The sequence below is a fragment of the Streptomyces sp. NPDC051664 genome (genome assembly GCF_044453545.1).
Lineage (GTDB): Bacteria > Actinomycetota > Actinomycetes > Streptomycetales > Streptomycetaceae > Streptomyces.
The window spans coordinates 171,218-228,888 of sequence record NZ_JBITCU010000002.1; the positions used below are offsets into that span (position 1 = coordinate 171,218).

Below are 57,671 nucleotides of genomic sequence, written 5' to 3' on the forward strand. Positions count from 1 at the left end.
CTGATCGTGCCGCCCCAGGACTGGCACACCATGTCGTGCAGCGACTGGGCCGCAGAGAGCGGGGTCTCGATGACCGGGCCCGACTCCTTGTACATGGTGTTCGCCTGGATGAAGCGGCTCATCAGCTGGCCGAGGTACTTCAGCGCGTCCTCGCCCTTGCCGAGCAGCGCGGACATCGAGGCGGCACCGGTGAAGGTGTAGCCCTGCAGGGCGCCTTCGAACCCCACCCAGTGGGCGAGGGACTTCTCGATCAGGGCGCGCTCGTCGGGCGTCGCACCCGTCAGCTCGTACAGCGGGTACACCGCGAGCATGTGCGAGTAGTGGCGGTGCGACTTCGCGAACGGAACCCCGGCCCCGATCATGAACCCGTTGGCGTCGACCGGGTAGGGCGCGAGTTTGGCCAGCACCTCCTGCCAGCGGGCCGTCAGCGGGTCGTGGACGCCGAGCTGCTGGGCCGAGTCCAGCAGGGTGCGGCAGCCCCAACGAAGCAGCATCAGGTCGTAGTTGCAGTCGGGGGCGTTGACGCCGTACTCGGGGGAGAAAGTCGCCGGGAGGTGCAGCTTGCCGTCCGTACCGGGCGCAAGGAAGTGCAGGTAGTAGTTGACCGCCTTGCGCAGCAACGGGAACAGCGTGTCGCGCAGGATCGACTCGTCCATGGTGTGCCGGTAGGAGAGCCACACGTTGTGCAGCGCCCAGGTGAGGTTGCCGACCTCGGGGGTGGGCGGGTCCTGGCCGGGGATGCCGACGCCGTAGCCGCCGTCGGTCACGGAGGCGCCGTTGACCAGCTGAGGGTCGGTGGTCCGCGGGATGCCGGCCGAGTCCGCCCGGTAGGGGGCCGCGACCTCGCGGGAGAGCTGGTCCCGGAACTCGCTCAGGGCGCGGGTGACGGCGTCCAGCTCCAGATGGTTGGAGCCGTGGATCAGCCAGTACTCCAGCTGGACGTTGAGGTTCCACCAGGTGTTCGGCCACGGGGTGGGCTCCAGCCAGGGGCCCGAGGTCGCCATCACGGGCGCGTCCTTGCGGGCCGCCGACGCCGTCTTGTAGAGCTGGATCCAGTAGAAGCGCTGCAGCCGGGCGTCCGGAAGAGACAGGAAGCTCTTCCGGTAGAACCGGTCCCACCAGGAGCGATGCGGCGTGGCGAGCAGCGCGTACGGGAGGGCGGAGGCGGTCTTGACCGTACGCAGCGCGCGGTCACGTGCGGTTGTCTTCGGGTGGGAGTGCGTGACGGTGACGTACAGCGTGCGGCTGTCGCCCCTGGTGCGCTCCCGCCAGGCGGTGACGTGCTGGCCGCCCGCCAGCAGCGGCTGGACGGCGGCGGTCACCTCGCCGTGCTGCTCGACGACGGCGGGCGGGTTGCCCGTGTAGCCGTCCGGCAGGGGCTTGAAGTCGGCACGTGGGCTGATGGCGTCGGCGGGGTGGAAGACCCAGCGGAAGCCCTGCTCACCCTCGCTCGGGGTGATTTCGACGGCGAGGAGATCGCTGGAGGAGTGGACGAAGGCGCGGAGCTTCAGGGTGCCCGCGGTGGTGGTGATCGTGCCTTCGAGCTCGGCGGTGCGCAGTCGCATCCACCACTCGATCCCGGTGATGGTGCCGGCGGGTTCCAGGGTGAAGTGGCCGATCGGCAGACGGGCGAGACCGAAGAGGGAACCGAACTCGGGGCGGTGGTCCTGGACCTCGGAGTGCTGGACGTTGAAACGGACGGCCGTGGTCGTGGCACCCGGCTCGGCGTAGATGCCGGAGCCGAGGCGGCCGTTGCCCAGGTAGGGGCCCTCGTACCAGGTCGTCGGCAGCTTCTGCCAGAGCAGATCCGCGTCGTCGAGGACGGTGCGCCAGCTGTCGTCGGGGGAGTGCACGACGGGCGCGGTGGAGGTGGCAGGTGCGGTGGCCGGGGCTGCTGCCTGGGCGGGGACGGCCGCGCCGCCCACCACCAGGGCGCCGCCGAGCGCGGTGCCTGTGGCGATGACGGTTCTTCGGGAGGGGGACGGCGGCGCGGAGGCCGTCCGGGGAGTCGGGGGCGTACAGGAAGGGTCCGGTGCTGTGGGCAAGGCGTCTCCTGGCGACTCGTACGCAGGCGCATCAATTCATCCGAGCTATTCCTTCACGGAAGGTAGGCAAGGGTGATCCTGGCGTCAATAGAGCGGGAGAGATCCGATGTGTTACTGCCTATCTGGACAGCGTCCAGCATGATGCCCATCGCGGGAGGGGTGAGCGGTCAGCTCCGGATCACCGCGACCAGCCACGTCCCCGTCACCAGCAGACATGCGAACAGCTCGACGAGCACGGAGTAGCCGGTGGCCCGCATCACCGAACGGAGCGAGGCCCGGGCCGCCCCGCCGCTGCCGAGCCGCAGTCGCTCCGCACCGTAGATCGCCCCGACGTACCCCACGATTCCGCCCACCACGGGCAGCACGAAGAAGCCCACGATCCCGGCGATCCCGCCCAGCATCAGCGTCTTGCGCGGGGCGCCGGACTCGCGCGGGCGGCGCGGCCGCAGCAGCGGCTTCAGCGCCTGGTTCAGCAGCAGGAGGGCGGTGGCGCCGATCAGTACGCCCCAGGCCGCCGGGGTCCTGTCGGTGAGTGCCCACCACAGCACGGCTGCCCAGACGATCGCCTGCCCCGGCACTCCGGGCACCAGCACGCCGACCAGGCCGAGCAGAATGACCAGGCCCACGGCGATGAGCTGCCACACACCCATCTCACCAGCCTGCCGGAGTCCGGCAGGTCCCGCCCGTCAGCAAGGTGCCGGGCGGGAGCCGTCGATGCAGCTCAGAGGCGTAATGGGGGGCAGTGTGGGACCCTGCCGGACAAGCCCGCCTCAGGCTCGCGGGGTGCGGGAGACCCAGCCCCGTTCGTACGCATGCCAGCCCAGCTGCAGCCGTGTCGACACGCCGGTCAGTTCCATCAGGCCCTTCACCCGCCGCTGGACGGTCCGCAGCCCCAGCTCCAGCTGTTTCGCCACGCTCGCGTCCGTCAGCCCGGCAAGCAGCAACGACAGAATCTCCAGGTCGGTCGGATCGGGTCCGACGGTGGTCTCCTGAGCCCAGCCGCTCTCGCCGAGCCGCAGCGGCATGGCCTCGCGCCACACCGCCTCGAAGAGCCCCATCAGCGACTCCAGCAGCCCGGAGGCATGGACGACCAGTGCCGCCGGCTCGGCGCCGTGGCCCGTCAGCGGCACCATGGCCAGCGAGGCGTCCGCGACGACCAGCTTGGTCGGCACCCGGTCGACGACCCGGCACTGCTCGTCCCGGCTCAGCGCCGCCGACAGTTCCAGGATCCCGCTCGGCAGCGCGAGCACCTCACGCTCGATCACCACCCGGAACGACACCCCACGGGTGGCGGCCCGCTCCTCCGACTCGTTCTCCAGACCGCTGACCGCGATCGGGTTCCCGGTGACCAGGGCGCACACCTCGCTCGCCGCCCCCAGTTGCAACTGGTGGAAGCGGTGCGCCACCGCGCTCGCGCCCGTGACCACCTCGACCAGATCGTGCACGGCGGGCTCGGCGGCATCCGCCCGGTACTCCTCGGCGAGCAGCGCCGCCGCCAGCTCCGCCTGCTCCAGCTCATGGCGCTGCTGGGTGAGCAGCGCGCCCAGGGCGACGCCCGGAGGCGCCGCCACCCACCGGCCGGTGCGGGCGGACGACTGGGCGGCGAGGCCCTGCTGCTCCAGCCGGCGCAGCGCCCGCTCGGTCTCCGACTCGGGAAGCCCCAGCCGGTGCGCGAGGTCGTTGACCTCCGCCGCCCCCATCGCGACGAGCGCACGGTAGGCGGACTCCTGCCTCTCGTCGAGACCTATGGCTCCCAGCACCCTCGGACCCCTCCCCGGACGCGTCATTTCCGCATCGTTGCGCACTCTTCGGCAGGTCGGCCGTGGCGGAAAGCGGCCACGGCGTAAACCCGCCGTGTACATCATCCCTGTATCGCACGTACCTCTGCCAATGTGGCGCCACCGCAGTACCAACAACCTCCGGAATAAGGGCCTTTGTGCGCCCTTCTTCCGGAATCACCTGGGGAGAGCGATGCGCCCGATATCGCGTACGGCACTGGGAGCGGCGACAGCCGCCGTCCTGGCCGCCACCGTGGTAGCGCCGTCCGTGGCCGTGCCACAGGACGCGCCCGCCGCGACAAGACCGCTCACCGGCAGTGCGGCAGCCACCGCTGCCGCTGCCGGGAAGGGCGGCAAGCCGGTCACCGTCACCCTGGTCACCGGGGACAAGGTTCTGGTGAGCACGGACCGTTCGGGGGCGGCGTCCGCCACCGCGCTGCCACGCGCGGACGGCACCGTACCGCTCATCCAGACCCGGCAGTCCGGCAAGGACCTGTACGTCTACCCGGACACCGCGACCGAGGCGCTCGCCGCGGGCAAGGTCGACGAGGAACTCTTCAACGTCACCGGACTGATCCGCCAGGGCTACGACGACGCGAGCACCAAGTCGCTGCCGCTGATCGCGGTGTACGGCCAGGACCTGGCCCGCTCGGCGCCCGTCACCCCGCGCGGTGCGAAGCGCGGACTTGCACTCGACGCCATCGACGGCGTCGCGCTCAAGACGGACAAGGAGAAGGCCGCCGACTTCTGGTCGGACATCACCGACACCCGCTCCCGTTCGGTCTCCGGTCTGAAGAAGCTCTGGCTCGACCGCAAGGTTCAGGCCACTCTCGACAAGTCGACGAAGCAGGTCGGCGCCGACCTCGCCTGGGCCGCCGGCTACGACGGCAAGGGCACCAAGGTCGCCGTGCTCGACACCGGTGTCGATGCCGAACACCCCGACCTCAAGGGGCGGATCGCCGCCTCGGAGAACTTCACCGACTCCGACACCACCGACGACCGGCAGGGCCACGGCACCCACACCATCTCCACCGTGGGCGGATCCGGCGCGGCCAGCGACGGCAAGAAGAAGGGCGTCGCCCCGGGCGCCGACCTGCTCGCGGGCAAGGTCCTCAACGACAGCGGTTCCGGCGCCGAGTCCTGGATCATCGCCGGTATGCAGTGGGCCGTCGACCAGAAGGCCGACGTCGTCTCGATGAGTCTCGGCAGCCCGACGCCGACCGACTGCACCGACCCGATGAGTGTCGCCGCCGAGGAACTCGCCCAGAGCAAGGACACCCTGTTCGTGATCGCGGCGGGCAACTCCGGCCCGACGCTGAACACGGTCTCCTCGCCGGGCTGCGCCCCCAGTGTGCTGACCGTCGGCGCCGTCGACCGCGACGACTCCACCGCCCAGTTCTCCAGCCGCGGACCCGTGATCGGCTCGCACACCCTCAAGCCCGAGATCTCCGCCCCCGGCGTCGACATCTCGGCCGCTGCGGCCGGTGGCCGCGGGGTGTACGCGTACCGGACGATGTCCGGCACGTCGATGGCCACCCCGCATGTCGCGGGAGCCGCAGCCATCGTGAAGCAGCGTCACCCGGACTGGACCGCACAGCAGATCAAGGCCGCTCTCGTGTCGTCCGCGAAGAGCGACATCCCCGGCGACGTACGGGAGACCGGCGGCGGCCGCCTCGATGTCAAGGCCGCCATCGACACCACCGTCGTCGGCGCCCCAGCCGTCCAGGGCGGCACGTTCAACTGGCCGCAGGACAAGAGTGACCGCACCACGGTCGACGTCCCGTACACCAACTCCGGCACCAAGCCGGTGAAGCTGTCGCTGAAGGTCCAGGGCGTCACCGGCAACGACGGCTCGGCGGTCCGCTCCTCCGTCGCGAAGCTCGACGCGAGCAGTGCCACCGTGCCGGCCGGAGCGACCGTCAAGGTCCCGCTGCACATCGACCCGACCGCGCAGCTGAAGGCCGCCCAGTACGGCGATGTCACCGGGCGCGTACTGGCCACCGGCGCCGACGGCGTCAAGGTCTCCACCCCGTTCTCGCTGTACGTCGGCGCCGAGACGGTCACCCTGCGCGTCAAGCTCATCGACCGCACCGGCAAGCCCGCCGCGGGTTCCTCCTCGCTGGACGTCATCGGCACCGACACCGCCAGTGGTGAGCGGCGCTTCAACGACGGGGCGGCCGACCAGGTGTACCAGGTGCGCCCCGGTGCGTACTTCGTCTCCAGCTTCGTCATGTCGCCGGACCTGAAGGACGCCACCGGCAGGATGGTCGAGTCCGTCGGCTACCTCGCCAGGCCGCAGCTGAACGTCACCAAGGACACCACCCTGGTACTGGACGCCCGAAAGGCACACCGGATCCAGGTGAAGACCGAGGACCGCAGGTCCGAGAACCGCTCCACGACCCTCACCTTCGGCCGCAGCTGGGACGACGTCTGGCTGCACTCGGGCTCCATCACCGGCAGCCGTATCGTCAAGAACTACTTCGCCGACATCGAGGGCCGGGCGAGTGACGGCGACTTCGAGTTCGCCAGCTTCTGGCGTGCGTATGCCCCGCAGATCGAGAAGCTCTCGGTCGTCGGCGGTGCCGAGCTGCACCCGCAGACGGCGAGCACCGGCGCCGTCAACCTCGACGGTACGGGCGAGGCCGCGCTCGTCGACGCGGGCACCGGCACTCCGGACGAGCTGAAGGCCGCCGGTGTCGAGGGCAAGATCGCTCTGGTGAAGGTCGCAGACGACGGATACCTGACCGTCCAGGCGAGGGATGCCAAGGCCGCAGGCGCCAAGGCGATCATCGTGTACCGCCCGTCCGCGGGCACATGGCTGCCGTCCCTCGGTTTCGGTTCGGCGCCGCTGCCCTCCCTCGCGATCGAGACGAGTGAGGCCGCCGGCCTGACCGCCGCCCTCGCCGACGGTCCCGTGACGCTGCGCTGGAAGGCCACCGCCGCCAGCCCGTTCGTCTACAACCTCGGTTTCCCCGAGACCGGCCCCGTCACCTCGGACCGTACGTACAAGGTCCGTGACGGCAAGCTCGGCAGGTCCACCGCCACGTACGAGGCGATGGGCGTGGCAGCCGACTACGTCGACTCGATGGTCTTCGACCGGCCGTACGGCGGACGCTTCTCCGCCGTGTTCGACACCGTCGCCGTCCCTGGTAAGCGCACCGAGTACTACTCGGCGGGCGACAACGCCTGGGAGCGCTTCCTCTCCTCCAGCTTCCCCTGGGGCGAGTCCATGGTCGACCCGGCCCACACCTACAAGTCCGGCTCGCAGCGCACGGAGAACTGGTACCGGGGCATCGTCGGTCCGTCCACTCCGCGCGACCTCCAGGGCAAGGAGGTGCTTGCCGGCGAGCGGCAGGACAACCTGATCGGCGTCGCCCCGGGCTTCTGGGCCGACAGCGAACACGGAGGTATCCAGGGCTCGTTCGGTGACCTGGGCAACATGACGCTGACCAGTGGCGACAAGGACTACGGCAGCAGCGGATACCCGTCCGGCGTGTTCGAGGTGCCGGCCGAGGACGCACCCTATGAACTGACCATGACCACCATGAAGGTCGGTTCCCCCGCGGCTGTGTGGAAGCGGTCCACCCAGACCGAGACCACCTGGAAATTCCGTTCGAAGCGGGACGAGAACGCGTACTCTCAGGGCATCCCGCTCCTCTTCCCGGGCTACGACCTGGCGACGGACGGGATGAAGTCCCTGGCTGCGCAGGACGGTCAGAAGATCGGCCTGAGCGTCACCGGTCACACGGGCTACACGCCCGGCAAGCTGACCGCGGCCAAGGTCTCGTACTCGTACGACGGTGGCACGACCTGGACCCAGGCCACCACCGCACAGCGGGACGGGCGTTGGACCGCGACCGTGAACCACGCGGGCGCGGCCGGCAAGCCGGTCACGCTGAAGACTGAACTGACGGACGCCAACGGCAACTCCGTCGTCCAGACAATCGTCGACGCATACGCGGTGCGCTGACCCGGGTCACACCAGAACCGGTTCGCCGGGCGTCCTTCCCGTGGGGGGTGGGGTCGCCCGGCGGACCTCTTTTTCCTGATGACCCGTTTTCGTACGGCCCGTTCGGTGGACAATAAGGGCATGAGTCAGCAGGGGGAGAGGCCCGCCGCCCACGAGGACGACTGGTGGCGCAGGCTGTACGACGAAACCGCCGCGGACACCGGGTCGACCACCGCGGCCGACAGTCTCGACGACCGCTTCGACTCGGCCTCGGACGCGGTGGGTCCGGCGGGGCGGGGCGGGCCCGGTCGTGACGACGGGGACGGAGGGACGGTCGCGGCCGTGCCCGATCCCCGGACGCGGCCCGCGTCACCTGTGCAGGCGCGCACGCCGTGGGAGCCACCGGCGGAGGCCGAGCTCGCCCCGTGGGAGCCGCCGCGCAGCGCCGCACAGCCACGAACCTTCGCCGCACCGCCGGCTCCTGCGCCGCCGCCCGTCGATGCGCCGCCCCCGGTCCCGCCGCCCGGCGCTGAGCGGCCGGGGATCGTCGATGGACCACCACCCGTCCCGGCCCCGCCACCTGTTCCGGCCCCGCCACCGGTCCCGGATCCGCCCGAGCAGGTGCCGCCTCTGCAGAGGCGGCCGACCGCCGAGCGGGCCGAGTCCCCGGAGGAGTCCGCACCCGCAGGGGCGACCGGTTCCGGCTCTGCGGCCATCCCGGCCGGCTCCGGCCCGGTGGCTCCCGGCCCCACATCCCGCCCCGGACTCATGTACATAGGGGACCGGCCGCCCACCTACGACGCCGAGCCCACCTCGCTGCCCGCCACCACCCCCCAGGAACTCGACGGGCTCGTCGCCGACACCGTGCTCGACGGGGCCAGGTACGGCACGTACACCCTGCGGGCCGCGTCGGTGCGCGGGGACTCCGCGCGGTTCCGCGGCGAGCCCCGGCGCGACGCCCTGCTCACCGTGCGCTTCGGTGCCGCCGAGAACGCCCTCGTGCTCGTCGCCGTCGCCAGCGGCGCCCGCGCCGCCGAGGGCGCCCATCTCGCGGCCGCCGACGCCTGCCGCTGGATCGGCGGTGCTGTCGGCCGCAGCCACGCCCGGCTCGCCGAGGACATAAGGGCAGGCCGCCGGGGTGACCTCAAATCCGGTCTGCAACGCCTCACAGACCGCAGTTACGGCAGGCTCCGCGCCCGCGCCGCCGAGTTGGGGCTCGAACCGCACGAGTACACCGCGGGCCTGCGCTGTCTGCTCCTGTCGGCCGATCCCGACTGCCGCACCCGGGTCTTCTTCGGAGTGGGCGGCGGCGGGCTCTTCCGACTGCGCGACGGCGTCTGGCGGGACCTCGAACCGGACGTTCCGGTGCTCGGGGTCACCGGGGAGCCCGTCGTCGGTTTCGGATCCGCGTCCTCCGAGAGCGGGCCCCACGGCGACCGGCTGACCATGGACCTGGGGATCACGACGCCCCCGTCCCCGTACGTCGAGAGTCCGCCCCCGCCGCCCGCGGAGCCCTTCCGGTTCCGGGCCTCGGTGGCCCGACCGGGGGACACGCTGCTGCTCTGCAGCACCGGGCTGGCCGAGCCGTTGCGCGGCGAGCCCGCCCTCGCCGACGAGCTCGCCGAACGCTGGACGCCCCCGGAACCGCCCGGCCTGGCGGCCTTCCTCGCGGACACCCAGCTCAGGGTGAAGGGGTACGCCGACGACCGCACGAGTGTCGGCGTCTGGGAGGCGTAACCGTGCGGGCCATGGGTTGATGGACTCCTAGCGCGCTGCCGGCGCGGAGAGGATTCGCACCCATGGCCAAGCAGAACGTGTCGGAGCAGTTCGTCGACATTCTCGTCCGGGCGGGCGTCAAGAGGCTCTACGGCGTCGTCGGCGACAGCCTCAACCCGGTCGTCGACGCCATCCGCCGCAACTCCGCCATCGAGTGGATCCAGGTCAGGCACGAGGAGACCGCTGCGTTCGCCGCCGGTGCCGAGGCCCAGATCACCGGCACCCTGGCGGCCTGCGCGGGCTCCTGCGGACCCGGCAATCTGCACCTCATCAACGGCCTTTACGACGCCCACCGCTCCATGGCTCCCGTCCTCGCCCTCGCCTCGCACATCCCTTCGAGCGAGATCGGTCTCGGCTACTTCCAGGAGACGCATCCGGGTCTGCTCTTCCAGGAGTGCAGTCACTACAACGAGATGATCTCCAACCCGCAGCAGATGCCGCGGCTGCTCCAGACGGCGATTCAGCACGCGATCGGCCGAGGAGGGGTCAGCGTCGTCTCGATGCCGGGTGACATCGCCTCCCAGCCGGCGCCGGAGAAGTCGATCGAGCATGCCCTGGTCACCTCGCGGCCGACGGTCCGGCCCGGCGATGGGGAGATCGAGAAGCTCTGCCGGATGGTCGACGAGGCGAAGCGGGTGACCCTGTTCTGCGGCAGCGGCACCGCGGGCGCCCACGCCGAGGTCATGGAGTTCGCCGAGCGCGTGAAGGCCCCGGTCGGGCATGCGCTGCGGGGCAAGGAGTGGATCCAGTACGACAACCCGTACGACGTCGGCATGAGCGGACTGCTCGGCTACGGCGCCGCGTACGAGGCGACCCATGAGTGCGATCTGCTGATCCTGCTCGGCACCGACTTCCCGTACAACGCCTTCCTGCCCACCGATGTGAAGATCGTCCAGGTCGATGTGCGCCCGGAGAACCTGGGCCGCCGCTCCAAGCTGGATCTGGCGGTGTGGGGAGATGTCCGCGAGACGCTGCGCTGTCTGACGCCGCGGGTGAAGGCCAAGACCGACCGGAAGTTCCTCGACCGGATGCTGAAGAAGCACGCCGAGGCGCTGGAGGGCGTGGTCAAGGCGTACACCCGCAAGGTCGAGAAGCACATCCCGATCCATCCGGAGTACGTCGCCTCGGTGCTCGACGAACTCGCCGACGACGATGCCGTGTTCACCGTCGACACCGGGATGTGCAATGTCTGGGCAGCCCGCTATCTGTCGCCGAACGGCAAGCGCCGTGTGATCGGTTCGTTCAGCCACGGCTCGATGGCCAACGCGCTGCCGCAGGCCATCGGCGCCCAGTTCGTCGACCGGAACCGGCAGGTCGTGTCGATGTCCGGCGACGGCGGATTCACCATGCTGATGGGCGACTTCCTGACCCTCGTCCAGTACGACCTGCCGGTGAAGGTGGTCCTGTTCAACAACTCCTCCCTCTCCATGGTGGAGTTGGAGATGCTGGTCGCCGGTCTGCCGTCGTTCGGTACGACCAACAAGAACCCGGACTTCGCCGCGATCGCGCGGGCAGCCGGGGCGTACGGCGTACGGGTCGAGAAGCCCAAACAGCTCGAAGGCGCCCTCAAGGACGCCTTCAAGCAGAAGGGCCCGGCCCTGATCGACGTCGTCACCGATCCCAACGCGCTCTCCATCCCGCCGAGGATCAGCGCGGAGATGGTGACCGGGTTCGCGCTCTCCGCCAGCAAGATCGTGCTCGACGGAGGCGTGGGCCGGATGCTTCAGATGGCCCGCTCCAACCTGCGGAACGTGCCCCGCCCCTGAGCCTGAGAGCCTGTCGGGTGACCTCTGATCGGGCGGCCACGCCCTGGCGCGCACGCTTCCGGCGTTGCCGAAATGCCCTGGTAGCTCCTTCCCCAAGCTCTCGACTTCGTTCGAGCAGGGGAGACCCCATCCGAGGCCATCCCGGCGCCTTGGAATCGCACGCACCATGCCGCGTCCGCTCTCCGATCGAAGGTCACCCGACAGGCTCTGAGCCGGTCCGGGGCGGGGCGGTCGCTCAGGCCGGGGTCAGCCGTAGCGTCAGGATCTGGAACGGCCGCAGCGCCACCACGAGACCGTGCTCATCGGCCGTCGCCTCGTGCAGGGGCCGCTCCAGCAGGTCGGTGATCTGCGCCCGCACGACGGGGAACCCGACGCGGAGCGTCGCCGCGGCCCGGCCGCCCGCCGACTCGTACAGCCGCACGATCACATCTCCGCTGCGGTCCTCGGCCAGCTTCACCGACTCCACGGTCACCGCCGGATGCCCGGTGGTGATCAGCGACGGCACCACCGGGGCCACCGCCGCCCGCAGCGGCAGATTGAGCGCGAGTCCCGCGCGGACCGCGTCCGTTACCTCCGCCCCGGGCGCCAGCGCGTACCGGAACCGGTGAGTGCCGAGGTCGGTCTCCGGGTCCGGGCTGTGCGGGGCGCGAAGCAGCGTCAGCCGTACGGTCGTGGCGAGACCCGACTCGTGCGGGGTCCGGGTCACATCGTGCCCGTACGTCGAGTCGTTGAGCACCGCGATCCCGTACCCCGGCTCGGCGACCCGCAGCCAGCGGTGCGCACAGATCTCGAATCGGGCCGCGTCCCAGCCGGTGTTGTCGTGCGTCGCCCGGTGGACATGGCCGAACTGGATCTCGGCGGTGGACCGTTCGGCATGCACATCGAGCGGGAAGGCCGCCTTGAGGACCTTCTCCGACTCCTGCCAGTCCACCTCGGTCTCGATGTCGACCTGCCGACTGCCCGCGGCCAGCCGGATCTCCTGCACGATCCGGGACTTCCCGAACGTCCGGACCACGCGCACCGCCGTCCGCAGCGGCCCTTCCTCGACCAGCTCGACCGAGTCGGCTTCGGTCAGATCGGTGCAGGAGCGGCGGTAGTGCCGGTCGATGTCCCAGGCGTCCCAGTGGTTGGGGTGGTCCGGGTGAAGCTGAAGGAGGTTGGCCCGGTGGCTGGGGGCGATGACCTCGCGGTGCGCGTCGAGATCGCGGACGGCCGCGATCAGCCCGTCGCGGTCGACGGTGACCCGAAGGAGCCCGTTGTCGAGAACGAACCCGTCGTCCGCCGTGCGGCTCGTCACCACCTCCCGCTCCGGCACCGCCGATCCGTCGAGCAGCCCCGCCCCCAGCCCCGGCGACCGGGCGAACACCGCCGTACGCCACTCGTCCAGCGGCTGCACCTGCGCACCGGACGGCAGCACCGCGCTTGCTTCCGCGTCCAGCTCGATCACCTGACTTCGGTCGTACGGCGAGGAGTTCAGCGCAACGAGTCCATCCGCTGCGCCCAGCTCGGTCACCGCGTCCGCCACCAGGTCCGCGAGCTCCGCCCGCACCTGTTCGTACGTGTCGCGGGCCTCGCGGTGCACCCAGGCGATCGACGAGCCCGGCAGGATGTCATGGAACTGATGCAGCAGGACCGTCTTCCACACCCGGTCCAGCGTCTCGTACGGATACGCGTATCCGGGCGCCCGCAGGGCCGCTGCGGTCGCCCACAACTCGGCCTCACGCAGCAGGTGTTCACTGCGTCGGTTGCCCTGCTTGGTCTTGGCCTGGGTGGTGTACGTCGCCCGGTGCAGTTCCAGGTACAGCTCGCCGGACCAGACCGGCGCCTGCTCCGCGTACTCCTCCTCGGCCGACGCGAAGAACGCCGACGGCTTCTCGATCTCGACCCGCGGCGACCCCTCCAGATCCCGCAGCCTGCGCGCCTTCTCCAGCATCTCCCGGGTCGGACCGCCCCCGCCGTCACCCCAGCCGAACGGCACCAGGGACCGGGTCGCCCGCCCCTTGTCCGCGAAGTTCTTCTCCGCATGGGCGAGTTGACGTGCGTGAAAGTTCGCGTTGTACGTGTCGACTGGCGGGAAGTGGGTGAAGACACGGGTCCCGTCGATGCCCTCCCACCAGAAGGTGTGGTGCGGCATCTTGTTGGTCTGGTTCCAGGACAGCTTCTGCGTCAGGAACCACTTCACCCCCGCCAGCCGTGCCAGCTGCGGGAAGGCCGCCGTGTAGCCGAAGGAGTCCGGCAGCCAGATCTCCTGTGTCTCCACCCCCAACTCCTGTTCGAAGAACCGCTTCCCGTGCACGATCTGCCGTGCCAGCGCCTCGCCGCCCGGCATATTGGCATCGGACTCCACCCACATCGAGCCGACCGGCGCCCACTGCCCGTCCGCCACCGCCCGCTTGATCCGCTCCCAGATGTGCGGCTGATGATCGCGCACCCAGGCGTACTGCTGGGCCTGCGAACACGCGAAGACCAGCTCCGGATAGTCCTGGGCGAGCGCGGTGACGTTGGCGAACGTACGCGAGGCCTTGCGTACCGTCTCACGCAGCGGCCACAGCCACGCGGAGTCGATGTGCGCATGGCCGGCCGCCGAGATCCGGTGCGCGCTCGCCGAGGCCGGGCGGGACAGGGCCCCGACCAGCTCGGCGCGGCCCGCGGCCGCCGTGCCCGCCACATCGTGCAGGTCCAGGGCGTCGAGCATCCGCTCCAGCGCCCGCAAGATCTCGTGGCGCCGCGACCGGTCGGCGGGCAGCTCGTGCATCAGCTCGGACAGCACCTCGATGTCCAGGACGAGATGCCAGACCTCCTCGTCCAGCACGGCAAGGTCCGCGGAGACGAACCTGTAGAGCGGCCGGTCGCCCGCCGTCAGGACGTCACCGAGCGGAGTCGGCTCGAAACCGTGCTCCAGAACGGCCGGGTTGGCCGCCGCCTCCAGCAGCAGGGAGAGCGGCTCACCGCCCGACACCGAGGCCGAGACGGTCAGATGGCGATTGTGCGGATGGATGCCCTTGAGCGGTACGCCTTCGGCGTCGTAGAGCATCCCCTCGGCCTGGAAGCCGGGCCCCTGACCGGAGAAACCAGGATCCACCACCACCTCGACATGGCGCCCCGCCCACTCCTCGGGCACCGTGCCCTCCAGCCGGAACCAGCTGGTCGACCAGGGCCTGCCCCACTCGGTTCCGGTCGTGAAGGGCTCGTACGTCCCCTTCATGGCCTCGGCCACCGGCACCGGCTCGCCCGGGGCATGCCACACCGAGAGACCGAGCGGGGACCGGTCCGCGTACTGGGCGGGGCGAATGAATTGGTGGAGGGCCCGCTCCAGGCGGCCCTCCACCAGCGTGCGGTCGTCGTGCATCACGGCTCCTCGGGGTCGGCGGCTGCGGGGTGCTCATGGCACCACTTCCCCGGCGGCGCGCGGGGCACCCCTGGTGCGGGTCCGTGACGGACGACGTACCCCGGTGGTCACCGGAGGCATACGCACTCCGTGCGCGGGTGCGCGGGTGCGCGGGTGCGCGGGTGCGCGGCCGCAGGCGCGACGACGGTCAGCGCAGTCGGAGTGTGCCGGGCGCGGTCCGTTCCTCGATGATCTCCACCAGTTGGTCGAACAGCGTCGGTCCTTGTCCGGCCAGCGCCTCGTCCAGATTCCGCTGGAGGGACGGCCGGTTGGTGGGGTGTGCCCGGCCGAGCAGTCGGCGCACGTGGCGTGCGGTCTCCTCGTGGCCCAGGGCGCGCGCGGAGCTTGTGTGGTCGCGCCACTCGATGACGAAGTCGCCGTCGTCCGGTGTCCCCATGCCGCCGCTCAGACAGTCCGCGAAGGCGTCGAGGTTGCGGCCGAAGTAGCCACCGGGACCGTTCACCGCCTCGCCGATCACCTGCCAGAACCGTTCCAGTCCGGTGACTTCGGAGCCGTCGATCACATAGGTCACGGTCATGGGCGCAGGGTACAAGGCACCGTCGTCTCGTCGGTCCGGTGATCCGCGCCGCAGGTGGGGGGCTACGGCGCGGACCGGTCCGGAGGATGCTGCCGGTGGAGCCTCAGCAGCCGTGGTCGACGAGGTCGAACGTGACGTAGTGGTCGGCGGTGTAGTAGTCCTCCTGGCTCTGCTCACCCGTGACGATGCGTCGCGCGCCGCGGGTCGGCGAGCCCGGGGTGATCACCGTGTACTCGTGGTAGTAGCCGGTGTTCTGGCTGGGCAGCACGCCTTCCCGGTTCTGGAAGACGATGCCGTCCTGCGAGTAGGGGAAGGGGCCGCCCGCCTCGATGAGATCGAGCGTGTCGTGTGCCTGGGACGGAAGGTCCGAGTAGCAGATGCTGCCGACCGATGTGGTGGCGGCGGTGGCGGACGCCGTGAGCGGGCCGCCGACGAAGAGGACGGACAGGAGGGCGGCGATACCGCCGAGCGTGGTGATCCGTGGGGGGATTCGCATGTCCACCATGATGACGCGCGTAGACATGTCCGCGTCAACGCCAACTCGTGTGAATTTTTTGGAAGTTAACCGCAGCGACGGGAATGTGTCGGCCGTGTTTCCGAGGATGGGCGGGCTGTCCCGTCCTCATATGTGCTTATTGATGAGTCGACAAGCGTGACAGCTCGCGTGCGGGGCATGCATCCCGGGAAGGAGTTCGAAGAGAAGGGGGTGATTCACTGTGCACGCGGGGGAAACGATGGAGCGCCAGCAGCTGATTCGAATGCACCGCAGACTGGCTCATACCGATCTGGCGGACATCTCCGAAGTGCGCTGTGCGCTGCGGGAATTCCTACGATACCGATGGCGCGAGGAGTCGGCCGAGGTGGCGGAGCTCCTGTTGAGCGAACTGGTGACGAACGCTCTGGTCCATACGCGGCACGGCGCGGTCGTCACGGTGACCGTTGCGCCGGCGACCCTGCGGGTCGAGGTGCGGGATTTCGTATCCGGACTGCCCATGTCGTACGTACCGAACGCCGACGACGGTACGCACGGCAGGGGGCTGATCCTGGTGCAGAGTCTTGCGGACGCCTGGGGCGTGAAGGCACACGCGTTGGGCAAGGTGGTCTGGTTCGAACTGGACGGCGGAAGGCCCTGAGGGTCCTGGGAGTCCGGGTGGGCCGGATGCCGGGACGGAGCCTTCCGCCTTTCGCCGCACGGACGTTGACCGTCCGAGTACCGCGGAGCAGGGTCTCGATCAGCCGAACTGCTGCTCCAGGTCCTTGAGTTTCCGCTCCAGCGAGTCGAGCCGGGGCAGGGCCTGGGTGTCGTCCTCGGCGGTGAGGTCGACGGTCCTCGGATCACTTGTGCTGCGGTCCGGGGAGCCCTTCGAGCTCGCGCCGCTCACGGCTTGCAGGGATGGTCTGGGTCGCAGAGGCAGCTGTCCCGGGTCCGTCATGGCGGGCTCCACGACGGACTGTGCGGAGTCCGCCGCCGGGGCGATGGCCGCTACGTCGATCTGGGCATCGCCCCGGCCGGCCCGGCCCCAGGCCCGGTTCTGCCGGTTCAGGGCCTTGATGTGGGCCCGGTCCAGCTTCTCCTGGTCCCTCCTGCGGAGACGGTTCTGCTCCTTCTCCCGCCGGTCCTCGCGTACCTCGTCGACCGCTTCGTCCAGCGTGCGTACGCCCTCCAGCAGCATCAACGACCAGGCACCGAAGGTCTCCCGGGGTGCGCGCAGCCACCGTACGATCCGGATCTGCGGCAGCGGACGGGGTACCAGGCCCTGTTCGCGCAGCGCGGCCCGGCGGGTCTGCTTCAGTGCCCGGTCGAACAGCACCGCCGCGGACAGCGACATCCCCGCGAAGAAGTGCGGGGCGCCCGCGTGGTCCATGCCGCGCGGCGCGTGCACCCAGTTGAACCAGGCGGCCGCACCCGCGAACGTCCACACCAGCAGCCGGGAGCCGAGCGCCGCGTCACCGTGGCTGGCCTCGCGCACGGCGAGCACGGAGCAGAACATCGCCGCTCCGTCGAGGCCGAACGGTACGAGGTACTCCCAGCCCCCGGAGAGGCTGAGGTTCTGCCGGCCGAAGCCGACCAGTCCGTGGAAGGAGAGGGCGGCGGCGACTGCCGCGCAGCAGAACAGCAGCACGTACGAGGCGGTGGCGTAGAGCGCCTCCTTGCGCCTGCGCCGGTCCTCGCTGCGTTCCCAGCTGTCGTCGGCCGCGGACTTGTCAGCGGCGCGCTTGCCGCGCGCGACCATCGCCACCGCCGCAATGACCCCCACGAGCAGGACTGCGCCCGGAAGTAGCCAGTTCAGCGATATGTCGGTCAGTCTCATGCGCGGTCCCTTGCATCGCGTTAGGGGTTTCGGGCGCCATAGTGGCGGAAATCCCTTCGGGCTCAGGGGGTTTCGGGGCAAGAGGATGCCATTGGGGTGGCGGGCCGTACGGATGGGCCGAAACTCCTCGAACGCCCGTCTGTGACAACCGAGTTGTGTTCGAATTTCGCCATCCGCGAGCAGCACGGATCAGGCGGGCGTCAGCTTCCGCACCCGGTCGGTGTCGCACGTGCGCGGGCAGGTGACGCAGGTGTCCTCGGGCCGCAGCGTGTAGAAGAGGCAGCAGCTGGCCCGGTCGCGGGTGGGCAGCGACTCGCCGTTCGGCCCGGTCAGTTCACGGAAGCCCGCCGTGCCGACATACGGCTCGGTGGTACCCGGAAGGAGCACCTCCAGTTCGGTCATCGCCCGCCGCTCCTCGCCGAGCAGATGGGCGATGTACCAGAGGCCCTCGACGATCTCGTCCGTCGCCATGCCCCACAGGGCCCGCTTGCCGCGGCGCATCCGGGGGCCGAAGCCGTCGAGCACCGGACCGATGTGTTCGGCCACCGCGGCCAGCACCTCGGCGCGCAGCGCCGTTTCGTCCGCCACCACCCTGGCCCCCGGCAGCGCGGCCGCCGGATCGTCCGGCAGGCAGGCGAACTCCCGTACGCGCACGGTCAGATGGCCCAGGGCGCGCTGGAACGCCACATCCTCGACGGGGATCCGCGGCACCCGCCGGTGCAGGAACCACGGCACTGTCACCAGCAGACACGCCGGCCAGGCGTAGCGGTGCAGGCCGAAGCTGGCGACCACGTCGGGCCTCGCCTGCTGCCCGTAGTCCCGCAGCACCTGCACGTTGTCCCAGGCGAGAAACGTGTCCAGGGCGGCGCCGCCGGCCGCGAGCTCGTGCGCACCCACCCAGCCGACGCCGGACGGAGTCGGTTCGTCGTCCCCGAGAACCTCGGCACGCAGCCCGGGGAAGACCTCGGCCAGGCGGGTGTACGCGTCCGACACGGCGGACGTCGTTGTGCCGGGAAGCAGGGTGGGGAGGGTCATGCAGGGACCACCGAATCGCGATCGTTTGCAGGTAAGCCTTACCTTACCCGAAGAGATCGATGTTTGAACTGCGCCCTCCTCCGCCTATCGTGCACGGGAGGCATGGCGCAGGCGGGCCGGCCCGGAGCAGGCCGAGGAGGTCGGAGTGGAGCAGGGCAGAGCGCATCAACAGGTGCGACCGCCGTACACGTCCACCGCATCGGCCTGCTCCGGGCCGGCCGAGGCCCCCGACCGGGTGCCGGGGCAGGCGCGCGCCCAGCGGACGCGGGACGAGCAGCCACCCGGTGCGCAGTCCCCCGGTGAACAGCCGCGCGGCGAGCAGGCCCGCGGGGAGCACACCCACTGCGAGCCGGCCGTGCCCCGCGTCGTGGTGCAGCGGCACTCCGTACGCGGGCAGATCCTGGACGCACTGCGCGCCGCCCTCGTCGACGGTGAGCTGCTGCCGGGCCAGGTCTACTCCGCCCCGGTGCTCGGCGCCCGCTTCGGCGTCTCGGCGACACCGGTCCGTGAGGCGATGCAGCAGCTCGCCATCGAGGGTGCCGTGGAGGTCGTCCCGAACCGGGGCTTCCGGGTTGCCGAGCGCGGCCCCCACGAGCTGGCCGAGCTGGCCGAGGTGCGCGCCCTGATCGAGGTCCCTGTCATGCTGCGGCTGGCCCGCACCGTGGACCAGGCTCGGTGGACCGCCCTGCGCCCGCTGGCCGATGCCACGGTCGCGGCCGCCGCGATGGGCGACCGGGCGAGCTACGCGGAGTCCGACCGGGCCTTCCACCGAGCGGTCCTCGCGCTCTCCGGCAACCAGCAACTCGTGATGGTCGCCGACGACCTGCACCGCCGCTCCCAGTGGCCCCTGGGGCACAACCCGGCCACCCGCCGGGCCGACCTCCTTGCCGACGCCGTGGAACACACCGCACTGCTCGACGCGCTGATCGCCGAGGACCTGCCCGTCGTCCAGTCGCTGGTACGCGAACACTTCGCCGGCGCGGACCGCTGACCTCCCTCGTCCGGGCTGCCGGCACATCCACGGACCGCGGTGGATGCTCTGCCTCTCATCGCATGATCGTTTTCGAGGGGGCGGGGATGATACGGAACCGAGGACCTTGGCCGGTGTCCGCGCTGCTGTTGGTGCTGGGACTGGCGATGGCGGCGGCGGGCTGCTCCGAGTCCGGCAGGTCCACCGGGAAGCCTCCCGGGACGCCCGCTCCCGCGACGCCGTCGCCGAGCGCGAGCCCCACCCGTACACCAGCGGATCCCGCCGCGCCTTCGCCGACGCGCTTCGCGACCCCGTCCGCCTCCGCCGCGGTCGCCGTGCCGCCGACGAGGAAGCCCGCACCGCCGAAGTCCCCGGTCACGCCGCCCCTGCGCGACAGCAGCGGGCAGAACGGAAAGCCCGCCGCCGCCGTACCACAGAACCCGAACCGCGGCCCGACCCCGCCGCCCGCTCCGCCGCGCCCGACGCCGACCCCCGAGTGGAGCGACGCGGGCCGGCAGCCCGGCGACCCGGTCGAGGACCGTGCCTGACGGTCCTCCGCGGCGGGCCCGTGCTCAGTTCGACTCGGCCGTCTCCGGGGCGGGCGGGTCCAGATGCGGGGCCAGCCAGGAAGGGACGCCGCCCAGGAGGCGGAAGAGGCGGCCCGCCTCGGCGCGCAGCCGTGCAGCCGCCTCCGGTTCCGGTTCGGTATCCGCCAGGGCGATGAGGGCCGGGGCCGTGCCGACCAGGTAGCCCAGCTCCTCCCTTATCCGCAGCGACTCGGCGAACCCGTGCCGGGCCTCGGCCAGTTCGCCCTCGCGCAGCGAGAGCAGCGCGAGATGGCGCCAGGTGGAGGAGAGCAGCAGTTCGTCGCCCTGGGCCGTGGCGCCGGCGTGCGCCCTGCGGTACGCGGCGCGGGCGGCCTGCGGCGAGTCGGCGATGTTCTGTGCGATCAGGCCCCGGCGGAAGTCCAGCAGCGGTCGCGCCGGGGCGGCGGGGGAGAGCAGAGCCGCGGACCGGCTCAGCGCGACACGGGCCTCGTCGGCCCGGTCCCGTACCCCGAGAAGTGTCGACGCGTACGCCAGGTGACCCCGTTCACAGGCCGCGGCCCCGCGCTCGGCGTCGTCGTGCGCGAGGGCCTCGGCGGTGCGCAGGGCGTCCTCGGCGTCGGTCCAGCCCTGGCCGGTGTACAGGCACCGCTCGGTGAGCAGCGCCGTCCGCTGGAGCGCCGCGGCCGGATCGGCGGCGGCGTCGTGCTCGAGCAGAGCAGCGGCATCCGTCCAGCAGGCGCGTGACCGCAGCCGCCATACCGCTGTCTGGAGCGGCGGATCGTCATCTGCTGTCGTTCCGGAACCAGACATGGCGGTATGCGCCACATTGCCCTCCCCGAGCGCGCCATTGAGCTGTTGAGTCTGGCGGCATCTCAGCACGGAATGGCACGCCGGGCCAAGGGGTCAGGTGAATGAATTCACAATCGGTAGGTCGCGGGCAGGACTGTGATAGGTCCGCCGAGTCAGCTCATACGCAGGGCCAGGAAGAAATCGAGCTTGTCCTCCAGGCGGGAAAGGTCACGCCCCGTCAACTGCTCGATTCGCCCGACCCGGTAGCGCAATGTGTTGACGTGCAGGTGCAGCCGGGCCGCGCAGCGGGTCCACGAACCGTCGCAGTCCAGGAACGCTTCCAGCGTAGGGATGAGTTCGGCGCGGTGGCGGCGGTCGTAGTCGCGCAGCGGGTCGAGCAGCCGTGCGGTGAACGCACGGCGCACATCGTCGGGGACGAACGGCAGCAGCAGGACGTGCGAGGCCAGCTCGTGGTGACCTGCCGCGCAGACCCGGCCCGGACGGGCCGCCGCCACCCGGCGGGCGTGCCGGGCCTCCTCGAGGGCGCCGCGCAGACCCTCGGGGGAGTGCACGGCGGCGCTGACACCCAGTGTCAGGCGGCCGTCGTCGGCGAGACCCGCGGAGAGCGGTTCGCGAACGGCGGCGAGCAGTGCGTCCGCGTGCAGCGCCGGGTCATCCTTGGCCGTCACTGCACCGCCTGCGTCGTCGGCCTCCGCCAGGTCCGTGGCATCGGCAGGCGATGTGGCGCGGGCGGGCAGCGGGACGAGGGCGATGGCCTCGTCGCCGGTGTGCGCGACCGCGATCCGGTCGGCGGAGTCGGGGCCGGTGACCGCCGGGTCGACGAGGATCTCCTCCAGCAGCGCCTGGGCGACCGGGCCGCCCGCGATGCCGGATGTGACCGGCCCGCCCGTGGGGCCCGGCGCGCCGTCCGCCCCCCAGTCGACCCGGGCCACCACGACCTGCCAGTGCGGGGCAGAACCCAGTCCGGGCAGCAGGACCGGGGCGGCGACCCGCAGCCTGGCCGCGATTTCGGTGGGTGCGGCGCCCGTCTGGACCAGTTCCAGGACTTCCTGGGCGAGCCTGCGGCGTACCGTACGGGCCGCGTCGCGCCGGTCCCGTTCGACCGCGATCAGCTGGGTGACGCCCTGGAGCAGATCCAGCCGGGCGGCCGGCCAGTCGCTCGCGTCGGCCTCGACGGCGAGCAGCCAGTCGGAGAGCACCGACTCGCGGACGTCGCGGGAGGCGGGCGCAGCGCCCCGGCCGGTGTTGCGGATCGGGAACAGCGAATACGTGACGCCGTCGACCGTGGCCCGGTGCGGACCCCGGCGGCCGGTGCGGGTGGCGGCCAGATGGTGGCCCGCCAGCGTTGCGCCCACCTGTCCGGGCAGCGGCGCACAACCGGCGCCCGCGATCTGCCGACCAGTGGGGGAGAGTACCCAGGCGTGCAGGTCGAGGTCGGATCCGAGCAGGTCGAGGACCACCTCCGGGCCGCCACCGGCCGGACCCGAGGTCATCAGCCTGCGGTGCCGGTCGACGACCGCCGCCAGATCGCCCGCCCGCTCGCCCGAGACCTGACGCACCACGTACTCGGTGATCGTTGCGAACGCGACGGTCTCGTGGACGGCGAAGAGCGGCAGATGATGCCGCTCGCACGCCTCGATCAGATCGCCCGGGATCTCGCCGAGCTCCGCCTCGCCCGCCGCGAGCCCGGCGACCCCGGCGCCGGTGAGGATCCGTACGAACGGCTCCGAGTCCGCCGCGTCCCGGCGCCAGGCCAGGCCGGTCAGGACCAGCTCGCCGCCGGTCAGATAGCGGCTCGGGTCCCGCAGGTCGGTGGTCATGACGCCGCGGACGGACCGGTCGAGCTCGTCCTCGCCGCCGAGCAGCCGCAGGCCCAGCGCATCGGTTTCCAGCAGTGCGCGCAGCCGCATGTCGTTGCCGCCGATCTCTTTCGTTGGTGCGGGTGAAAACTGGGTATTGCGGTGAGGTTACTGAGCCCCGCCATTCGTTCGAATCTACAAGACGAGGACGGAGACCAGCCAACTCCTTCATGGTTTCGGTGACTGCACCGCGTGGAGTCCCGGTTGTGTACTGGGCCACACACCGCGTTAAGAGCACATGAACAAGCCAATCGAGGGCCGGCCGTCCCCAGCCCCAGCGAACGACCCGATTGAGAAGAAGAGAGCCACTCATGGACTTCCTTCGCCCCGCCAGCTGGGAGGAGGCGCTCGCCGCCAAGGCCGAGCACCCGACGGCTGTGCCCATCGCGGGCGGTACCGATGTGATGGTCGAGATCAACTTCGACCACCGGCGGCCCGAGTACCTCCTGGACCTGAACCGCATCGGTGAGCTGTCCGAGTGGGAGGTGGGCCAGGAGGACGTGCGGCTCGGCGCCTCCGTGCCGTACAGCCACATCATGGAGCACCTGCGGGCCGAGCTGCCCGGTCTGGCGCTCGCCTCGCACACCGTCGCATCGCCGCAGATCCGTAACCGCGGCGGCGTCGGCGGCAACCTCGGCACCGCGTCGCCCGCCGGTGACGCGCACCCGGCGCTGCTCGCCGCGGGCGCCGAGGTCGAGGCCGAGTCCGTGCGCGGCACCCGGATGATCCCGATCGACGCCTTCTACACCGGCGTCAAGCGCAACGCCCTCGAACCGGACGAGCTGATCCGGGCCGTGCACATCAAGAAGGCCGACGGGCCACAGCAGTACTCGAAGGTCGGCACCCGCAACGCGATGGTCATCGCCGTCTGTGCCTTCGGCCTGGCCCTGCACCCCGAGACCCGCACGGTTCGTACCGGCATCGGCTCCGCCGCCCCGACACCCGTCCGGGCGAAGGAGGCGGAGGAATTCCTGAACGCCGCGCTCGAAGAGGGCGGGTTCTGGGACAGCCGCACCATCATCACGCCGTCCATCGCCGCGCAGTTCGCCATGCTTGCCGCCGGCGCCTGCAACCCGATCGATGATGTGCGCGGCACCGCGAGCTACCGCAGGCACGCGGTGGGAATCATGGCCCGCCGCACCCTCGGCTGGACCTGGGAGTCGTACCGCGGCAACGGCCGCAGCACCGAAGGAGCTGCCTGATCATGCGCGTCAATTTCACGGTCAACGGCCGTAAGCACGAGGCCGACGACGTCTGGGAGGGCGAGTCCCTCCTCTACGTGCTGCGCGAGCGGATGGGCCTGCCCGGTTCCAAGAACGCCTGCGAGCAGGGCGAGTGCGGCTCCTGCACGGTCCGCCTGGACGGCGTCCCGGTCTGCTCCTGCCTGGTCGCCGCGGGCCAGGTGGAGGGCCGCGAGGTCGTCACGGTGGAGGGCCTCGCCGACTTCGCCGCCCACCGGTCCGAGGCGCACCCCGGCAGCGGCTGCGCCTCCAGCGCCTGTGGTACCTCGCTCGACCAGGCCCGCCGGTGGGAGGCCAGGCCGGCCGCCGAAAAGTCCCGGGACACCGGCGAACTCTCCCCGATCCAGCAGGCGTTCATCGACGCCGGCGCCGTCCAGTGCGGCTTCTGCACCCCCGGCCTGCTGGTCGCCGCCGACGAGCTGCTGGAACGCAACCCGGAGCCGTCCGACGCGGACATCCGAGAGGCGCTCTCCGGCAACCTCTGCCGCTGCACCGGCTACGAGAAGATCCTCGACGCGGTCCGCCTCGCGGCCGCCCGCGCGGAAGAGACGGTGTGACGATGGGCGTTACCGGCTCCCCCACGAACATCCACCAGGGCACCCGCACCAAGGGCGGCGTCGGCGAGTCCACGCTCCGCCCCGACGGCATCCTGAAGGTCACCGGCGAGTTCGCGTACTCCTCGGACATGTGGCACGAGGACATGCTCTGGGGCCACACGCTGCGCTCCAAGGTGGCGCACGCCGAGATCGTCTCGATCGACATCTCCGAGGCGCTCGCCACCCCCGGCGTCCACGCCGTACTCACCTACGACGACCTGCCGACCTCGGTGAAGAACTACGGCCTGGAGATCCAGGACACCCCCGTCCTCGCCCACGGCAAGGTCCGTCACCACGGCGAACCGGTGGCGCTCGTCGCCGCCGACCACCCGGAGACGGCCCGCCGCGCCGCCGCGAAGATCAGGATCGACTACCGCGAGCTGCCCGTCATCACCGACGAGGCGTCCGCCACCGCCCCCGACGCGATCCTCATCCACGAGGGGCGCGACGACCACCACGCCGGGCACGTCCCGCACCCGAACGTCGTCCACCGCCAGCCCATCGTCCGCGGCGACGCGGACGCGGCAGCGGCCCGGGCCGATGTCATTGTCAGCGGCGAGTACGTCTTCGGCATGCAGGACCAGGCCTTCCTCGGTCCCGAGTCCGGCTTGGCGGTCCCCGCCGAGGACGGCGGCGTCGATCTGTACGTCGCCACGCAGTGGCTGCACTCCGACCTCCGCCAGATCGCCCCCGTCCTCGGCCTGCCCGAGGACAAGGTCCGCATGACGCTCTCCGGCGTCGGCGGCGCCTTCGGCGGCCGCGAGGACCTGTCGATGCAGATCCACGCCTGCCTGCTGGCGCTCCGCACCGGCAAGCCGGTCAAGATCGTCTATAACCGGTTCGAGTCCTTCTTCGGACATGTCCACCGCCACCCCGCGAAGCTCTGGTACGAGCACGGCGCCACCCGCGACGGCAAGCTCACCCACATGAAGTGCCGCATCGTGCTCGACGGCGGCGCCTACGCCTCCGCCTCCCCGGCCGTCGTCGGCAACGCCTCCTCGCTCTCCGTCGGCCCGTACGTCATCGACGACGTCGACATCGAAGCGATCGCGCTCTACACGAACAACCCGCCGTGCGGCGCCATGCGCGGCTTCGGCGCGGTCCAGGCGTGCTTCGCCTACGAGGCGCAGATGGACAAGCTCGCCACCGAACTGGGCATGGACCCCGTCGGGTTCAGGCAGCTCAACGCCATGGAGCAGGGCTCCCTCCTGCCGACCGGGCAGGTCGTCGACTCGCCCGCCCCGGTCGCCGAGCTGCTGCGCCGGGTCAAGGCCCGGCCGCTGCCGCCCGAGCGCCAGTGGGAGGTCGCCGGTGAGGAGGCCGACGTGCGGGCCCTGCCCGGCGGTCTGTCGAACACCACCCACGGCGAAGGCGTCGTACGCGGCATCGGCTACGCGGTCGGCCTCAAGAACGTCGGCTTCTCCGAGGGCTTCGACGACTACTCCACCGCCCGGGTCCGGATGGAGGTCGTCGGCGGTGTACCGGTCGCCACCGTGCACACGGCGATGGCGGAGGTCGGGCAGGGCGGCGTCACCGTCCACGCCCAGATCGCCCGCACCGAGCTGGGCGTCGCCCAGGTCACCATCCAGCCGGCCGACACCCGGGTCGGCTCGGCCGGATCCACCTCCGCCTCCCGGCAGACATACGTCACCGGCGGCGCCGTGAAGCACTCCTGCGAGGCCGTCCGCGAGAAGGTCCTGGAGATCGGCCGCCGCAAGTTCGGTACGTACCACCCCGCCTGGGCCACCGCCGATCTGCTCCTCGAAGGCGGCAAGGTCGTCACCGACGGCGGCGAGGTGCTGGCCGATCTGGTCGACGTACTGGAGGACGAGGCGGTCGACATCGAGCTGGAGTGGCGCCACCGGCCCACCGAGGCGTTCGACCTGCGCACCGGACAGGGCAACGGACACGTCCAGTACTCCTTCGCCGCGCACCGTGCAGTCGTCGAGGTCGACACCGAGCTCGGCCTGGTCAAGGTCATCGAACTGGCCTGCGCCCAGGACGTCGGCAAGGCGCTCAACCCGCTGTCCGTCGTCGGCCAGATCCAGGGCGGCACCACTCAGGGACTGGGCGTCGCCGTCATGGAGGAGATCATCGTCGACCCGAAGACCGCGAAGGTGCGCAACCCGTCCTTCACGGACTACCTGATCCCCACCATCCTCGACACGCCGACCATCCCGGTCGATGTGCTCGAACTCGCCGACGACCACGCCCCGTACGGGCTCCGTGGCATCGGTGAGGCCCCGACCCTGTCGTCGACCCCGGCCGTCCTCGCGGCGATCCGGGACGCGACGGGCCTGGAGCTGAACAGGACGCCGGTGCGCCCCGAGCACCTCACCGGCACCTGAGAGCCTGTCGGGTGACCTCTGACCGGGCGGCCACGCCCTGGCGCGCACGCTTCCGGCGTTGCCGAAATGCCCTGGTAGCTCCTTCCCCAAGCTCTCGACTTCGTTCGAGCAGGGGAGACCCCATCCGAGGCCATCCCGGCGCCTTGGAATCGCACGCACCATGCCGCGTCCGCTCTCCGGTCGAAGGTCACCCGACAGGCTCTGAGAGCGGCTCCCGCCGAACTCTCCGGGCGGTGCGTGCCTTCCAGGAACGTCACACTTCCGCCGCCGGCACCGCCCGGAGACCCGGAGTACCGCACCGCTCGCGGTCCTCGGCACCACCCGGCAGTACCCGCAGTACCGCTGTGCAGCAACACCCGCACCACCGAGCAGTACCCGCACATCCACTCTGCATGAACAGTTCGTCTCGGGCCGTCCCCCGGGTCGTGCAGCCAAGCAGTCATCCCAAATCCCGCATTTCGAGTCTCCATCGCGGGTGTCCCTGTGAACCTTGGGAGTCAGGCATCATGACCCAGCAGTCAGTGGAGCCCAGGACCATCGCGGAGGAGGCGGGCCCCGGCTCGCGCATCCCCGCCGGCAGATCCTGGCTCGACAGGTACTTTCACATATCCGAGCGTGGATCCACCGTCGCGCGCGAAGTGCGCGGCGGCGTCACGACCTTCATGGCCATGGCGTACATCCTGCTGCTCAATCCGCTCATCCTCGGCGGGAAGGACGTCGAAGGACATCTGCTCAGCCAGCCGGGACTGATCACCGCCACCGCGCTCGCCGCGGCCGCGACCACCCTGCTGATGGGCCTCGTCGGCAAGGTGCCGCTGGCGCTCGCCGCCGGTCTCAGCGTCTCCGGCGTACTCGCGTCGCAGGTCGCCCCCGCCATGACCTGGCCGCAGGCCATGGGCATGTGCGTGATGTACGGCCTGGTGATCTGCCTCCTGGTGGTCACCGGCCTGCGTGAGCTGATCATGAACGCGATCCCGCTTCCGCTGAAGCACGGCATCACCATGGGCATCGGGCTCTTCATCGCCCTGATCGGCCTGTACAAGGCCGGGTTCGTCGGCAAGGGCTCGCCGACCGGACCGCCCGTCACCCTCGGCATCAACGGCGAGCTCGCCGGCTGGCCCGTCCTGATCTTCTGCGTCACCCTCCTGATGATCTTCATGCTGCAGGCCCGCGCCGTACCCGGCGCGATCCTGATCGGCATCGTCGTCGGCACCGTGATCGCGGTCGTCGTCCACAAGGCGGCCGGTCTCGACGCCAAGGCATGGAACATGTCGCCGCCGGAACTGGGCGGCAGCGCGGTCTCCGCCCCGGACTTCTCCCTCTTCGGGAAGGTCGAATTCGGCGGCTGGGGCGACGTCGGCGCGATGACCGTCGGCTTCATCGTCTTCACCCTGGTGCTGGCCGGCTTCTTCGACGCGATGGCCACCATCATCGGTGTCGGTACGGAGGCCGAGCTGGCCGACGAGAAGGGCCGGATGCCGGGCCTGTCCAAGGCGCTGTTCATCGACGGCGCAGGCGGTGCGATCGGCGGTGTCGCGGGCGGCTCCGGCCAGACCGTGTTCGTCGAGTCGGCGACCGGCGTCGGCGAAGGCGCACGGACCGGTCTCGCCTCGGTGGTCACCGGCCTGTTCTTCGCGGCCTGCCTCTTCTTCACCCCGCTCACCGCGATCGTGCCGCCCCAGGTCGCCTCCGCGGCCCTGGTCGTCATCGGCGCGATGATGATGCAGAACGCCAAGCACGTCGACTGGAGCGACCGCGCGATCGCCGTCCCGGTCTTCCTCACCGTCGTGCTGATGCCGTTCACGTACAGCATCACCCCGGGCGTCGCCGCCGGTGTGATCTCCTATGTCGCGATCAAGGTGGCACAGGGCAAGATCCGTGAGATCGGCGGTTTCATGTGGGGTCTGACGGCGATCTTCGTCGTCTACTTCGCTCTGCATCCGATCGAAAGCTGGCTGGGCGTCAACTGACCCCCGCCCCTGAACACCACGCTTTAAGGAGACACGCCATGCTGGACATCGCCGAAGAGCTCCATAGGTGGGTCGGGCAGGGACGCGAATTCGCCGTCGCCACCGTCGTGGAGGTCGGCGGGAGCGCGCCCCGGCAGCCGGGAGCCGCCCTCGCCGTCGACCGCGACGGCACGGCGATCGGATCGGTCTCCGGCGGGTGTGTGGAGGGCGCGGTGTACGAGCTGTGCCAACAGGCCCTCGACGACGGCACCACCGTACGGGAGCGGTTCGGCTACAGCGACGAGGACGCCTTCGCCGTGGGTCTGACCTGCGGCGGTGTCATCGACATCCTGGTGACACCGGTCCGTGCGGACGACCCCGCACGCCCGGTGTTCGCCGCCGCGCTCACCGCCGCGGCGACAGGGGAGGCGGCGGCGGTCGTACGGATCACGGACGGGCCTGCCGAACTCCTCGGCCGCCCCCTCCTCGTCCGTCCCGACGGTTCGTACGAGGGCGGCCTCGGCGGGCATCCGGAGCTGGACCGCACCGCGGCGGCCGAGGCCCGCGCGATGCTGGACGCGGGCCGGACCGGCCCCCTCACGATCGGCGCCGAGGGATCGCGCTGCGGCCGGCCGCTCGGGCTGCTCGTCGAGTCGAGCGTCCCACCGCCCCGGATGATCGTCTTCGGGGCCATCGACTTCGCCGCCGCCCTGGTCCGGGTCGGCAAACTCCTCGGGTACCACGTCACCGTGTGCGACGCCCGGCCGGTCTTCGCGACCAAGGCCCGCTTCCCGGACGCCGACGAGGTGGTGGTCGACTGGCCGCACCGCTATCTGGCGGCCACCGTCGTGGATGCGCGCACGGCCCTGTGCGTGCTGACCCACGACGCGAAATTCGACGTCCCGCTGCTGGAGACCGCGTTGAAGCTGCGAGTTGCGTACGTCGGGGCGATGGGCTCGCGCCGCACCCATCTGGAGCGCAACGAGCGGCTCCGCGCGGTCGGCGTCACCGAACTCGAACTGGCCGGGCTGCACTCGCCGATCGGTCTCGATCTCGGCGCACGCACCCCGGAGGAGACCGCCCTGTCGATCGCCGCCGAGATCGTCGCCGAGCGGCGCGGCGGCAGCGGAGTCCCACTCGCCGGCGCGCACACCCCGATCCATCACGAAAGCGGGCAGCCGGTGACCGGACGGATCTCTTCGGTGGCCTGACCGGCTCTCGGGCTGCGACCCGGAATCCGGCGCGGGCGTGCGTGCTCACCGGAACGCGGCGCGACGCCGCCGAGTGAGCATGAGCCGTCGCTCGCCTGCCGGGTGAAACCGGCCTGAAAGAGGCGCAGTTGAGGGGGTGTCCGCCGGGACTCCGGAAAGGGCGGGATGCCGCCACGGCGGCATCCCGCCAGCCATGGACGCAGACGCGGGTGCGGATTTGCCGGTAGATCAACCCCCATGACATTCACACCCTCCTCCGCTTCCGGCCGGGCGAGACCCGTGCGTGCGGGACGCCGGGCCCTGCTCATAGCGACCTCCGTCGCTCTCGTGAGTGGCGCTCTGCTTCCCGCGGCAGGTGTCGCTTCGGCGCAGGCCGCCCCCGAGGCCACCGGACACTCCCGGACCCCCGTCCATCAGTACGACATCACCCTGCTCACGGGCGACGTCGTCCACTACGTGGACGGCGTCGGCAAGCAGGACACCGTCACGGTGGACCGGCCCGACGGTGCGGTCGGTGGTGTGCATGTGCAGCAGGCGGGAGACGACGTCTACGTCCTGCCCGACGAGGCGACCCCCCTGCTGGCAGCCGGGAAGCTGGACCGTCGGCTGTTCAATGTCACGGCCCTCGCCAAGATGGGCTACGACGACAAGAGGGCCGGTGGCATCCCGCTGATCGCCACCTACTCGGCGAGCCGGTCCCGTTCGCTGCCCGCCACTCCCAGTGGTGCCAAGACGGTCCGCCGGCTCGACAGCATCCACGGCGCCGCGCTGAAGGCCGACAAGGACACCGCCCGTTCCTTCTGGAACGACATCGCGCGTCCGTCCGACGCCCGTTCGCTGGACGACGGCATCGCCAAGCTGTGGCTCGACGGCCGCGCGAAGGCCACGCTCAAGGACTCCGTGCCGCAGGTCAACGCCCCGCAGGCGTGGGCCGAGGGATATGACGGCAAGGGCACCAAGGTCGCCGTCCTCGACACCGGCATCGACCCGACCCATCCGGACGTCAAGGACCGCATTCTCGAGTCCAAGAGCTTCGTTCCCGGTGAGGAGGTCCTCGACAAGAACGGTCACGGCACGCACGTCGCCTCCACCATCGCGGGCTCCGGTGCCGCGTCGGACGGTGTCAACAAGGGGGTCGCCCCGGGCGCGGACCTGATCATCGGAAAGGTCCTCAGCAACGGGGGCTCCGGCGAGGACTCGGGGATCATCGCCGCGATGGAGTGGGCGAAGGCCGAAGGCGCCGACGTCGTCTCCATGAGCCTCGGCTCCAGCATCCCGGACGACGGCACCGACCCGATGTCGCAGGCGGTCGACGCCCTCTCGGCGGACGGTGGCCCGCTGTTCGTGATCGCCGCCGGGAACGCGTACGGCGCGGGCACCATCGGTTCGCCCGGTTCGGCCGAGAAGGCGCTGACCGTCGCTGCCGTCGACAAGCAGGACACCCGCGCGGACTTCTCGTCCATGGGTCCGCTCACCAGGTCGTACGGCCTGAAGCCCGACCTGTCCGCCCCCGGTGTCGACATCAACGCCGCGGCCTCGCAGGCGGTCCCGGGCATCAGCGGCATGTACCAGCAGATGTCCGGTACGTCGATGGCCACCCCGCACGTCGCCGGCGCCGCGGCGATCCTGAAGCAGCGTCACCCCGACTGGTCCGGTCAGCGCATCAAGGACGCGCTGATGACCTCGTCGAAGCGGCTGCCCGACTACACGCCGTACGAGCAGGGAACCGGCCGGCTCGACGTCAAGGCGGCGGTCGACACGACGGTCGAGGCCACCGGCTCCGTCGCCGTCGCCTCGTACGACTGGCCGCACAGCGCCTCCGACGCGGTCGCCGAGCGGACGATCACGTACCGCAACACCGGTACGCAGGACGTCACCCTGGACCTGGCCACCGACACGGACTCGGCCGCGTACACGCTCTCCGCGTCGAAGCTGACCGTCCTCGCCGGTTCCACCGCCGACGCCGTCCTCTCGCTCGACCCGTCGAAGGTCGCGGCCGGCACCACGTTCTCCGGCCAGGTCGTCGCGAAGGACGCGTCCGGCGCGACAGTCGCGCACACCGGCTTCGCACTGAACAAGGAGCAGGAGCTCTACGACGTCACGTTCAAACTCCGCGACCGCGCGGGCAAGCCGATGGACGGCTATGTCGTCCTCGGCGAGCTGAGCGACCCGTATCTCAACCTCATCCCGGTGTCCGGCGACACCACGCTTCGGCTGCCCCCGGGCACCTACACCTCCTGGGCCTCCGTCGACGTCGACGGTGACCGCCCGGACTCGAAGGCCGTCGCCTTCCTCGCGGAGCCCGAGACGGTCCTCGACAAGCCGACCACCGTCACCCTGGACGCGTCCAAGGCCCACAAGATCAGTGTGCGGACGCCGAAGGAGACCGAGACCCGGCAGCTGCGCTACGACATGGCACGCACCACGCCGGACGGTACGGTCCTGCGCGACGCGTACCAGATCCCGGTGGCGTACGACCAGCTGTGGGCAAGCCCCACGAAGAAGGTCACCCAGGGCAGCTTCAGCTTCCTGACCCGCTGGCGCCAGGGCGAGAAGCAGATCGACCTGTCGGTCGACGGCCGTGATGTGCCGGTCACCGTGCAGGGCGGTTCGCCCGTCGCCGAGGACAGCAGCCAGAAGCTGGCCGCAGTGTTCGCGGGCAACGGTGCCGCGGCCGACTACAAGGGTCTGGACGCCAGGGGCAAGGCTGTCGTGGTCCGCCGCAGCGACGCGGTTGCCGCGGCCGACCGGCTCGCCAACGCGCTCGCCGCGGGCGCCAAGGCGCTCTTCGTCGTCAACGACGGACGCGGCGTCGCGATGGAGTGGTACACCGAGTACGGCACCACGACCACCATCCCGGTCGCCTCGGTGCAGCAACTGGCCGGCGAGACCCTGATCAAGGCGGTCACGCGGGGCGAGAAGCTCTCCATGACCCAGCGCAGGTTCGCCCGGTACATGTACGACCTGGTCGACCGCCACAACGGCAGCGTCCCGGACCGCTCGCTGGCGTTCGCCCCGAGGACCGGTGAGCTGGCGAAGGTGGAGAACACCTTCTACGGCCACAAGGCCACGCTCGGCGGGGGCTACCGCTACGACATTCCGGACTACGGGCCGGGCCTCGGCTTCGCGGAGTACGAGAAGTTCCCCGGCACCCGCGACGAGTGGGTCACCCCGCTTCCCGGCGCCTCCTTCTGGTACGAGGACCACTCGGTCTTCAACGCCACGGAGACCGGATTCGCGCACGAGATGCGCAGCGGCGACATGGACTACACGGCGGGTCGTACCTACCCCGCCGACTGGTTCGCGCCGATCAGCCGCCCGCGTCTGGGCACCGGCTACTGGGGTCCGTTCCGTTCCGTCACCAACGACATGCAGTTCAACTTCACCCCGTGGACGGACTCGGGCGCGGGCCACTCGGGCTCCATGCCGGAGGACGAGTACGACACCACCACCACCGCGTTCTACCAGGGCGACACGCTGATCCGGAAGGTCGCCGGCCGGGCCGGATACATCGGGGACCTGTCGGCGGAGAAGCTGCCGTACCGCTTCGTCCTCGACTCCACCCGCGACGGTGACGTGTGGAAGACCTCCACCCGCACGCACACCGAGTGGAGCTTCGTCTCCGGCCAGATGGACCAGAACGGTCCCTGGCAGGCCGACCTCCCGCTGCTGCAGCTGGACTACAAGGTCGACACCGACCTCGCCGGTGACGTCGAGGCCGGCCGGTGGACCGAGATCGGTCTCTCCTCCGGCACGCAGGAGTGGCTGGACGGTGGGGTGAAGGCCAGGAAGGCCTCGCTGTCGGTCAGCTACGACGACGGCAGGACCTGGAGCGCCACGGAGCTGCGCAAGACCTCCGAGGGCAACTGGACCGCCCGGTTCAAGACGCCCAAGAAGGCCGGCGGCTTCGTCTCGGTCAAGGCGCACAGCGAGGCCGGGAACGGGCTCGGCATCGACCAGGAGATCATCCGGGCGTTCGGTCTGAAGTGACCTCGGCCGAAGTGGCCCGCTGAGCACGCTGCTTGAGGCGGCTCCGCACTCCCGACCGGGGAGCGGAGCCGCCTCTTCGCGTTCCGGAGGGACGGTGCGGTGGATGGAGCGGTGGTAGGCGACGCGGGAACATCAGCGTCGGTCCCGGCTGAAGGCGAACGCCGTACAGAGCAGCACCGGAGCCGCCGCGAGCGTGAAACACACCGCGAGCGGCAGCCGGCCCACCAGCAGACCGACCGCGGCCGTACCGCCGGAAGACCCAGCATTGAGCGCGGTGTTGACCCAGGCGCCGGCCTGCGTACGGCTGCCCGCGCCGACGGACTCGTCCGCGATCAGATACGCGGTGGTGATGGCCGGCGCGACGAACAGCCCGGCTGCGGCGACCACGGCCACCAGGAAGTACACGTTCGGCGACACCCCGGCCGCCACCGAGGACACCCCGAGGGCCGTGCCAAGTACCGTCAGCCGTACCCGACTTGACATGCGCCACGAGATGGCACCGTACGCCAGACCGCCGACCGCGCTCCCCGCGGAGAGCGCCGCGAGCACCCAGGACACCGAGGCACCCTGATGACGCTCTTCGGTGAAGGCCACCAGGAGCAGGTCGAGGGCGCCCAGGCACAGGCCCACGCCGGCCGAGACCACGGCGGCGTGACGCAGCCCGACGTTGCCGAGCAGCCGTTTCCCGGACGGTCCGGAAGGCGGCAGGGGCGTCGCCCCGGACGGGTGGCCGACCGTACCGCGCAGCGCCGGGGACGACACCAGCGCCGACGCGCCGACGAGTACGAGCGCGGCGCTGACGGCCACACCGGCCGCCGGCTCGGCGAACCTCACCAGCAGACCCACCAGCAACGGCCCGGTGACGTACAGCAGCTCCTCGGCCACCCCGTCCAGGCTGTACGCGCGCTGCAGCAGTTCGCGGTCGGGCACGAGGCTGCTCCACACGGTCCGCATCACGGGCCCGAGCGGTGGGGTGCAGGCGCCGGCCGTGACGGACAGCGCCCCCAACCGGAGCCCCGAGGCGCCGGGCTGCCAGGTGGCGTACGCCAGGGCGGAAAGGAGCAGTGCATAGGCGGCCCCCATGGGCGGCAGCGCCCGGCGTGGCCCGTACCGGTCGATCAACGCGGCACGGACGGGCGAGAGAAAGACACTGGTCGCGCCGAACAGCGCCATGACGGCGCCCGCCACGGAGTACGAGCCGGTGGCATCCTTGACCGCCAGCATCAGGGCGAGGGAGACCATTCCGTACGAGAGCCGTCCCAGCAGTGCGGCGCCGAAGGTGCGGCAGGCATGACGGGTGCGCAGGACGGTTGCGTACGAGGGAGCGTGCGAAGGCGAAAGCATGAGGACTGTTCCTCGGGAAGGCAGCGCGGAGTCACGCGCTGTGCGTGTACAGGGACGCCGGAGTGCCGCACCCGGTGTGGCGGGGTGCGGTCGGTGCGGGGTCCTAGGCACGGGGGAGGAACATGCGTGCAACGTAGCAGGCGACCGGTCGGTGCGGACACCCCGTAGAAGGTGTCCGCCGGTGCCTTCAGGAGGTCGGTCCGCCCGCCGACCTGTCCAGGATCTTCTCGGTGGTCCGCCACAGCCGGGGCAGGAACCGGCCCACATCCTGGGCACGGCGGAGAAGATCGTCCGTGGACGTGATGCCGAGATCGGCGACCGCCGCCCGGAAGGCCGGGGTGCACGCGGCGTGCAGCTCCGGGGCGTCGGCGGCCAGGATGCTGTGACAGCGGGCGAACGTGGCGACGATCCGGAAGACCGCCGCACGGTGGTCGCCCCGGCCGATGAGCGACCGGCTCCCGTCGACGGCGATCGGCCGTGCTTGCGCGGTGATGTCGCTGCTGAAGAAGAACGGCGTCCTGGCCACCCGGGCGGTGGTGTCGAAGGTGGCGGCCAGCTCGTCCGGATGGTGCCGTACGACGGGGGCGGACAGCCGCGCGCAGCCCAGGAGTTGCGGCAGCTCGGGGTGGAGATGGTCGTGCCCGTACGCGGCGAGAACCTCGCGGGCCGCGACGTAGCGCAGGTGCACGGTGGGGTTGCGCAGCGCGGCGACCAGCAGGACGTGGGTGGTCACCCCGGTCGGGAACAGCCGGTCGGTCGAGTGTCCGGGCAGGCCGCCGCGGACTCTGCGCCTGCGCGCCGGACGGAGGGTTGCCGGGCCGCAGCCGCTGTCGGGAGCAGAGGCCAGGTGCCCGACAGAACAGATGTGTCGGGCACCTGACGGTCCATCTGGTGTCCTCCCCGGACGGCATCCGGCGCACCGTCCCGTCATGGAAGCCGTTCAGAGGCTGCGTTCCGGCACGCAGGGTCAGCGCCCCGCGTTCAGCGCCGCCCAGGTGTTGCTGCTCACGATCCCGGTGACCGCCAGCCCCTGGCGGGTCTGGTAGGTGCGCACTGCCGTCGCCGTGACGGGACCGAAGGTTCCGACGGTGTCCACGGTCGTGCCGAGCGCCGCGGTCAGCGATCGCTGGAGCCGCTTCACATCGGCGCCCGAGTCGCCCTGCCGCAGCGTCGGCGTGGAGCCGGCCGACAGCAGCGCGGTCCAGGTCTTCGGGCCGACGATGCCGCCCGCGGGCAGCCCGTGGGTCGTCTGGTACGCCTTCACCGCACTCAGCGTGGCCGCGCCGAAGCTCCCGTCCGCGGCGCCCGCGGCGAAGCCCTGTGTGTTCAGCAACTGCTGCATCGCCGTGACCTGGGCGCCCGACGCTCCGCTCTGCAGGGGCGAGTACGAGGCGAAGCCCAGACCGTCGCTGCTGCCGCTCCCGTTGCTGCTGCTTCCGCTGCTTCCGCTGCTCCCGCTGCTCGCACTGCTCCCCTCGCTCCCACCGGCGCTGCTCCCGCTACCGCCGCTTCCGCTGGTGCTGCTCCCGCTGATGCTGTCGCCCTCGACGAAGCCCATGTAGCGGTTCCAGTCCCAGTACCGTCCCGGGTCGGTGTGGTCGGTGCCCGGCGCCTCGCTGTGCCCGATGATGTGCGCCCGGTCCTTCGGGATCCCGTACTTGTCGCACAGCGACCTGGTCAGTGCGGCCGAGGCGCGGTACATCGTGTCCGTGAACCAGGACGGGTCGTCGATGTACCCCTCGTGCTCGATGCCGAGCGCCGATGAGTTGGCCTGCTTCGCGTGGTACGCGGTGTCGCTGTCGCGCACCGTCTGGGTGATCTGCCCGTCGGAGGAGCGGACCACGTAATGGGCGCTCACCTCGGCCGTCGGGTCCTGGAACCACTTGATGGAGCCCGCGTACGAGCCCTGCGTGACATGGATGATCACCTTGTCGATCGTTGCCGTCCGGCCGACGGTGAAGTTGTGCGCGTCGGCCGGGACCCACAGTGCCGACGGGTAAGGGGTGATCGGGGCGCGTCCGGCGGTGGCGGAGAGGGCACCCTTCTCCGGCGCGACGGGGCGTGCGGTGACCGAGATCTGCTCGCCACCGGGGACGGTGGCAGCGAACCCGTGTGCCAGGAACGCGTAGACGGTGTCGGCGTAGCGGGCGGCGGCGCGGCCGGTCGTGCCGCTGTACTGCGCGACGGCCGGGTACCAGGCGTCGATGTCGTCGCGTTCGTCGCCGTCCAGGCCCAGCCGGTCCGCGTACGAACGCAGCACGGCCGCACCGCCCAGGATGTTGGCCGCGGCCTCCCGCCGCAGCCGGGACAGCGGCTCGCCGGTGATGGCGGCCGCCTTCTCCAGCGACCGGTTCGCGGGGTTGCTCGCCAGGTGCATCACGCCGTACCCGTTCGCCTGACTGGGTTGCCCGGTGTGGCCGTCGAGATGGGTCTCGCCGTAGCCGACGGCGGCGAGCAGATCACGCGGTACGTCGAACCTTCCGGCCGCCTGCACGAACGCCTGGTTCATGGTGTGTCGGCCGTCGGCGGGTGTAGCCGGAAGGTGTGCGGCCGTTGCGGCGGCGGCCGGTGTGCCGGTCGCGCTCAGTGCGGTGACGGCGAGGGCCGCGAGGACGGATGCGCGGCGCCCGGTGTGGGCTGCGGCTCGTCTGGGCATACCTGCTCCTGCTCTGTGGGGGGAGAGAAGAACGAACGGCCCCCGGACCCTGGTGGGGTGGGCCGGGGGCCACGAAGCCCGGCCAAGGTATTCATGTGTCCAGGGCATGACAATGATCTTCAGGCGTGTCGAACTCCCTTTCACTCCAATGGGGTTGGCCGACAGGTCGGGACCCTTCCGCCCGGAGCTGTGGATTCGTACACCTGGACGGTCAGCCACCGCACGAGGGACAGCGGACCGGACACTTCACCGCGAAGGCGTATAAAGGGTCCCCCCGGAACCGGCCGGCGTCCCCCGATGGCACGTGCACCTCGCGCGGCAGGCGTCACCGTGTACGACAACGGAGGAGTGCCCTCATGAGCACAGCAGAAGAGATCAGATCCTTGCTGGTGTCGAACTTCGGCACCGATCCCCTGGCGATCGGGCCCGAGGTGCCGCTCCATCAGCTCCGCCTGGACTCACTGGCTCTGGAGGAGCTGCGGCTCCTGATCGAGGACCGGATGGGGGTCGATCTGGACGATGTCCAGCTGACCTCGCGGGACACCTATGGTCGGCTGGTCGAGACGATCCACGGCAAGGTGGCCGCGTGACAACGCGCCCGGCCACCGAGAGCTTGGTGGCCCGCCCGGTCACCGGGAGCCGGGTGGCCCGTCCGGTCGGTGAGACCTCGGTGGCCCGGCCGGCCGGCGAGAGCCCGGTGTCCCGTCCGGTTGCCGTGCGTCGGATCCCGCCGCAGCGTCCGGAGCCGTTCAGTGCCGCCGTCACCGGAATCGGTCTGGTCACCTCCGCCGGCGTGGGCGCCGACGCCACCTGGCGCACCGTCTCCGAGGCGGTCACCGCGCCCTCCGTCCTGCGGCGGCACGAACTCACCGACCTGCCCTGCGACTTCATGTACACGATCACCGGCCTCGATACGAAGGCCGTCCTCGGTGTCGCCACGCACCGGCTGATGGACCGCTTCTCGCAGCTCGCCGTCATCGCGGCCCGCGAAGCCGTCGCCGACGCCGGGCTCGACCCCTCGGTCTGGGAGAGCGGACGGGTCGCTGTAGTCATCGGCTCCGCACACGGCGGACTGCCCTTCTACGACGAGCAGCACGCCACTCTCGCCGGGCGCGGTGCGCGCCGCGTCTCCCCGAAGCTCGCCCCGCTGACGGTCGTCAACGGCGCCGCCAGCAGCGTCGCCACGGACCTCGGTGCCTGCGGCCCGAGCCAGGCCGTCTCCACCGCCTGCTCCTCCGGCACCGTCGCGATCGGCACCGCCCACCAGATGCTGCGCACCGGCGCCTGCGACATCGTCATCGCGGGCGGCGCCGAATCGGTCTGCTCCCGGCTGCTGATCGCCAGCGCCTGCCAGCTGAAGGCCGTCTCCACCCGCCGTGACGACCCCGAGGCGGCATGCCGCCCGTTCGACACCCACCGCGACGGCTTCGTCGTCGGCGAGGGCGCCGGCCTTCTGGTGCTCGAGCGCCCGGAACACGCCCGCGCCCGCGGCGCCACGGTCCGAGCCCGCATCGCCGGATACGGGGCGTCCAGCGACGCGTACTCCGCGGTCGCCCCCGACCCTGAAGGGCTCGGCATCGAACGGGCGCTGCGCACCGCCCTCGCCGACGCCGGGGTCGACGGCGCGGACGTCGGCCATGTCAACGCCCACGGCACCTCGACGGTGGCCAACGACCTCATCGAGGGCACGATGCTCCGCCGGGTCCTCGGCGACCATCCCCTCGTCACCTCGACCAAGGCGATGACCGGACACACCCTCGGCGCCGCGGGCGGCATCGAAACGGCACTGACCGTGCTCGCGCTCCAGTGCCAACTCGTGCCGCCCACGGTCAATCTCGACGCGCCCGACCCGGCGATCCCCATCGACGTGGTCAGCAAGCAGGCCCGGCCGGGCGTGTTCGACGTCGCCGTCAAGACCTCGCTCGGCTTCGGCGGCCACAACGCCGCACTCGTCCTCACCAGGGCCTGACGCAGAAACGGAAGACCCCGCATGCCCGAGGAGACTGTCCGGACGCTGTCGGTGTACGGACTGCGCTACGGCTACCGGCTCCTGCAGCAGCCCGCACCACGCACCGAACCGGTCGTCATCCTCGGCGGCGCACTCCAGGGAATGTTCGGCTGGCCCCAGATGGACCACCATGTGGGGGCAGCCGCCGATGTCGTGACCGCCGACCTGCCCGGCATGGGCGGGGCCGACGCCCTCCCGGCCGTCCCCAGCGCCGGGATCATGCGCTCCGCCCTCACCCGGATCATCGACGACCTGGGTGTGGAGAAGGTCAATCTCTTCGGGTACTCCTACGGCACCTCGATCGCCCTCCAGTGCGCTCAGCGCAACCCGGGCCGCATCGCCCGGCTGATCCTCGGCGGCGTGCCGTCCCACATCGACGACAGCCAACGCGCCCACTGGCGACGGGTCGAGGACCGGCTGAAGGCCGGTGACCTCGATGGCGCCGCGACCCTCGCCGCCGAGGGGCTGATGTGCCTCGACCCGGACCGCACGGTCCACCGAAGGGAGCTGGCGCTGCGCTACGTACGCCGCTCGCTCCTGCACGCCCTGTGCCGTTCCCCGCACGCCGCGGACTCGCTGCGCCGGGTGCTGGGTGATCCGCCGGACTTCTCCGGCGGCCTTGCCGGCGTGCCCACTCTGGTCTTCGCCGGCGAGCACGACACGGTGAGCTCCCCTGCACAGCAACGGGAGTTCGCCGCCACCATCGAGGGAAGCCGGTTCCTCACCATCACGGAGTCCGACCACTGGGTCGTCCTCGAACGCCCCGACGACGTGGCGGATCTCGTGGCCCGCTTCTTCACCGACCGCCCCCTCGAAACCGCCCCGGGACTCGCCGCACTGCCGCGCCCGCGTCGGGCGGGGCACGGCGCGACGGCCTCCGGGTTCGCCCCGAAGTGTTGAACCGGCCGGTGCTTCCGCGGCTCCCGGCTCGGCCGCGTCGTCGGATCCTCGCACGCTGCGGCCGAGCCGGCGGAGAGCTGTGCGGGGCCGCACAGCTCCTGACGCCCGCACCTCTCCCGATGCCCGCCGGGCGGGCCGGTCAGGTCAGTGGTGACCGTGGTCCGGAGCGTTCACGTCCACGCGCACGATCTGCGGGTCGTGGTCGCTCGCCTGGTCGGCGAACTCCGCGTTGATGTGCACCACGTCGTAGTCGAAGCGGCGGACACCGGGGCTGACCAGGATGTGGTCGAGGGTCTGCGAGTTGCCCTCGTACACATAGCTGTACTGCTCGTTCCTCGGCAGCGTCGTGATCAGCGGCTTGAGCGCCTTGCCGCCGGTCAGCGCGCCCATCGTCGGCGAGAACGCGAAGTCGTTGAGATCGCCGAGCGTGATGACCCGCGCCGACTTGTCGGCTGCCAGCAGCGACTTGACGAAGGTGTTGACCTCCGTCGCCTGCTTCACGCGCTTCGTCTCCGAGCTGCGCGTCGGCTCCTGGTAGCGGCCGTGCAGGGGCTGGTCGCCGCCCTTGGAGGCGAAGTGGTTGCCGATGACGAACACCGGCTTCCCGTGGAAGCGGAACTCGCCGACCAGCGGCTTGCGGCTGTCGTCCCAGGCGTCGCTGGTCGGGGCGATCCGGCCGGGCGAGGCCGACAGGGTGACGCCCTTCTTCGTCCTGACCGCCGTCACCGCAGTGGTCGCGTCGCCGCCCGGGCGGTCCACGAAGTCGACCCGCTCGGGGTTGAAGAGGAAGACGTTACGGATGTTGCCGCCGGGCTCACCACCGTCCTTGCCGTTCTCGGGGGCGATGTAGCGCCACGCGTACCGGGGGCCGCCCGCCGCGACGATCGCGTCGGTGAACCGCTTGAGCGTCGCGTCGGAGCCGACCGTGCCGTCGTTCACCGCACCGTTGTCGTCCTGGATCTCCTCCAGCGACACGATGTCGGGCGAGGAGAGGTTGACCGCGACACCCGCGGCGAGCGTGTCGAACTTGCCCTGCTCGTCGAGCGCGTCCAGGTTCTCCACGTTGTACGTGGCGACCGCGAGCTCCTTGCCCTTCTGCTTCCGGGTGACCTCGCGCCGCAGGTGGTGGTCGGTGAGCGTGCCGAGCTCGGTGGCCTGGAGGTTGTAGCCGCCGAAGGAGTCGTAGTCCAGGACACCGGTGGTGGTGCCGGACAGCACGTCGCCCACGTTCGCGACGGGGAACGGGCGGGTGGTGTCGAGCGACATCACCTTGATGCGGCCGGTGTTCTGGTCGGTGTACGAGGAGTACAGCGTGCCGCCGCGCCGGGTCGGGTTCTCCTTCGGCTTGATGGTCACCCAGACCTCGTGGTACGCCGTCGTCGCGCCCGTGACCCGGGTGTCGGCGATCTCGACGCGGGTGCCTTCGAGCGACTCGTAGAGGTCGAGGGCGTACGTCGCCGGGTCGAGGGCCAGCGCGTCGATCGATCCGCCGTCCGCCGAGGGGACGTATGCGGCCGGTACCGAGGCGGCGTCGAGCACGACCGGTGCGGGCAGCGCGTTGCCCGACGACAGGACCGTGACCCTGGGGGCGGTGATCTCGGTGATCGACTGGGTGGTGGTCGACGGGTAGTACTCGTCCACCTTGCCGCTGACCAGTACCGAGTCGCCCACGGCGACGGCCGGTGCGGCGGAGCCGGTGAAGACGAAGACCCCTTCGCCCGTACGGGGGTCCGCGTCCGGCGTGGCGTCCTGGATCCAGAAGCCGCGCGAACCGCTGGTCCGCACACCGGTGACGATGCCGGGGACGCCGGTCACCGACTGGCCGTTCAGCGGCGAGACGCGGGTGGTGCCCTGGATGTCGTGCACCCGCATGGTGCCGGGCTCGGTCGGGTTGCCCGGGTCGCCCGGTCCCGCACCGCCGGAGGTCTCACCGGCCGTGTTGAACGGTGTCGGGGCCCCCGCGGACAGGTCGGCCGCATTGTCGTCGGTGTCGGCGAGCGATGCGGCGCGCGCCACGGACGCGGTGGCGGAGGTACCCGTCACCGGCCCGCTGCCCTCGCGTACGACCGCGGAGCCGTAGCCGACGAGGTCCACGATGCGGGTGTCGGCCGCGCAGTCGGCCGCGGTCTTGCAGGTGAGCGGGGTGGTGCCGGAGACGAGGGCGACGGTGCCGCTGGTGGCGGACATCGCGACGGTGCCGGTGGCGTCCGGGGTCGGCAGAGCGACCGTGCCGCCGGTACCCGCGGCCTGGGCGACCAGGTAGCGGCCGCCGGGGGCGACTGATCCGGTCAGCGCGGAGACCTGCCACAGGGAACCGGCGGACGGCGAGCCCGGCAGGTACTGGAGGCTGAAGTCGGACAGGTCGTACGCGGCGGAGCCGGCGTTGGCCAGCTCGATGAAGTCGCGGGTGAGCGTCGCACCCGAGTTGCCCCCGCCGCCGTACACCTCGGAGATCACGGCGGTCGAGGACGGGGCCGCGAAGGCGGCAGGCAGAGCGGTCGCCGAGAGGGTCACGGCGACTGCGCCGGCCAGCAGGACGGAACGCGGTCTGGATATGTGCACGGTCAGCTGCCCCTCAGAGTGTGATGAGAGGCCACAAGCTATGCGCGTAGAACCGGTCATGACAAGGCATCAGAGGTTAATTACAGAAATCGTTCCGACGCTCCGGTGTCAGGCCGTCCGCCCGTCGCTCGACAGGCAACCAAAAGGTTGCCTATGGTGGTGACGGCGACCAGGAGAGCGGAGAGACGATGGCGACCGCGGCGGCGATGGACGCAATATTCAAGGCGCTGGCCGATCCGAGCCGTCGGCAGCTCCTCGACCGGCTCAACGCGCGTGGCGGGCAGACTCTGCGCGAGCTGAGTGAGGGGCTCGCCATGAGCCGGCAGGCGGTGAGCAAACATCTGGCGGTCCTGGAGTCCGCCCTACTGGTCACCACCGTCCGCAGAGGCCGCGAGAAGCTCCATCACCTCAACCCGGTGCCCATCCAGGAAGTCGCCGACCGATGGATCGGCCGCTACGAGCGCGGCCGTATGACCGCCCTGTCCCATCTCAAACGCACACTGGAAGGAAGTCCGGTCATGGACAGGCCCGAGTTCGTGTACGTCACGTACATCCAGACCACGGCGGAGAAGCTCTACCAGGCGCTGATCGACCCCGAGTTCATCAAGATCTACATGGGCGGCTACGGCCCCGAGTCGACCTGGGAGGTCGGCGCCCCGGTCCGCTGGAAGATGGACCCCGAGGGCGAGTTCGAGGAGGTCGGCCAGCGGGTCCTGGAGGCGGAGCCCGGCAAGCGACTCTCGTACACCTGGCACACCCTGCAGCCCATGCACCGCGAGATGTTCGGTCAGATGTCGGACGAGGAGTGGGCCGAGGCGGTCAAGGAGCGGTCGAAGGTCACGTTCGACATCGAGCCCGCCGAGGAGGCCGCGATGGGCGTCAAGCTGGCCATTACGCACGATGGTTTCGACAGTCCTGACAGCAAGATGCTCGAGGGTGTCAGCGGCGGCTGGATCATGATCCTTTCGACGCTCAAGACCCTGCTGGAGGGCGGCAGGTTCGTCTCCGACCAGGGCCGGGACGCGTCCGCGTAAGGCTGCTGAACGCACAGTTCGCCACGCACGGTTGTCCATGATGCGGGCAGTGGTTTGACCGGGTTACGTCATTCCGGCTACGTTGCCCGCCATGCAGCGATCCGCACACCTGACGACTCGAGGTCATGTCGACCTCAAGCGTGTGTGCTCCGCTGCGTGTCACCAGGCCTGAGAGCACGGCGCCCGCGCAACCGGCCACAGGCGAACCCTCGGGTGCAGCCCACCGGATCTTCGCAGGGTGTTCCTCTCCACGGGAGAAGCAGAGCCCGCGCACCGTGCCCCGCACGGCAGCAGCGGTCTGCCACGCGCTCCTTCCCCGACGAGCGCGCACCGCGTCACCCGCTGCCACCGAGGACCTGGAAGGCACTGTGAAAAGTCTGTCCGCGGCCGCCCGCCGAGCCACCCCCCTGCTCCGTTCCGACATACCCGCCGTCGGCCCCGTCCGCCGCGTCCCGGGCACCGGCTCCGTGCTGAGCGCGATCCTCGACCACGGCCCGGTCGCCAGGTCCACCGTCGCCCGGCTCACGGGCCTTTCACCCGCCTCCGTGACCGGTCACGTCGGCCAGCTGCTCGCCCGCGGACTGGTCCGGGAGACCGCGGAGACCGCAGGCCCCCGGGGGCTCGGGCGGCCGCACATCCCCGTGGAGATCGACACCGGCCGCTACCTGGTGGCCGGGGCGCACATCGCCGTGGCCCACTCGACCGTGTCCCTGATGGATCTGCGGGGCCGGATCGTCGCCGAGGACCGGCAGCCGCACCGCACCACGGACCCGCACCGGCTGCTCGCAGGCCTCGCCGAGCGCCTTCCCCGACTGGTGTCCGCGCGCGCTGCGGGGCGGACCGTGCTGGCCCTCGGCGTCGCCACCGGGCACCGGGTCGACCCCGTTGCCGGGATGATCGTGGAACATCCGCTGCTCGGCTGGCGCGATGTGCCGGTTCGGGACGTCCTTTCCGCCGCGACCGGGTTGCCGGTCCATGTGGACAGCCACTCCCGGGCGTTGGCGCGGGCCGAGCAGATGTTCGGCGAGGTGTCGACCCGGGCCAGCATGGTGTTGCTGTTCATCGGCGCTGTCGTGGACGCTGCTTTCGCCACCGAGGGCGCCATGCACCGGGGGCCGCGCTCCGGAGCGGGCAGCATCGCCCATCTCCCGCTCGGGGCAGGCGGATCCGGTGGCGCCGAACCGTGTTCGTGCGGGCGGTCCGGCTGTCTCCAGTCCGAGGTGTCGGAGCGGGCCATGGTGCGACGCGCGGCCGAACAGGGGCTGCTGGTGGCCTCGTTCAGGGAGCTGCTGGACCAGGCCCTGGCCGGGGAAGCGCGCGCGGTGGCGCTGTTCCGGCGCCGGGCCGGGCTGGTGGGCCGGGCCGCGGCGCTGCTCCTGGACATGTTCGACCCCGCGGTGCTCGTCGTGGTCGAACCGGGAGCGGGCCGCATCCCGGAGTGTCTGGCCGATCTCCGCGAGCAGGTCGCGGAACGCTCCTGGGTCTGCGACGACCCGGAGCGCGCGGTCGTGCCGAGCAGCTTCACCGGCTCCGTACTGGCCACCGCGGGCGGCGCGGTGGCGCTCGGGGCGGTGTACATGGACCCGCTCGGCCCTTGGCCCGCGCTGCCCGCGGTGTCCTGACGGAGCGGCACGGCATCCGACTTAATTCAGGAAGTTGCATTGTTGACCGGGCCCGAGCCCGAACGAGATGATGGATTCATGACCAGCCAGCAGCGGAATTCCCGGTACGCGCCCTCAGCGGCGCGCCACCGCCGCGCGGCCGCGCCGGTGTGTATCGCCGTCCGGCGTTTCTGTTGTCGCTCCTGTCCGGGTTGCCGATAACCATCCGCTGATTTTCGCGAACGGTTATACGTGGATGCGCGCTGCCTCAATCAGGTCTGCGCTCGCCGTACTTGTGCAGAATTCTTCTGCCATCCCTCCCCCCCTTCCTGCCTTTCCCTTCTCCTTTCCCTCCGCCCTTTTCCAACTCGGGAGAGACGTTGACTGTCACTGTGCCCTCATATCCTGCGACGGCCGCCAAGGGCATTGCCCCGGACCGGTTCAAGCAGGCCTTCCGCCGCTATCCGGCCGGTGTGGTCGTCGTCACCGCCGACGCCGGCCACGGACCCGTCGGCTTCACCGCGACGTCGCTCGCATCGCTGTCGCTCGACCCGCCACTGGTCTCCTTCGGGATCGGGACCACCACCTCGTCCTGGCCCCACATCGAGCGGGCCGACACGGCCGTCGTCAACTTCCTCGGCGCCGAACAGCGGGCACTGGCAACGACGTTCGCCACCAGCGGTATCGACCGGTTCGCCGCACCGACCGGCTGGCGGCGGCTGCCGCAGGGCGAACCGGTGCTCGACGGGGTGGCCGGCTGGCTGCGGTTGGAGATCGTGCAGACCGTCCCGGCGGGCGACCACCGCATCGTCATCGCGAGGGTCGTGGACTCCTGGCTCGACGAGGGGCGCGGCCCGCTCCTCTTCCACAACGGCACCTACCACACCCTCTGACCGCGGATGACGACTCGCTGCCTCCAGCGACCTCTCGGCACCTCCAGCGACTTCTCATGACCACTGATCGGGAATTCACCATGCCACGCAACGATGTACGCCACGCAGTCGGCCGCCGGTCGTTCCTCGCCCTTACGGGCGGGGCGATCCTGGGCCTCGCCGCCTGCTCTCCGCAGGCAAGGACGGCCGCCAGTGCGGAGCCTGCCGGAAAGCTTCCCTCCGGTGCCCCGCCGCCAGGCACCAAGCTGTCGATCGCCGTACGCACCACACACCTTCAGCTGGTGCCCGCCGGTTTGCAGAAGGATCTCGCGTTCACCGTTTCGCAGTGGCCGAATCTGAGCGCCGGGCCCGACATCATCCAGGGATTCCGGGCGCATTCCATCGACTTGGCGGCCAACGCCGGAATACCGCCGATCCAGGCCGAGGCCATCGGCGTCGGAGCGAAGATCGTCGCGGTACAGGTGCGCAACCACCCGTCCTATGTCTTCGCGACCGCCCCCGGCTCCGGCATCAGAACGGTGGAGGACTTCCGCGGCAAGAAGATCGGCTTCTCCCAGGGGCAGGCGCAGGGCGTCGTCGTGCTGCGGGCCCTGAAGAAGGCCGGCCTGAAGAACAGTGATGTCGAACTGGTCGCGCTGCCCAGCACCCAGTTCCTGACCGCGCTGCAGTCCAAGCAGGTCGATGTGGCCCCGCTGGGCGAGCCGACGCTGACCAAGTACCTCAGCCAGTACGCCAAGGACGGCGCCCGCGGAGTGACCACCGATGTGGTGGACCTGCTCTCCGTCCTGTGGGCACCCGACGAGGTGCTGAACGACAAGGCGAAGGCCGCGGCCATCCGCAACTTCGTCCCGCTGTGGTCCCGCGGCCTGGTCTGGGCGTGGGAGAACACCGACGAGTGGATCGACACGTACTACGTCAAGGACCAGGGCGTGACGAAGGCGGACGGCAAGCGCATCGTCGCCTCCCTGCACGAGCCGCAGTTCCCGGTGAGCTGGGACAAGGCGATCGCGTGGGAGCAGGAGACCGCCGACCTGATGGCCGAGGGCGGCTTCGTACCGAAGCAGGACGTCTCCGGGCTGTTCGACCGCCGCTTCGAGGGGCTCGCGGCGAAGGCCGTACCGGCCAGGTATCGGGAGACGTCATGACCGAGCTGCTGTCGAAGGCGCACCCGGCACAGCCGGCGGCAGGGACCGTCGTGCCGAACGACGCGCCGGACGCGCACCAGGCGCAGGGTCCCCAGGGGCCGGCCGCCGTCCCCCTCGCCGTTCCTGCGCCCCCGGTCGTCCCCGTCGCCCGCTCCACCCGAAGGCGGCTCGGCCCAGGCCGCTCCCTCCCCTTCGGCCGGCTGATCGGCCCGGTGCTCGTGGTCGCCGTGTGGTGGGGAGCCTCCGCCGTCGGCTATCTCGATCCCCGGATCCTGTCCGGACCCGGCGCCGTGGCGTCCACCGCGACGGACCTGATCCAGAGCGGCCGCCTCCAGGACAATGTGCTGATCTCGCTCCAACGAGCAGGCCTCGGACTCTTCTTCGGGGTGGCCGCCGGGGTGATTCTGGCCGTGGCCGCCGGTCTGAGCCGTACCGGTGAGTACCTCCTCGACGGGCCGCTCCAGATCAAGCGCGCCATCCCGTCGTTGGCGATGCTCCCGCTGCTCATCCTCTGGCTGGGCATCGGCGAGCAGATGAAGGTCACCGTGATCGCGCTCGGCGTCGCGGTGAACATGTACATCAATACGTACTCCTCGCTGACCGGCATCGACAGCAGGTACGTCGAACTCGCCGAGGGGCTCGACCTGAGCCGCCGGCAGTTCATCCGCAAGGTCGTCGTCCCCGGCTCGCTGCCCGGCTTCTTCGTCGGTCTGCGGCTCGGCGTCACCGCGTCGTGGCTCGGCCTGATCGTGGTCGAGCAGATCAATGCCACGAGCGGCATCGGCTACATGATGTTCCAGGCCCAGCAGTACGCCCAGTCCGACGTGATCATCGTGGGGCTGGTGGCCTACGGGATCTTCGGCTTCGCCTCGGACGCGGCGGTACGCGCCATCGAGAGGAGGGCCCTGTCATGGCGACGCACTCTGGCGGGCTGACCGGCACCCACGAGGAGACCGGGACAGGGACAGGGACCGCGATACGGCCGGTGGCGGTACGGACCAGGAACCTGGTCCGCCGGTTCGGCGACCGGAAAGTACTCGAGGAACTCGATCTGACCGTGGCGCCGGGGGAGTTCACCGCCCTGCTCGGCCGCAGCGGCTCCGGCAAGTCCACCCTCCTGCGGGCCGTGGCCCGGCTCGACCACACCGTCGAGGGCTCCGGCGAACTCATCGTCCCGGACCGGGTCTCGCTCTCCTTCCAGGACTCCCGGCTGCTGCCCTGGCTCCGGGTGCTCGACAACGTCGTACTCGGTCTGCGCGGCCCCAAGGTGCGTGAACGCGGACTGACCGCGCTCGCCGAGGTCGGTCTGAAGGGCCGCGGCCGGTCCTGGCCCCATGAACTGTCCGGTGGCGAACAGCAACGGGCCGCCTTGGCCCGGGCACTCGTCCGTGAACCCGAACTACTCCTGGCCGATGAGCCGTTCGGCGCCCTTGACGCCCTCACCCGGATCAAGATGCACGGCCTGCTGCGTGAACTGTACGAGCGCCACCGCCCTGCGGTGCTGCTGGTCACCCATGACGTCGACGAGGCCGTCGAACTCGCCGACCGGGTGCTGGTCCTGGAGGACGGCCGGATCTCGGTCGACCTCACCGTCGACCTGCCGACCCCGCGCTCGCGACGCGACCCCCGGTTCCAGGAGTACCGCGACACCCTGCTCACCGCGCTCGGCGTGACACAGCCCCGGACCCGTTACGAAGCGAAGGAAACCCATGTCCCGCAAGCCTGACCGCAAGCCGCTCCATCTGAACGCCTTCCTGATGTCCACCGGCCATCACGAGGCGTCCTGGCGCCTGCCCGAGAGCCCGGCCGAGGCGAACTCGGACATCGAGCACTACAAGAACCTGGCCCGGATCGCCGAACGCGGCAGGCTGGACTCGCTGTTCCTCGCCGACAGCCCCGTCCTGATGGGCGACCCCGGACGGCGGCCTGCCGCCAAGCTGGAGCCCACCGTCCTGCTGACCGCGCTCGCCGGGGCCACCGAGCACATCGGCCTCATCGCCACCGCGTCGACCAGCTACAACGAGCCGTACAACCTGGCCCGCAGGTTCGCCTCGCTGGACCACATCTCGGGCGGTCGGGCCGGCTGGAACATCGTCACCACGGCCGGCGCCGACGCGGCCCGCAACTTCGGCCTCGACGACACCCCGCTGCACCGCGACCGCTACCGCCGGGCCGCCGAGTTCGTCGAGGTGTCCACCAAACTCTGGGACAGCTGGGCGGACGACGCCGTGATCGCCGACAAGGAACGCGGCGTGCACGCCCTGGCCGATCGGGTGCGGCGGATCGAGCACACCGGTGAGTACTTCCGGGTCGACGGCCCGCTCAACGTGCAACGCCCCCCGCAGGGCTACCCATTGCTGGTGCAGGCGGGCTCCAGCGAGGACGGCAAGGACTTCGCGGCGCGGTATGCGGAAGCCGTCTTCACCGCCCAGCAGACCCTGGAGGAGGGCATCGCCTTCTACAAGGACGTCAAGCAGCGCGCGGAGGCCGTCGGCCGCAACCCGGACGGCATCAAGATCCTGCCCGGCATCGTGCCCGTCATCGGTGACACGGAGGCCGAAGCGCGTTCCCTGGATGCCGAGTTGGAGGAACTGATCGTCCCCGAGTACGCCAAGCGGCAGCTCGCGCAGCGGCTGAGGATCGCCCCCGACGACCTCGACCTCGACGCGCAGCTGCCCGAGGACATCCCCACCGAGGACGAGATCGAGGGCGCGAAGAGCCGATACACGCTCATCGTGGAGCTCGCCAGGCGCGAGAAGCTGACCGTACGCCAGTTGATCGGGCGGCTCGGGGGCGGGCGCGGACACCGTACGTTCGCCGGAACGGCCGAGCAGGTCGCCGACACCATCGAGCACTGGTACGACAGCGGGGCCGCCGACGGCTTCAACATCATGCCCGCCGTGCTCCCGTCCGGCCTGGAGGTATTCGTGGACCGGGTGGTGCCGATCCTCCAGGAACGAGGCCTGTTCCGCACCGAGTACACCGCCCGCACGCTGCGCGGCCACTACGGGCTGCCACGGCCCGCCAACCGGCTGTTCGAGACCGTCGACCGCGGCGAGGGCCACTTCGGCATCGGTCTGGCGGAGGTCCGGTGACGGACTGTACGAACCCGGAAACCGGTACGCACCGGCAGCCGCCGCCCGGCTGGGCGCGGCGGCTGCTGGGCTACTGTCTGCGCCACCGCACCGACCTGCTCCTCGCCTTCGGCGCCGCCGTGGTCGCGGCCGTCGCCACCGCCACGCTGCCGCTCGTCCTGCGGCACGTGGTGGACGGGGTGGCGGCCGGCACCACCACCTCGCTCGTCCCGTGGACGGTCCTCCTCGCCGCCATCGGCGCGGTCCGCTTCGGGGCGAGCTTCACCCGCCGCTACCGCTCCGGCCGGCTCTCCCTCGGTGTGCAGTACGACCTCCGCAACGACGCGTTCGCCGCGCTGCTGCGGCTCGGCGGCGCCCAGCAGGACGAGCTGCGGACCGGGCAGGTGGTGAGCCGGTCCATCTCGGACATCACGCTCATCCAGACACTGCTGCAGTTCCTGCCCAACCTCACGGGCAACGCCCTGATGTTCCTCTTCTCGCTGGTCTTCATGGCGCTCCTGTCACCACTGCTGACCGTCGTCGCCCTGGTCGTCGGACCGCTGCTCTGGCTGATCGCCCTGCGCTCGCGCCGCGACCTCTTCCCCGCCAACTGGCACGCCCAGCAGGAGGCCGCCGAGGTCGCCTCCACCGTCGAGGCGACCGTCACCGGCGTCCGCGTGGTGAAGGGCTTCGGCCAGGAACAGCGCGAACTCGCAGGGCTGGAACAGCGCGCCCGCAAGCTCTTCGCCTCGCGGCTGCGGGTCGTCGGGTTCACCAGCCGTTACAACCCCGCTCTCCAGGCGGTCCCTGCCCTCGGCCAGGTCGCCGTCCTCGCCCTCGGTGGCTGGATGGCCCTGCACGGCCGGATCTCCCTGGGCACCTTTCTCGCCTTCACCACCTACCTCGGCTCCTTCGTCACCCCGGTCCGCCAGGTGGCGACCCTCCTCACCGTCTGGCAGCAGGCACGGGCCGGTGCCGAACGGGTCCTGGAGGTCGTCGACGAAGCACCGGTGATCACCGACGCACCGCACGCCCGGGAACTGCCGGACGAACCCCCCGCAATCTCCTGGCAGAAGGTCACCTTCGGATACGGGGACGGCGCACCGCTGCTCCACGAATTCACCCTGGACATCCGCCCGGGCGAGACGCTGGCACTGATCGGCCCGGCCGGCTCCGGGAAGTCCACTGCGGCGGCCCTGCTGCCCCGGTTCTACGACGTTCCGTCAGGTTCGGTACGGGTGGGCGGCAGCGATGTACGCGAACTCGCCCTGGCGTCCCTGCGCTCCCGGATCGGCTTCGTCTTCGAGGAGAGCCTGCTGCTCTCCGACACCGTGCGCGCCAATATCGCGTACGGCGTCCCGGACGCGACGGACGAGCAGGTGCGGGCGGCGGCCCGGATCGCCAGGGCCGACGAGTTCATCGAACGGCTGCCGCAGGGGTACGACACCGTCGTCGGGGAACAGGGCCTCACCCTCTCCGGGGGACAGCGCCAGCGGATGGCTCTCGCCCGCGCGCTCATCGGCGACCCGGCGGTCCTCGTCCTCGACGACGCCACGTCGGCCATCGACGCCCGGGTGGAGTCGCAGATCCACCGCCGGCTGCGCGAGGACACCCGGCGCCGCACCACGCTGATCGTCGCGCACCGCAGATCGACCCTGGAACTCGCCGACCGGATCGCCGTTCTCGACGACGGCCGGATCGTCGACACCGGCACCCTCGACGAACTCCGGTCCAGGTCGGGCCTGTTCCGTAACCTGCTCTCGACGGCGGAAGCGACGACAGAGGCTGCGACCGAGGACACGGAAGGCGCGACGGCCGCGGACGGCGCCGAGCCCGCGGCGGACGTGCCGGAACCGGTCGCCGGCACGCTCACCCCCCACCTCTGGCACCGCCCCGACGACTCCCCGTCGGACCAGCTCGAAGGCACCGCCGTCCGCGCCGCCCAGGCCCTCGCCGAGGCGGCGGCCACCTCCGGGCCGGGGCGTGGCGGCCCAGGCGGCGGGGTACTCGGCTCCGCCCCGCCCAGCGCCGAACTCATCGCCGGACTCGCCCGGCTCCCCTTGCCCGCCGCCGATCCGCAGGTACCGACCGGGCAGGCCGTCGCCGCCGACCCGGCCTTCGACCTCGGCGCGCTGCTCCGCCCGTTCCGCCTGCCGCTGCTGCTCGGCCTGGTCCTGGTCGCCCTGGACGCCCTCGCCCAGATCACCGTGCCCGTCCTGGTGAGACAAGGCGTCGACCACGGCGTCGCCCACCGCGCCGGGGGCGTCCTGCTGGCCGCCGCCGCTGCCGCGGCCCTCGTGGTCGCCGCGAACTGGCTGATCGGCGTGGCCCAGGTCCGTACCACCGGACGCACCGGCGAACGCCTCCTCTACACCCTGCGTGTGAAAACCTTCGCGCAGCTGCAGCGGCTCGGCCTCGACTACTACGAGCGCGAGCTCGGCGGCCGGATCATGACCCGGATGACCACCGACGTGGACGCCCTGTCGAACTTCCTGCAGACCGGTCTGATCACCGCAGTGGTGAGCCTGCTGACCGTCCTCGGCGTCCTGGTCACGCTGCTGGTGATCGACGCGGAGCTCGCCCTGGTGCTGCTGGCCGTGCTGCCGCTGCTGATCGCCGCGACCGCCCTCTTCCGCCACCACTCGGTGCCCGCCTACCGGGAGGCCAGGGAACGGATCAGCGCGGTCAACGCCTGCCTCCAGGAGAACGTCACCGCCATCCGCGTCACCCAGGCGTTCCGCCGCGAGCGCCGCAACGCCCGCGACTTCGCCGAACTGGCCTGGTCCTTCCGGGACTCCAGGCTGCGCGCCCAGCGCTACATGGGCACGTTCTTCCCGTTCGTCGAGTTCCTCGGCACCCTGTCCACGGCAGCCGTACTGGCCGTCGGGGCGGGACAGGTCCGCTCGGGCGCACTGAGCGCGGGCACCCTCATCGCCTTCCTCCTCTACGTCGAGCTGTTCTTCTCACCGATCCAGCAGCTCTCCCAGGTGTTCGACGGCTATCAGCAGGCCGTCGTCGGCCTGGGCCGGCTCCGGACGCTGATGCAGACGCCCAGCGGCACCCCGCCCGCCGACGACGCACGACCCGTCGGGAAACTGCGGGGGGAGATCGAATTCGACTCGGTCTCCTTCGGATACGCGGGCGGCGGCGGCCGGCAGGTCCTGCACGGCGTCTGTCTGCGTATCGCACCGGGCGAGACCGTCGCCCTGGTCGGGGCGACGGGCGCGGGCAAGTCGACCGTGGTCAAACTCCTCGCCCGGTTCTACGACCCGTCGGCGGGCACGGTCCGCGTCGACGGGCACGATCTGCGCGAGCTCGACCTGCCCGGCTTCCGCCGCAGACTGGGTGTGGTGCCGCAGGAGGCGCATCTGTTCAGCGGTACGGTCCGGGACGCGATCGCGTACGGGCGCCCGGACGCCACCGACACCGAGGTGGAGGCGGCGGCCCGCGCGGTGGGCGCCCACGAGATGGTGGCCGGGCTACGGCTGGGATACCTCCAGCCGGTGGGGGAGCGCGGCCGTAATCTCTCCGCCGGACAACGCCAGCTGCTGGCCCTGGCCCGGGCCGAACTTGTCGACCCGGACGTCCTGTTGCTCGACGAGGCGACCGCCTCGCTGGACCTGGCCACCGAACGCCGGGTAGCCGCCGCGGCACACGTGCTGGCCCGCCGGCGTACCACCGTCGTCGTCGCCCACCGGCTGACCACGGCGGCCCGCGCGGACCGGGTGGTGGTCCTCGACGCGGGAGCCGTCGTCGAGACCGGCACCCACGCCGAACTGCTCGCCGCCGACGGTCCGTACCGCCGCCTCTGGGACGCCTTCCGCCGGAGCGGCGACCCGGCCCCGGCCGACGGCCATCCGCAGATCGATGAACTCGTCAAGGAGAGTGCACGATGACCGATTACCGCAACTTCGGACGCACGGGAGTGAAGGTCAGCCCGCTCTGCCTGGGCGCCATGATGTTCGGCGCCCGCGGCAACACGGACCACGACGACAGCATCCGGATCATCCACCACGCCCTGGACTCCGGTATCAATTTCGTCGACACCGCCGACGTGTACTCCGCCGGTGAGTCGGAGACCATCGTCGGCAAGGCGCTCGCCGGTGGCCGCCGCGACAACGTCGTGCTCGCCACCAAGTTCCACGGCAGCCTCGGCAGCGACCCCAACGAGCAGGGAAATTCACGCCGTTGGATCATCCGCGAGGTCGAGAACAGCCTGCGCCGGCTGGGCACCGACCGGATCGACCTCTACCAGGTGCACCGCCCCGAACCGGACACCGACTTCGACGAGACGCTCGGTGCCCTCTCCGACCTGGTGCACCAGGGCAAGATCCGCTACATCGGCACGTCCACCTTCGAACCGTCCGCGATCGTCGAGGGCCAGTGGATCGCGGAGCGCCGCGGCCGCGAACGCGTCGTGGCCGAACAGCCCCCGTACTCCCTGCTCGCCCGCGGCATCGAACGCGAGGTGCTGCCCGTCGCCCAGCGGCACGGACTCGCGGTGCTCTCCTGGAGCCCGCTCGCCGGCGGCTGGCTGACCGGTCGCTACCGCAAGGGGGCGGGCCAGCCCGTCTCCAGCCGTGCCGAACGGCAGGCGGAGCGCTTCGACATCGCGTCCCCGGAGAACAGCGCCAAGCTCGACGCCGCCGAAGCCCTCGCCCGGCTGGCCGAGGACGCCGGGCTGACCCTCGTACAGTTGGCCCTGGCGTTCGTCCTGGAACACCCGGCGGTCACCTCCGCCATCATCGGCCCGCGGACCTTCGAACAGCTGACGGGCCAGCTCGGCGCGGACCGGGTGCGGCTGAGCGGGGACATTCTCGACCAGATCGACAAGATCGTGCCGCCCGGCACCAACCTGTCGGCCCGCGACGCCGGTTACCAACCGGTCGCGCTGACCGACCCCGCGCTGCGCCGCCGGTCGGCCAGGTCCGCGTAGCGTCCGCTCAGGCGCCGGGGACCCGGTCCAGGAAGCCGCTGACGGAGCTGATGCGCCCGTCGTCGTCGAGGGTGATGACGTCGGACCCGGCGGCGGGCGCCGAACCGTCGGCGGTGGAGACCAGGTCCCAGCTGAAACGGACGATGTCGTGGTGCCCGTCGGGGGTGCCGGTCAGCTTGAACTCGAAGCCCGGGAACTGCTGACGTGCGCCACTGATCGCGGCGGCGAGCCCGTCGTGGCCGCGCACGTCGGCCAGCGGGTCGGTGTAGGTGGCGTCCTCGGTGAACGCGGCGGCGACGGCCTTGGCGAGGTCCTCGGGGGTCGCTGCGTTCCAGGCGACGAAGTAGCGCTGGACGGCGTCCTCGTATGCGGTCATCGTGCTGTCCTCTCGTCATGTCCCGGCCCTGCGGCCGAGCTCCTGTGCTGCTCGTGAGGAACACGATGTCCGACGGGCAGAAGGGCGTCGATTACCTCCGAGGTCATGGTCGACACCTCCCCGGTCACGGCCGGACGGTCATCGGGCGGGAGCCCCGGGCGAGAGGGGCATGGCCGGATTCGGCGGACCGGTTTCATCTGATTTTCACGGAGGGCCTCTACGGTGGACGTCGTGACCGAGATGAGCCCTCCCGGCTGGCATACGGACCCCGGGTATACAGGAACAGGCCCCGTCCAGGAACGCTGGTGGGACGGGAGCCGGTGGACCGATCAGCTCCGCACGCCACCCGCGGCCGTCCGGCGCCGCCGGATCCGGATCGGGGTCGGCGTCACCGCCGGCGTGGTGGTCCTCGCCGCGATCGCGGGCGGCGTCCTGATGCTGACCGACGGCTCCGGCCGTACGAAGAACACCTCCTCCGACGCCGCGTCACCCGCGCCCAGTCTCCCCGGCGGGCAGAACGGCCAGGGCGGCCGGGGTGGTCCTGGCGGCGGTGGCCGGAGCCCGGCGCCCGACCAGCAGCAACCGCAGCAGCCGCCGTCCGAGGACGGCTATGCGACGGACGTGATGAGCGGCGTCAGCCTTCCGGTGCCGGACGGCTGGAAGGGGCAGTCGGCCACGATCGGTGCGTCGGTGAGCACCGGCACGTACACCTGCCCGGCCGACACCTCGCAGAAGTGCGAGCGCGGCGGAGTGTTCGCCGCCCCGGCCCAGGCGCTGAAGATCACGGCGAGGACGGCGGAGACGGCGGCCAAGGCGGACATCGCCGTCAACGCCAAGGAGTCGTACGGCGGCAAGGCCTACGGCGCCATCAGCTCGCACCAGCAGCTCAAGTCCGAGCCGGTCACCGTCGCCGGTCAGAAGGGCTATCTGGTGCGCTGGAAGGTGGTCACGAAGAAGGGCGACGACGGGTACGTGCAGTCGCTGGTCCTTCCGTCCCCGCACTCCGCGGACATGCTGGTCGTCGTACGCTCCG

Annotated in this window: 40 protein-coding genes (2 of these 40 running past the window's edge); 24 read left to right on the forward strand and 16 right to left on the reverse strand. The window is 70.8% G+C overall.

Going from position 1 to position 57,671, the window contains the following annotated elements; all coding sequences use genetic code 11:
* The 3 genes from ACIA8E_RS04090 to ACIA8E_RS04100 all read right to left on the reverse strand — a co-directional run.
* Window positions 1-2,045, reverse strand: the 5' portion of a protein-coding gene (locus ACIA8E_RS04090) for a glycosyl hydrolase family 95 catalytic domain-containing protein (protein WP_399294206.1). 352 nt of this gene lie to the left of the window's left edge; 2,045 of the gene's 2,397 nt are visible here — the first part of the coding sequence; its start codon is at window positions 2,043-2,045; its stop codon lies beyond the left edge, outside the window.
* A gap of 167 nt (window positions 2,046-2,212) precedes the next feature.
* Window positions 2,213-2,695: a DUF456 domain-containing protein gene (locus ACIA8E_RS04095; protein WP_093775755.1), complete on the reverse strand. Its 483-nt coding sequence runs from the start codon at window positions 2,693-2,695 to the stop codon at window positions 2,213-2,215.
* Window positions 2,696-2,815: 120 nt separating this feature from the next.
* On the reverse strand, window positions 2,816-3,805 hold the full coding sequence (locus ACIA8E_RS04100) for a helix-turn-helix domain-containing protein (protein ID WP_399294209.1): 990 nt from the start codon (window positions 3,803-3,805) through the stop codon (window positions 2,816-2,818).
* Between the two features lie 211 nt (window positions 3,806-4,016).
* Between ACIA8E_RS04100 and ACIA8E_RS04105 the strand changes: the two genes are divergently transcribed.
* The 3 genes from ACIA8E_RS04105 (at window position 4,017) to ACIA8E_RS04115 (ending at window position 11,314) form a co-directional block, all read left to right on the forward strand.
* Complete coding sequence (locus ACIA8E_RS04105; protein ID WP_399294212.1) at window positions 4,017-7,793, forward strand: S8 family peptidase; 3,777 nt, start codon at window positions 4,017-4,019, stop codon at window positions 7,791-7,793.
* Between the two features lie 120 nt (window positions 7,794-7,913).
* On the forward strand, window positions 7,914-9,509 hold the full coding sequence (locus ACIA8E_RS04110; protein ID WP_399294215.1) for a protein phosphatase 2C domain-containing protein: 1,596 nt from the start codon (window positions 7,914-7,916) through the stop codon (window positions 9,507-9,509).
* A 62-nt stretch (window positions 9,510-9,571) separates the two neighbouring features.
* Window positions 9,572-11,314 (forward strand): pyruvate dehydrogenase, encoded by a 1,743-nt coding sequence (locus tag ACIA8E_RS04115; protein WP_399294218.1) that lies wholly within the window; start codon window positions 9,572-9,574, stop codon window positions 11,312-11,314.
* 235 nt (window positions 11,315-11,549) lie between these two features.
* Here ACIA8E_RS04115 and ACIA8E_RS04120 read toward each other — a convergent pair whose 3' ends face one another.
* The 3 genes from ACIA8E_RS04120 to ACIA8E_RS04130 all read right to left on the reverse strand — a co-directional run bounded on the left by ACIA8E_RS04120 (window position 11,550) and on the right by ACIA8E_RS04130 (window position 15,736).
* Window positions 11,550-14,663 carry an alpha-mannosidase gene (locus ACIA8E_RS04120; protein ID WP_399294221.1) on the reverse strand — a complete coding sequence of 1,038 codons (3,114 nt, stop codon included), beginning with the start codon at window positions 14,661-14,663 and terminating at the stop codon, window positions 11,550-11,552.
* A gap of 187 nt (window positions 14,664-14,850) precedes the next feature.
* Window positions 14,851-15,240 carry a barstar family protein gene (locus ACIA8E_RS04125; RefSeq protein ID WP_399294224.1) on the reverse strand — a complete coding sequence of 130 codons (390 nt, stop codon included), beginning with the start codon at window positions 15,238-15,240 and terminating at the stop codon, window positions 14,851-14,853.
* A 103-nt stretch (window positions 15,241-15,343) separates the two neighbouring features.
* Window positions 15,344-15,736, reverse strand: coding sequence for a ribonuclease domain-containing protein (locus tag ACIA8E_RS04130; RefSeq protein ID WP_399294227.1), 393 nt, complete (start codon window positions 15,734-15,736; stop codon window positions 15,344-15,346).
* A 262-nt stretch (window positions 15,737-15,998) separates the two neighbouring features.
* Here ACIA8E_RS04130 and ACIA8E_RS04135 point away from each other — a divergent pair, with 262 nt between their 5' ends.
* The gene (locus tag ACIA8E_RS04135; protein ID WP_399294230.1) at window positions 15,999-16,373 is read left to right on the forward strand and encodes an ATP-binding protein; all 375 of its coding nucleotides are present in this window, start codon (window positions 15,999-16,001) and stop codon (window positions 16,371-16,373) included.
* Window positions 16,374-16,472: 99 nt separating this feature from the next.
* Here the strand turns inward: ACIA8E_RS04135 and ACIA8E_RS04140 are convergent, their stop codons facing one another.
* A complete protein-coding gene (locus ACIA8E_RS04140; protein WP_399294233.1) occupies window positions 16,473-17,552 on the reverse strand; it encodes a DUF2637 domain-containing protein in 1,080 nt (359 codons plus the stop codon).
* Between the two features lie 189 nt (window positions 17,553-17,741).
* Window positions 17,742-18,587, reverse strand: coding sequence for a (2Fe-2S)-binding protein (locus tag ACIA8E_RS04145; protein WP_399294236.1), 846 nt, complete (start codon window positions 18,585-18,587; stop codon window positions 17,742-17,744).
* A gap of 145 nt (window positions 18,588-18,732) precedes the next feature.
* On the opposite strand from ACIA8E_RS04145, the gene ACIA8E_RS04150 reads away from it, so the two are divergent.
* Window positions 18,733-19,578, forward strand: a complete 846-nt coding sequence (locus ACIA8E_RS04150) for a GntR family transcriptional regulator (RefSeq protein WP_399294239.1) — start codon at window positions 18,733-18,735, stop codon at window positions 19,576-19,578.
* A gap of 55 nt (window positions 19,579-19,633) precedes the next feature.
* Here ACIA8E_RS04150 and ACIA8E_RS04155 read toward each other — a convergent pair whose 3' ends face one another.
* From ACIA8E_RS04155 to ACIA8E_RS04165, 3 genes are all read right to left on the reverse strand, one after another.
* Window positions 19,634-19,936: a hypothetical protein gene (locus ACIA8E_RS04155; protein WP_399294242.1), complete on the reverse strand. Its 303-nt coding sequence runs from the start codon at window positions 19,934-19,936 to the stop codon at window positions 19,634-19,636.
* Between the two features lie 193 nt (window positions 19,937-20,129).
* Window positions 20,130-20,915 carry a hypothetical protein gene (locus ACIA8E_RS04160; protein ID WP_399294245.1) on the reverse strand — a complete coding sequence of 262 codons (786 nt, stop codon included), beginning with the start codon at window positions 20,913-20,915 and terminating at the stop codon, window positions 20,130-20,132.
* A 152-nt stretch (window positions 20,916-21,067) separates the two neighbouring features.
* Window positions 21,068-22,825: a PucR family transcriptional regulator gene (locus tag ACIA8E_RS04165; RefSeq protein WP_399294248.1), complete on the reverse strand. Its 1,758-nt coding sequence runs from the start codon at window positions 22,823-22,825 to the stop codon at window positions 21,068-21,070.
* 260 nt (window positions 22,826-23,085) lie between these two features.
* On the opposite strand from ACIA8E_RS04165, the gene ACIA8E_RS04170 reads away from it, so the two are divergent.
* The 6 genes from ACIA8E_RS04170 to ACIA8E_RS04195 all read left to right on the forward strand — a co-directional run bounded on the left by ACIA8E_RS04170 (window position 23,086) and on the right by ACIA8E_RS04195 (window position 34,109).
* The gene (locus ACIA8E_RS04170; RefSeq protein WP_329159545.1) at window positions 23,086-23,976 is read left to right on the forward strand and encodes a xanthine dehydrogenase family protein subunit M; all 891 of its coding nucleotides are present in this window, start codon (window positions 23,086-23,088) and stop codon (window positions 23,974-23,976) included.
* 2 nt (window positions 23,977-23,978) lie between these two features.
* Entirely contained in the window at window positions 23,979-24,572 is a 594-nt protein-coding gene (locus ACIA8E_RS04175) for a (2Fe-2S)-binding protein (protein ID WP_399294252.1), read from the forward strand.
* 2 nt (window positions 24,573-24,574) lie between these two features.
* Window positions 24,575-26,959, forward strand: a complete 2,385-nt coding sequence (locus tag ACIA8E_RS04180; RefSeq protein WP_399295046.1) for a xanthine dehydrogenase family protein molybdopterin-binding subunit — start codon at window positions 24,575-24,577, stop codon at window positions 26,957-26,959.
* A 506-nt stretch (window positions 26,960-27,465) separates the two neighbouring features.
* The gene (locus tag ACIA8E_RS04185; RefSeq protein ID WP_399294255.1) at window positions 27,466-28,929 is read left to right on the forward strand and encodes an NCS2 family permease; all 1,464 of its coding nucleotides are present in this window, start codon (window positions 27,466-27,468) and stop codon (window positions 28,927-28,929) included.
* Between the two features lie 38 nt (window positions 28,930-28,967).
* Window positions 28,968-30,119, forward strand: coding sequence for an XdhC family protein (locus tag ACIA8E_RS04190; RefSeq protein ID WP_399294258.1), 1,152 nt, complete (start codon window positions 28,968-28,970; stop codon window positions 30,117-30,119).
* 237 nt (window positions 30,120-30,356) lie between these two features.
* Window positions 30,357-34,109 (forward strand): S8 family peptidase, encoded by a 3,753-nt coding sequence (locus ACIA8E_RS04195; RefSeq protein ID WP_399294260.1) that lies wholly within the window; start codon window positions 30,357-30,359, stop codon window positions 34,107-34,109.
* Window positions 34,110-34,241: 132 nt separating this feature from the next.
* Here the strand turns inward: ACIA8E_RS04195 and ACIA8E_RS04200 are convergent, their stop codons facing one another.
* The 3 genes from ACIA8E_RS04200 to ACIA8E_RS04210 form a co-directional block, all read right to left on the reverse strand.
* Window positions 34,242-35,453 (reverse strand): MFS transporter, encoded by a 1,212-nt coding sequence (locus tag ACIA8E_RS04200; protein ID WP_399294263.1) that lies wholly within the window; start codon window positions 35,451-35,453, stop codon window positions 34,242-34,244.
* Between the two features lie 187 nt (window positions 35,454-35,640).
* The gene (locus tag ACIA8E_RS04205) at window positions 35,641-36,186 is read right to left on the reverse strand and encodes a hypothetical protein (protein WP_399294266.1); all 546 of its coding nucleotides are present in this window, start codon (window positions 36,184-36,186) and stop codon (window positions 35,641-35,643) included.
* A gap of 234 nt (window positions 36,187-36,420) precedes the next feature.
* Window positions 36,421-38,109, reverse strand: coding sequence for an N-acetylmuramoyl-L-alanine amidase (locus tag ACIA8E_RS04210; RefSeq protein ID WP_399294269.1), 1,689 nt, complete (start codon window positions 38,107-38,109; stop codon window positions 36,421-36,423).
* A gap of 356 nt (window positions 38,110-38,465) precedes the next feature.
* Between ACIA8E_RS04210 and ACIA8E_RS04215 the strand changes: the two genes are divergently transcribed.
* The 3 genes from ACIA8E_RS04215 to ACIA8E_RS04225 all read left to right on the forward strand — a co-directional run bounded on the left by ACIA8E_RS04215 (window position 38,466) and on the right by ACIA8E_RS04225 (window position 41,017).
* Window positions 38,466-38,699 (forward strand): acyl carrier protein, encoded by a 234-nt coding sequence (locus tag ACIA8E_RS04215; RefSeq protein WP_399294272.1) that lies wholly within the window; start codon window positions 38,466-38,468, stop codon window positions 38,697-38,699.
* Window positions 38,700-38,824: 125 nt separating this feature from the next.
* Window positions 38,825-40,078, forward strand: a complete 1,254-nt coding sequence (locus ACIA8E_RS04220) for a beta-ketoacyl-[acyl-carrier-protein] synthase family protein (RefSeq protein ID WP_399295048.1) — start codon at window positions 38,825-38,827, stop codon at window positions 40,076-40,078.
* Between the two features lie 21 nt (window positions 40,079-40,099).
* On the forward strand, window positions 40,100-41,017 hold the full coding sequence (locus ACIA8E_RS04225; protein WP_399294275.1) for an alpha/beta fold hydrolase: 918 nt from the start codon (window positions 40,100-40,102) through the stop codon (window positions 41,015-41,017).
* Window positions 41,018-41,161: 144 nt separating this feature from the next.
* On the opposite strand, the gene ACIA8E_RS04230 is transcribed toward ACIA8E_RS04225, so the two are convergent.
* Window positions 41,162-43,579 (reverse strand): endonuclease/exonuclease/phosphatase family protein, encoded by a 2,418-nt coding sequence (locus ACIA8E_RS04230; RefSeq protein WP_399294278.1) that lies wholly within the window; start codon window positions 43,577-43,579, stop codon window positions 41,162-41,164.
* Between the two features lie 206 nt (window positions 43,580-43,785).
* Between ACIA8E_RS04230 and ACIA8E_RS04235 the strand changes: the two genes are divergently transcribed.
* The 9 genes from ACIA8E_RS04235 to ACIA8E_RS04275 all read left to right on the forward strand — a co-directional run bounded on the left by ACIA8E_RS04235 (window position 43,786) and on the right by ACIA8E_RS04275 (window position 56,262).
* Window positions 43,786-44,613 (forward strand): ArsR/SmtB family transcription factor, encoded by an 828-nt coding sequence (locus ACIA8E_RS04235; protein ID WP_399295050.1) that lies wholly within the window; start codon window positions 43,786-43,788, stop codon window positions 44,611-44,613.
* 368 nt (window positions 44,614-44,981) lie between these two features.
* Window positions 44,982-46,235: an ROK family protein gene (locus tag ACIA8E_RS04240; RefSeq protein WP_399294281.1), complete on the forward strand. Its 1,254-nt coding sequence runs from the start codon at window positions 44,982-44,984 to the stop codon at window positions 46,233-46,235.
* Window positions 46,236-46,594: 359 nt separating this feature from the next.
* Window positions 46,595-47,107, forward strand: a complete 513-nt coding sequence (locus tag ACIA8E_RS04245) for a flavin reductase family protein (protein ID WP_399294284.1) — start codon at window positions 46,595-46,597, stop codon at window positions 47,105-47,107.
* Between the two features lie 80 nt (window positions 47,108-47,187).
* Window positions 47,188-48,252 (forward strand): ABC transporter substrate-binding protein, encoded by a 1,065-nt coding sequence (locus ACIA8E_RS04250; RefSeq protein WP_399294287.1) that lies wholly within the window; start codon window positions 47,188-47,190, stop codon window positions 48,250-48,252.
* The gene (locus tag ACIA8E_RS04255; protein ID WP_399294289.1) at window positions 48,249-49,187 is read left to right on the forward strand and encodes an ABC transporter permease; all 939 of its coding nucleotides are present in this window, start codon (window positions 48,249-48,251) and stop codon (window positions 49,185-49,187) included. The genes ACIA8E_RS04250 and ACIA8E_RS04255 overlap by 4 nt, the downstream gene beginning before the upstream one ends.
* Window positions 49,163-49,978: an ABC transporter ATP-binding protein gene (locus ACIA8E_RS04260; RefSeq protein WP_399294290.1), complete on the forward strand. Its 816-nt coding sequence runs from the start codon at window positions 49,163-49,165 to the stop codon at window positions 49,976-49,978. The genes ACIA8E_RS04255 and ACIA8E_RS04260 overlap by 25 nt, the downstream gene beginning before the upstream one ends.
* A complete protein-coding gene (locus ACIA8E_RS04265; protein ID WP_399294293.1) occupies window positions 49,962-51,347 on the forward strand; it encodes an LLM class flavin-dependent oxidoreductase in 1,386 nt (461 codons plus the stop codon). Before ACIA8E_RS04260 ends, ACIA8E_RS04265 begins: the two co-directional genes overlap by 17 nt.
* On the forward strand, window positions 51,344-55,222 hold the full coding sequence (locus tag ACIA8E_RS04270; protein ID WP_399294296.1) for an ABC transporter ATP-binding protein: 3,879 nt from the start codon (window positions 51,344-51,346) through the stop codon (window positions 55,220-55,222). Before ACIA8E_RS04265 ends, ACIA8E_RS04270 begins: the two co-directional genes overlap by 4 nt.
* Window positions 55,219-56,262: an aldo/keto reductase gene (locus tag ACIA8E_RS04275; protein WP_399294299.1), complete on the forward strand. Its 1,044-nt coding sequence runs from the start codon at window positions 55,219-55,221 to the stop codon at window positions 56,260-56,262. The genes ACIA8E_RS04270 and ACIA8E_RS04275 overlap by 4 nt, the downstream gene beginning before the upstream one ends.
* 7 nt (window positions 56,263-56,269) lie before the next feature.
* Here the strand turns inward: ACIA8E_RS04275 and ACIA8E_RS04280 are convergent, their stop codons facing one another.
* Entirely contained in the window at window positions 56,270-56,638 is a 369-nt protein-coding gene (locus ACIA8E_RS04280; RefSeq protein WP_399294302.1) for a nuclear transport factor 2 family protein, read from the reverse strand.
* A 231-nt stretch (window positions 56,639-56,869) separates the two neighbouring features.
* Here ACIA8E_RS04280 and ACIA8E_RS04285 point away from each other — a divergent pair, with 231 nt between their 5' ends.
* On the forward strand, window positions 56,870-57,671 hold the 5' portion of the coding sequence (locus ACIA8E_RS04285) for a DUF2510 domain-containing protein (RefSeq protein ID WP_399294305.1). The gene runs 107 nt beyond the window's last position; the window shows 802 of its 909 coding nt (coding positions 1-802); the start codon lies at window positions 56,870-56,872; its stop codon lies off the right edge, out of view.

Excerpts from the sequence above, each read along its gene's own strand:
- ACIA8E_RS04095 (WP_093775755.1), bottom strand. The coding sequence starts at position 2,695 with ATGGGTGTGTGGCAGCTCATCGCCGTGGGCCTGGTCATTCTGCTCGGC.
- ACIA8E_RS04105 (WP_399294212.1), top strand. The coding sequence starts at position 4,017 with ATGCGCCCGATATCGCGTACGGCACTGGGAGCGGCGACAGCCGCCGTC.
- ACIA8E_RS04110 (WP_399294215.1), top strand. The coding sequence starts at position 7,914 with ATGAGTCAGCAGGGGGAGAGGCCCGCCGCCCACGAGGACGACTGGTGG.
- ACIA8E_RS04115 (WP_399294218.1), top strand. The coding sequence starts at position 9,572 with ATGGCCAAGCAGAACGTGTCGGAGCAGTTCGTCGACATTCTCGTCCGG.
- ACIA8E_RS04120 (WP_399294221.1), bottom strand. The coding sequence starts at position 14,663 with ATGCACGACGACCGCACGCTGGTGGAGGGCCGCCTGGAGCGGGCCCTC.
- ACIA8E_RS04125 (WP_399294224.1), bottom strand. The coding sequence starts at position 15,240 with ATGACCGTGACCTATGTGATCGACGGCTCCGAAGTCACCGGACTGGAA.
- ACIA8E_RS04130 (WP_399294227.1), bottom strand. The coding sequence starts at position 15,736 with ATGCGAATCCCCCCACGGATCACCACGCTCGGCGGTATCGCCGCCCTC.
- ACIA8E_RS04135 (WP_399294230.1), top strand. The coding sequence starts at position 15,999 with ATGCACCGCAGACTGGCTCATACCGATCTGGCGGACATCTCCGAAGTG.
- ACIA8E_RS04140 (WP_399294233.1), bottom strand. The coding sequence starts at position 17,552 with ATGAGACTGACCGACATATCGCTGAACTGGCTACTTCCGGGCGCAGTC.
- ACIA8E_RS04145 (WP_399294236.1), bottom strand. The coding sequence starts at position 18,587 with ATGACCCTCCCCACCCTGCTTCCCGGCACAACGACGTCCGCCGTGTCG.
- ACIA8E_RS04160 (WP_399294245.1), bottom strand. The coding sequence starts at position 20,915 with ATGTCTGGTTCCGGAACGACAGCAGATGACGATCCGCCGCTCCAGACA.
- ACIA8E_RS04165 (WP_399294248.1), bottom strand. The coding sequence starts at position 22,825 with ATGCGGCTGCGCGCACTGCTGGAAACCGATGCGCTGGGCCTGCGGCTG.
- ACIA8E_RS04170 (WP_329159545.1), top strand. The coding sequence starts at position 23,086 with ATGGACTTCCTTCGCCCCGCCAGCTGGGAGGAGGCGCTCGCCGCCAAG.
- ACIA8E_RS04175 (WP_399294252.1), top strand. The coding sequence starts at position 23,979 with ATGCGCGTCAATTTCACGGTCAACGGCCGTAAGCACGAGGCCGACGAC.
- ACIA8E_RS04180 (WP_399295046.1), top strand. The coding sequence starts at position 24,575 with ATGGGCGTTACCGGCTCCCCCACGAACATCCACCAGGGCACCCGCACC.
- ACIA8E_RS04185 (WP_399294255.1), top strand. The coding sequence starts at position 27,466 with ATGACCCAGCAGTCAGTGGAGCCCAGGACCATCGCGGAGGAGGCGGGC.
- ACIA8E_RS04190 (WP_399294258.1), top strand. The coding sequence starts at position 28,968 with ATGCTGGACATCGCCGAAGAGCTCCATAGGTGGGTCGGGCAGGGACGC.
- ACIA8E_RS04195 (WP_399294260.1), top strand. The coding sequence starts at position 30,357 with ATGACATTCACACCCTCCTCCGCTTCCGGCCGGGCGAGACCCGTGCGT.
- ACIA8E_RS04200 (WP_399294263.1), bottom strand. The coding sequence starts at position 35,453 with ATGCTTTCGCCTTCGCACGCTCCCTCGTACGCAACCGTCCTGCGCACC.
- ACIA8E_RS04210 (WP_399294269.1), bottom strand. The coding sequence starts at position 38,109 with ATGCCCAGACGAGCCGCAGCCCACACCGGGCGCCGCGCATCCGTCCTC.
- ACIA8E_RS04215 (WP_399294272.1), top strand. The coding sequence starts at position 38,466 with ATGAGCACAGCAGAAGAGATCAGATCCTTGCTGGTGTCGAACTTCGGC.
- ACIA8E_RS04225 (WP_399294275.1), top strand. The coding sequence starts at position 40,100 with ATGCCCGAGGAGACTGTCCGGACGCTGTCGGTGTACGGACTGCGCTAC.
- ACIA8E_RS04235 (WP_399295050.1), top strand. The coding sequence starts at position 43,786 with ATGGACGCAATATTCAAGGCGCTGGCCGATCCGAGCCGTCGGCAGCTC.
- ACIA8E_RS04250 (WP_399294287.1), top strand. The coding sequence starts at position 47,188 with ATGCCACGCAACGATGTACGCCACGCAGTCGGCCGCCGGTCGTTCCTC.
- ACIA8E_RS04255 (WP_399294289.1), top strand. The coding sequence starts at position 48,249 with ATGACCGAGCTGCTGTCGAAGGCGCACCCGGCACAGCCGGCGGCAGGG.
- ACIA8E_RS04260 (WP_399294290.1), top strand. The coding sequence starts at position 49,163 with ATGGCGACGCACTCTGGCGGGCTGACCGGCACCCACGAGGAGACCGGG.
- ACIA8E_RS04265 (WP_399294293.1), top strand. The coding sequence starts at position 49,962 with ATGTCCCGCAAGCCTGACCGCAAGCCGCTCCATCTGAACGCCTTCCTG.
- ACIA8E_RS04275 (WP_399294299.1), top strand. The coding sequence starts at position 55,219 with ATGACCGATTACCGCAACTTCGGACGCACGGGAGTGAAGGTCAGCCCG.
- ACIA8E_RS04280 (WP_399294302.1), bottom strand. The coding sequence starts at position 56,638 with ATGACCGCATACGAGGACGCCGTCCAGCGCTACTTCGTCGCCTGGAAC.